Raw genomic sequence first — 54,483 nt, forward strand, 5'->3', positions numbered from 1 at the left:
GGCGAGGTTGGTCGCGTTCTCGAAGGCGACGGCGCGCGCGCCGTCGTAGGGCGCGGCGGTCGTCCAGTTGGGGTCCGCGCCGCCGGTGAACGCGAGTTTCGTGTCGGCCTCGGGCACGTCGAGGAGCGCCGCGTCGTCGCCGGGGCGGCGGGCGGTCCGCAGGCCGACCTCGTGGTCGTACTGCCGGTAGACCCAGCGCTTCGACGCCGTGTTGGGGTCGGAGACGACCGCTTCGAACGCGTCTTCGAGGTCGAACGCGGGCAGGTCGCGCGCCGCGGCTTCGGGGTCGACCGAGTCGAGGTCGTTCATCGGCGCGCCCTCGGCGAGGAACTCCGGGGGCACGTCGACGACGGGTTCGCCGTCGAAGGTGCAGACGTAGTTGCCCTCGGCGACCTCGCCGATGACGGCGCTGCCGAGGTCGAAGCGCGCGGCGAGTTCCTGCACGCGCTCGACGTTCTCGGGAGTCACCTCGTAGCACATGCGCTCTTGGGACTCCGAGAGGAGAATCTCGAAGGCGTTCATGTTCGGCTCGCGCTGGTGGACCTTCTCGAGGTCGATTTCCGCGCCGAAGCCCCCCTTGGCGACGAGTTCCGAGGACGCGCCGCCGAGGCCGGCGGCTCCGAGGTCGCGGGCGGACTCGACGAGGTCCTCGTCGATGAGCGCCTCGTTGCACTCGATGAGCAGTTTCTCCGTGTAGGGGTCACCGACCTGTACCGCGGGCCGGTCTTCGGTTTCCGCGTCCTCAGCGAGGTCCTCGCTGGCGAAGGACGCGCCGCCGAGCCCGTCGCGGCCGGTCGAACTGCCGACGAGGACGAGCTTGTTGCCCGCCTTCTGGGCTTCGGCCGTGACGAGGCGGTCGGCCGACAGGAGGCCGACGCAGGCGACGTTGACGAGCGGGTTGCCCTCGTAGTTCTCGTGGAACGAGGTCGACCCGGTTACCGTGGGGACGCCGATGGCGTTGCCGTAGTCGGCGATGCCCTCGACGACGCCGTCGAGGAGGTACCGCGAGTGCTCGCGGTCGAAGTCGCCGAAGTAGAGGCAATCGGCCAGCGCGATGGGGTACGCGCCCATCGAGAGGGTGTCGCGGACGATGCCGCCGACGCCCGTGGCCGCGCCGTCGTAGGGGTCGACGTAGGAGGGGTGGTTGTGGCTCTCGATACCGAGCGTGATGTAGGTGTCGTCGTCCAGAGCGACGACCGCCGCGTCGTCACCGGGGCCGATGACGACCTGGTCGCCCTCCGAGTCGAACGCCGACAGAAGCGGGCGAGACGACCGGTAGGCGCAGTGTTCGCTCCAGAGGTTTTCGAAGAGTATCTCCTCGGCCGGCGTCGGGTCTCGACCGAGCTCGGCGACGACGAGGTCGCGGTCCGCGTCGGAAAGCGTCATTCACTGGTATGGTCAGAACGCACATTGTAAACCCTTTCTATGTGCACGAACGTGCCCAAAATATGGTCGAAGTCGCCGTCGTCGTCCGCATCCGACTCAGGCGGGCGTGTACGGCGGCGACTCGGACCGTCCCGGACCGGCTCGGGTCGCCCCGAACGCCCGCCGACCACCGTGCGTGAGGTCCACACGCCAATCACACCGGGACCGGGGCGCTTTTTTAGCCTCCATCGTTAGGAGACGGTGTGTTATCGGTCGAGTTGCACTCGCATTCGTCTCTGTCCTACGACGGGCGGGACCCAATCGAGTACCTCCTCGAACAGGCGGTCGCGGTCGGCTTGGACGCCCTCGCCGTGACCGACCACGACGAGATAGACGCCAGCCTCGAAGCCGCGGAGCTCGCGGCCGACTACGGGCTGGTCGGCATCCCGGGGATGGAGGTCACCTGCGCCGCGGGCCACGTCCTCGCCTTGGGCGTCGAGGAGCTGATTCCCGCGGGACTGTCGTACGACGAGACGCTCGACCGCATCCGCGACGCGGGCGGCATCGCCGTCATCCCGCACCCGTTTCAGAAGTCGCGCCACGGCGTCGCCCCTCACATCTCCAGCGCGCAGCTCGCCAGCGCCGACGCCATCGAAATCTACAACTCGCGGCTCCTCACCGGCATCGCCAACCAGCGCGCCGAGCGGTTCGCCAAGCGCCGGAACCTCCCGATGACCGCCGGGAGCGACGCCCACATCGCGGAGATGGTCGGACAGGCAGTCACCGAGGTCGGCACCGACACCCGAAGCGCCGACGCCATCCTCTCGGCCGTCGCCGACGGGCGAACCAGCGTCGTCGGCAACAAGACCCCGTGGCGCATCTCGTTCCGGCAGGCCGCGGGCGGCGCGACCCGACGACTGAAACACGCCCTGACGGACCTGTTTTGATGCGCGGCGCGTCCCCCGACCTCGTCCGGCGCGCCCTCGCCGAGCGCGACCCGCTTCCCGGAACTGCGGGCTTCGCGGGCGAACTCGACGGCCGACTCGTCCGAGACGTGCTCGGTCGCCAGCCGCTCTTCTCCGAGCGCGCCGACCCCGCGAGGTGGTCGTTCGACCACCGCGACCTCGACGACCCGGTCGCCGTCCCCGCGGGCCGCGCCCGCGGGACGACCGGCGAAGCCGCCGGCGACGACGAACGCGTCTGGTCGCTTCCCGACCCGCCGGCCGCCACCGACCGCGACGCCGCGCTCGACCGTGTCCGCGACGCGGTCTTCGAATCGGTCCGGTCGGTGGACGACGACGGCCTCGCCGTGGCCTTCTCCGGCGGCGTCGATTCGGCGGTCGTCGCGGCCGGCGTCCCCGACGCCCCCTGTTACGTCGCCGGTTTCGAGGGCTCTCACGACGTGGCCGCCGCCCGCGAGGCCGCCGCCGCGATGGACCGCGACCTCACCGTGGTCGAACTCACCCACGAGGCGCTCGAACGCGCCGTCCCGGAAATCGTCGCCGCGCTCGGCCGAACGAACCCGATGGACGTGCAAATCGTTCTGCCCCTGTACCTGCTCGCAGAGCGAGTCGCCGCGGACGGTTACGACCGCCTCGCGGTCGGGCAGGGCGCGGACGAACTGTTCGGCGGCTACGCCAAAGTCCAGAAAGCCCCCGACGACCCGCGCGTCGAGGCCGACACCGTCCGCGGGGCCGCCCGCGAAATGATTCTCACGCTCCCCGACCAGCTCGAACGCGACCTGCTCGTGCTCCGCGCCGCCGGGGTCGACCCCGTCGCGCCGCTCCTCCACGACCGGGTTGTCTCGGCTGCGCTCCCGCTCCCCGGAGAGTTACTCGTGGACGGCGACCGGCGGAAGGTCGCGCTCAGGGAGGCCGCGAGCGGCGTGCTCCCCGAGTCGGTCGCGGAAGCGGACAAGAAGGCGGTCCAGTACGGCACCTACGCCTCGCGCGAACTCGACCGGCTCGCGCGGCAGGCGGGGTTCAAGCGGCGGATGGAGAACCACGTCCAGCAGTACGTCGAATCGCTCGTGGAGTAGGTCGAAGTCGCGGAGTCCCCGCTATCTCTCTCGCTCGTCGGCGCGCACGACCTCGATAGCCTCCAGCGCGAACTGCACCGTGTCGGGGTCGATATCGCTCTCGCGGAGGTCGGACTCGTCGTACCACGCCCAGACCTCGGGGTCTGCCTCGCCCGGCGCGGGGTCGATGTCGCGGGCGTCCACCCGGGCGTAGAAGACGTGGTCGATGTGCTGGTGGCCGACCGAGCCGTCGCCGTGGACGTTGATGTCGTAGAGCATCTGCTGACGGGGCTGCGGGAGCGCCCGGCCGGCGGGCGCGGGGACCGACGGCGTGTCGTCGACGAGTTCCGGGTCGAGCCCCGTCTCCTCGCGGACCTCGCGCAGGCCGGCCTCGTGAGGGAGTTCGTCGCGGTCGACGTGCCCGCCCGGCGGGATGCGGATGCCGAGGCGCTCGTGTCGGTGGAGCGCCACCGCGCCGTCGTTGACGATGTACACGGTCGAGGTGAAATGTCGCGTCGTCTCCATGGCTGTGGCTCCGGAGCGAGCGGCATGGCTGTTGCGGAACGAAGCGGGACGGAACGAGACAAGACGGAACGGAACGGAACGGAACGGAACCGCGGAACCGAGCGGGACGAAACGGACGAACGGACCGGCCGAGTTAGGGCAGTTGGACCTGCTCTTCGGCTTCGAGGAGTTCGTGGTAGCGGTTGCGGATGGTGACCTCGGAGATGTTGGCGACCTCGGAGACCTCGTTTTGCGTCACCTTCTCGTTGGTGAGAAGCGAGGCCGCGTAGACGGCGGCGGCGGCGAGGCCAACCGGCGACTTGCCCGAGTGGACACCCTGTTCTTTGGCGTTCTTCAAGAGCTGTCGGGCGCGCCGCTCGGACTCGTCGGAGAGGCCGAGCTCGCTGGCGAACCGCGGGACGTACTGCTCGGGGTCGGCGGGCTTGATTTCGAGCGAGAGTTCGCGGACGACGTAGCGGTAGGTGCGGGCGATTTCGTCCTTCTCGACGCGCGAGACGCTCGTAATCTCGTCGAGCGAGCGCGGGGTGCCGGCCATCCGTGCGGCGGCGTACAGCGCCGACGTGGCGACGCCCTCGATGGAGCGACCGGGCAGCAGGTCGTCGTCGAGCGCGCGGCGATAGATGACCGAGGCGGTCTCGCGGACGTTATCCGGAAGGCCGAGCGCCGAGGCCATGCGGTCGATTTCGCCGAGCGCCTGCTTGAGGTTGCGCTCCTTGGAGTCGCGGGTGCGGAATCGCTCGTTCCACGTGCGAAGCCGTTGCATCTTCTCGCGCTGGCGGGACGACAGCGAGCGCCCGTAGGCGTCTTTGTTCTGCCAACCGATGTTGGTCGACAGCCCCTTGTCGTGCATCATGTTCGTCGTGGGCGCGCCGACGCGGGATTTCTCGTCTTTCTCCGAGGAGTTGAACGCGCGCCACTCGGGGCCGTGGTCGATCTCGTCTTCCTCGACGACGAGCCCACAGTCGTCGCAGACCGTCTCACCGTGTTCGGTGTCGGAGACGAGGCTCTCCGAGCCGCATTCGGGGCACGTGGGCGTCTGCTCCCGCTCGGTGTCGGTCTGCTCGGTATCTTTCGTATTCTCATTGCGCACGCGCGCGTTGCCGGTCGTGAAACGTCGGACACTTTCTGTCATTGTGTGCGAGAGAAGCAACTGGGAACGGTCGTTCTCCGTCTATTCGTATTGACCCTCGTTACTTATATCTGACGGCGACAGGAGGACGGAATGGCCCGGGTCCGCACGGTCGGCCCCGGCCGCCTCGCCGGTGGTCTCGCCCCGGCTGACTCGCGCCGGGGACCGGACGAAACGACCCACACCGAAACTCTTACTCCCGGTCTCCGTTTCCTCCGATACATGAGCGATACGCCCGTCGACGCCGACGAGGTTCGACACGTCGCCGAGTTGGCGCGGGTCGACCTCGACGAGGACGAGGTCGAGGAGTTCGCGGCGCAGTTCGCGGACATCCTCGGCTACTTCGACGCCCTCGACGAGGTCCCCGAAGTCGACCGCGAGGACGAACTGGTGAACGTGATGCGCCCCGACGAGGTCCGCGACGGCCTCACCCAAGAGGAGGCGCTGTCGAACGCCGCAGAGACCGAAGACGGCTTCTTCAAGGGCCCGCGGGTGTCGTAGATGTCGCTGAACGCCTTCATCACGAAAGAGACGCTCGACGGCTCCGACGACGGCCCGCTCGCGGGCAAGTCCGTCGCCGTCAAGGACAACATCTCCACGGAGGGGCTGCGGACGACCTGCGGCTCCGCGATGCTCGAAGACTACGTCCCGCCGTACGACGCGACCGTCGTCGAACTCCTGAAGGACGCCGGCGCGACCATCGTCGGCAAGGCCAACATGGACGAGTTCGGCATGGGGACGACGACCGAGACCTCGGCGTTCGGCCCGACCAAGAACCCCGTCGACGAGTCCCGCGTCCCCGGCGGCTCCTCCGGTGGCTCCGCGGCCGCCGTCGCCGCCGGCGAGGCCGACCTCGCGCTCGGCACCGACACGGGCGGCTCCATCCGCTGTCCCGCCGCGTTCTGCGGCGTCGTCGGTATCAAGCCCACCTACGGCCTCGTCTCGCGCTACGGCCTCGTCGCCTACGCGAACTCCCTCGAACAGATCGGCCCAATCGCGCCGACCGTCGAGGACGCCGCCGCGCTCCTCGACGTCATCGCCGGCCCCGACGACCGAGACGGCACGACCCGCGACGCCGGTGCCGACTCGAACTACGCCGCGGCCGCCGACGGCGACGTCGAGGGCCTCACCATCGGCGTCCCGACCGAGTTCGTCGAGGGCGCGGACGAGGGCGTCGAGGAGGCGTTTTGGGCCGCGCTCGACGAACTCGAAGCCCAGGGCGCTGAGTACCGCGAGGTCAGTATGCCCTCGGTCGAGAAGGCCGTCGCCGCCTACTACGTCATCGCCATGTCCGAGGCGTCGTCGAACCTCGCTCGCTTCGACGGCGTCCGCTACGGCAAGTCCGGCGGCTACGACGGCAACTGGAACGAGGCGTTCGCCCGCGCCCGCGAGGACGGCTTCGGCTCCGAGGTCAAACGCCGCATCCTCCTCGGTACGTACGCCCTCTCGGCGGGCTACCACGACAAGTACTACGCGAAGGCCCAGGACGCCCGCGCGTGGGTCAAACAGGACTTCGACGAGGCGTTCGAGGACGTCGACGTGGTCGCGTCGCCGACGATGCCCGTCCCGCCGTTCGAACTCGGCGAGAGCCTCGACGACCCGCTCCAGATGTACCTCGCAGACGCGAACACCGTGCCGGTGAACCTCGCGAACCTCCCCGCCATCTCGGTTCCGGCGGGCGAGACCGACGGCCTCCCGGTCGGCCTCCAACTCATCGGCCCCAAGTTCGGCGAGGAGACCATCGTCCGCGCCGCGTCCGCGGTCGAGAACTGAGTCGGCCGCGCGGCTCTCGTTCCGTTCTCACGCGGTCTCTCGCGTTCGAGGGAGCGACGGAACGCCATGCCGATAGTTTTTCCACCGCCCCACGCCCACGCCGGAACGTCATGTACATCATCGTCGTCGGCGCGGGCAACATCGGCACGCCGCTCATCGAAATCGCCACCGAGGGCGGCAACGAGGTCGTCGTCGTCGAGCGCGACGAGGCGAAGGCCGAGGCGGCCGCCGCGACGTTCGACTGTCTCGTCCTCAACGACGACGCCACGGTCAAACAGACGCTCGACGAGGCCGGCGCGGACCGCGCCGACGCCATCATCACGACGACCGACAAGGACGCGACAAACATCATGGTCTGTCTGTTGGCGAAGGAACTCGACATCCCCGACATCGTCTCGGTCGTCCACAACCCCGAGCACATGAGCCTCTACCGCCAAATCGGCGTCAACACGATGGAGAACCCCCAGCGGCTCATCGCGGAGTACCTCTACCGCGCGGTCAAGCGCCCCTCTATCGTCGACTACATGCGCATCGGTGAGCACGCCGAGGTGTTCGAAATCCGCGTCGACGAGGACGCGCCGATAACCGGGATGACGATTCAGGAGGCGGCACAGGAGGACCTCCTCGACGGCGACACGCTCATCGTCGCCGTCGAGCGCGAGGGCGACGACGACCCCGTGACGCCCCGCGGGAACACCGCCATCGGCGCGGGCGATCTCCTGACGGTCTACTCCGCGAAGGGCGCGACGCCCGAGGTGACTGACGTGTTCGGCCACTACGAGGACCACTGATGCCCCGTCGCGGACGAACCGTCTCGGGGTGGCCCGCCGACCTCGCGGTCATCGGCCGCGACGTGGGGTCGCTCCTCGCCATGGAGTCGGCCCTGATGACCGCCTCGGTCCTCGTCGCGGTCGGCTTCCGCGAGTGGTACGCCGCGCTCGCGTTCCTCGCCGCCGGGGGCGCGACGGCGTTCGTCGGGCTGGGCGCGCGAAAGGCGTTCGCGGACGCCCCCGCCCCCCGGATGAAACACGGGATGATAATCGCCGCCGCGGGCTGGTTCGCCACGGCCGCCTTCGGGTCGCTTCCCTTCTTCCTCACGGCGCAGTTCGCCCCGCAGGGCGTCTTCACGGCGCTCGTGCCCGCCGGCGTCGACTACGCCCAGTCGAGTCTCGTCTACTTCCGCGACCCGTTGCACGCCCTGTTCGAGAGCATGAGCGGCTGGACCGGAAGCGGGCTGACGATGGGCATCCACGAGCCGTCGCTTCCCCGGACGATTCAGTGGTGGCGCTCGCTCATCCAGTGGGTCGGCGGCGTGGGCGTCATCGTCCTCACCGTCTCCATCCTCTCGCGGCCCGGCAGCGGGAGCTACGCCCTGTACCGCGGCGAGGCCAGAGAGGAGAAGATTCACCCGAGCGTCGTCTCGACGGTCCGGACGGTCTGGAAGATTTTCGTCGGCTACACGCTCCTGTCGGTGGTCGTCCTCTTCGTCGCCATCCGCGCCAGCGACTACGGGGCGACGCTCCCGCTGTGGGAGGTCGCGTGGCAGGCGCTCAATCACGCGATGACGGGGCTTTCGACCGGCGGATTCGCCGTCACCGACGGCTCCATCGGCACGTACGACTCGCCGCTCATCGAGACGGTGTTGCTCCCCATCATGGCGCTGGGCGCAATCGCCTTCCCCGTCCACTACGCCATTCTGAAACACCGCGACATCGACCGCCTCTGGGGCGACCTCCAGACGCGCTGGCTCCTCGTTCTCTTCGCGGTCGGCGCGGTCGCGCTCGCCGTCCAGAACCTCGTCAGCCTCCCGGCGACCGCGGGCTCGGCGTTCGTCGAGACCGCGGACTACTTCGGACTCGCCGGCGTCGTCGGCGGGCCGGAGTCGGACGCCGTCCGCGACGCCGCGTTCCACTGGGTGAGCGCGCTCACCTGCACCGGCTTTCAGGCCGCACCGCTCGGCGCGTGGTCAGACGGCGGGAAGATTCTCCTGTCGGGGGCGATGACCCTCGGCGGGGCCGCCGGGTCGACCGTCGGCGGCATCAAAATCATCCGCGGCTACACCATCTCCCGCGGCATCCGCTGGCAGTTCTCCCGCGTCTTCCTCCCCGAGAGCGCGGTCGTCAACATCGAGATGAACGGCCGCCGCCTCTCGCGGACCGAGATGGACCGCGAGTTCTCCGAGGCGGCCATCGTCTCGATGCTCTGGCTGTTGCTCCTCGTCGGGTCGAGCGTCCTCCTCGTGAACCTCGCCGGACCGGAGTTCACCTACGCCGACGCGCTGTTCGAAGTCGCGTCCGCACAGGGCAACGTCGGTATCTCGACGGGCATCACCGGTCCCTCGATGAACCCGTGGGCCGAGACGATGTTCCTCTTTAACATGTGGGTCGGCCGCCTCGAAATCATCCCGGTGTTGGTGTTCGCCCGGTCGGCAATCTACGGGCTGAACCCCTGAGCAAAAGCGGACGCGGTTTTTTCGGCGTTACCGACGCCAGTACTCCGGCGTGAAGATGACTAACACGGGCAGAATCTCCAGTCGGCCCACCCACATGAGAAGCACCATGTACAGCTTCGAGCCGTTGGAGAAGTCGAGATAGCTCCCCATCGGGCCGACGACGCCGAATCCCGGCCCGACGTTCCCGAGGGTCGCGGCGACGGCGCTCATGGTTTCGAGGATGCTCACGTCGAAGCCGATGCGCGCGGCGTCGAGGTGGAGCAGGCCGGTCGAGACGAAAAACAGCACGAGATACAGGAGCGTGAAGGCGTAGATGCCGCGGATGGCCCGCTCGTCGACCGCGCGGCCGGCGAGCCTGACGGGGCGGACCGCCTCGGGGTGAGCCGTCGTGAACAGCTCTCGGCGGAGCGATTTCACGATGACGTACCAGCGGACGATTTTCACCGCGCCGCCGGTCGACCCCCCGGAGCCGCCGATGAACATCGCGAACAGCAGGACGTACTGCGCCGGCGCGCTCCACGCGTTGAAGTCGATGCTGGCGTAGCCGGTCGTCGTGACGATGGAGACGACCTGAAACACCGACTGGCGAACCGCGGGTTCGACGTTGCCGATGATGGCCGTGCGGATGCCTTCGAGGTAGAGTTGGTCGTACGTCTCGCCCGCGGGCGCGACGGACATCAGCCCGTCACCGAGGAACAGGATTCCCGCGAGGATGGCCGAGACGACGCCGATGACGCCGAGGTAGGACTTGAACTCGGTGTCGCGGAACAGCCGCTTCGGGTCGCCGGTGAGGACGTGCCAAAACAGCGCGAAGTTGGTCCCGGCGGCGACCATGAAGGGGATAACGACCCACTGCGCGGCCGCCGAAAACGCCTCGATGCTGTGGGCCTCAGGCGAGAATCCGCCGGTCGGCATCGTCGTCAGCCCGTGGGCGATGGCGTTGTACACGCCCATGTTCGGGGCGTGGCCGGTGACGTTGAGCCCGTAGAGGAGGACGATTTCGAGGACGGTGAGACCGAGGTACGCGCCCCAGAGCGCGCGGGCCGTCTCGGCGATGCGCGGCGTGAGCTTCTCGATGCCGGGGCCGGGCGCTTCGGCGTCCATCAGCTGTGCGCCGCCGACGGAGAGTTCGGGAAGGATGGCCACCGCGAGGACGACGATACCCATCCCGCCGAGCCACTGGGTGAGCTGTCGCCACATCATGATGCCGCGGGTGTGCGAGTCGAACGAGATGTCGCCGAGCACCGTCGCCCCGGTCGTGGTGAAGCCGCTCATCGTCTCGAATAGCGCGTTCACCGGGTTGCCGAGGGTCGATTCGGGGTGGATGGGCGACGCGACGAAGGGGATGCCGTGGGCCTCGATGAGAAACGGTATCGCGCCGACTATCGTGACCGCTAGCCACGTCAGCGCGACCATCAGAAAGCCCTCTCGGGCCCCGATGTCGGGGTCGTCGGCGAGCCGTTCGAGCCCCGTGCCGACGAGGACCGTGACGGCCATCGTGACGACGAACGGGAGCACCGACTCGCCGTAGTACAGCGCGACCACGAGCGGGAAACAAAGAGGGACCGCGAGATACTTCAGGACGGTCCCCACGAGACGCAGGCTGGCTCTGTAATCGACCCGCAATTTCATCCGTGGACTAACGTACCGAGCGCCGGGTTCTTCCGTGTTCGGGTTCGCAGTCGGGGGCGCGACACCGTGACGCGGTGGGGATTCGGCGCACCCGTGGGTCGGCGGCGACGGGGGTGGCGGCGACGGGCCGGGTTACAGATTGGGTGTCACGTCGTCGATGACGCAGCTATCGACGAAGACGACGACGTGGTCGCCGGGTTCGATGACGGTGTCGCCGCGGGGGGTGATGAACTCGCGGCGGCGGGTTATCGCGCCGATGACGACGCCTTCGGGGAGCGTCGCCACCGACTCCCGAATCGGCTTGCCCGCGAGGACGCTCTCGGCGTCCACCTCGATTTCGAGCACTTCGGCCTTGTCAGACTCGATGAGCGCGACGTTCTCCGCGCCGCCCTCGCGGGTAAAGCGGGTTATCTCCTCTGCGACGACCTCGCGGGGGCTGACGCCCACGTCGACGCCGACGGCCTCGAACAGGTCCACGTACGGCGTCGTGTCGATGACGGCGACGGTGCGCTCGACGCCGAGGCGGGCGGCGAGAAGCGACACGAGCAGGTTCTTCTCGTCGGAGTCGAGCGCCGAGACGAGCAGGTCGGCGTCGCCGATGTACTCGCGTTCGAGGAAGTCCACGTCGGTCGCGTCGCTCTCCATGACGATGGTTCCGGGGAGCATCTCCGCGAGTTCGCGGGCGCGCTCCGCGTCGTGCTCGATGAGCCTGGGCTTGAAGCCGCGCTCTTCGAGCAGGCGGGCGACGTGGTAGCCGATTTCGCTCCCGCCGACGATGACGACCTCCTCGGCGGTTCCCGGCGGTTCGTCGGGCGAGACGGAGCTTGCGAAGCCCTGGACGCTCTTGGGGCTGCCGATGACGACGACGCGGTCGCCGGGGCCGATGACGGAGTCGCCGCGGGGGATGGTGACCTCGCCGTCGCGGAGGATGGCCGCGAACGTCAGCGAGTCGAAGCGGTCGGCCTCGCTCACGGTCTGGTTGGCGACGGGGCTCTCCTCGTCGACTTCGAACTCGGCCATCTGGACCTGCCCGCCCGCGAAGGGGTCCACGTCGCGCGCGGCGGGGAGGCCGACGACGCGGACGATGGACTCCGCGGCGAGCAGGTTCGTACAGACCATGAAGTCGATGCCGAACGCCTTCTCGGAGCGCTGCCACGTCCGGAGGTACTCCGTGTTCTTGACCCGGGCGATTGTGAACGCGTTCGAGATGGCCTTGGCGGTCGCGCAGGCGACGATGTTCGTCTCGTCGTCGTCGGTCGAGGCGATGACCATGTCGGCGCGCTCCACGTCGGCCTCTTCGAGCGTGTCCACCGAGGTTCCGTCGCCGTGGAGCGCCAGCACGTCGAGCGAGTAGTTCAGTTCGTCGACGCGCTCGGGGTCGCAGTCGATGACGACGACCTCGTGGGTCTCGTCGAGGTCGGCCGCGATGGACGACCCGACCTGTCCGGCACCGATGATTATCACGCGCACCAGAGACCAGCCCCTGTCATACCCCTGTGTTGGACCGCGGGCGCGTATGTGCATTTCCCTTCTCGAATCCCCGGGGCACCGACGCTCACGACCCCGGTTTCGAGTGTATCGTCAGTTCCACGCGCCGCGGTCGCCCCTCGATGTCCGCGACGATGCGCTCGACGATTCGCTCCGCCTCCTTCTGGAGCACCGGCCGGAGCTTGTCGATGACCCACCCGAGCGAGACGAACCGCGGGAGGTCGACGTCGCCCGCGGAGACGCTGTCGGGGTCGTACTCGACCTCGAAGAAGACGCGGCAGGCGGTGTCGGCGTCCGGCGGGGCCTCGCCCTCGTCGGGCAGGTCGTCGAGTTCCTCGACTCGCCAGCGGCCGACGGCGTGTACGTCCTTGGTGATGGTCCAGTCGATTCGCGTCGGCGGGGTGACGTCGGTCACCTTCGACTCGGCGGTGTAGGTGAGCTTCCACCACGAAAAGTACAGGGCGTACCGCGTGCCCGGCGACCCGTCGCCCGACTGCCGAACGTCCCGCAGGTGCTTCGAGTAGTCGGCGTACCGCGGGAAGTCGACGAGGAACTCGTATATCTCCTCGGGCGGCAGGTAGACGACGGTGCTGACGGCTATCTCGTCCACGAGCGTCGAATGGAGTCGGCGGGACCAAAGCCTTGTGGGCCGTGTCGCTCGCTCGCGCGGCGCGGACGCCCTCGCAATCGCAACCTATAATCGGTCGGTGTCTCGACATACAGCCGAGATGGTGGGGGGGACGCTTCGGGACATCAGAGCCGAGATTCGGTCTCTGGCGTGTTCCGACGGCGACTACGCAGTTGTGTGCGGCCGCACGGGTTCGCCGCCCGGAGCCGCCGCAGGACAGCGGTTTCCGGGCCGGCGCGCCGCCGGCGAGGCCGCGGAACTGACGCGGGACTACCGGGCGGCGCTCCGGCGCTACGACCCGAACAGCCCGTACGACGACCCGCTCGTGTACGAGGTGGCCGAGGGACCGCCACGGGCCGCCGAGGAGTCGGCGGACGAGTACGCCCGATACAGCGCGTTCTGCCACGACACCGCGGGCGCGCTGTTCGAGGGGCTGTCGGAACTCGGCTATCGGGAGGCCGAGACCGCCGCGATGGAGACGTACCTCACGCTGGCCGAGGTCGTCGACGACCGCGACGACTTCTGTCTCACGCTGGTGTGGAGCCTGATGAGCGAACTGGACGTTCGCCTCTCGGCCGACGAGCAGCGGGCGGTCGTCGAGACGGCGGCCGGGCTGTTCTGTCCGACCCCGACGCCGAACCCCGTGGACGCGGCGCTTCGACACCTCGAAGCCGTCGGCTTCGTCGAGGGCTACTCGGTGCGGCCGATACCCGACGCCGAGGCGGCTGGAACTGCCGGTGCCGACGCCCGAACCGACGCACGGACCGACGGCGACGACAGCTCCCGGACGTGGGAGCTCACCTTCGGGGACTACGCGCTCGCGGAGCGGACCGGCCGGATTCCGACGCTACCGCTCGCCGTGGCTCTCGTCCGGCGGACGCCGGAGCGAACCGTGCGCTTTCTCGACGGCGAGGCGCTGTCTGACGGGCGCTGGCGGCTCCGGCTCCGAATGTCACCGAAGAACGGAGCGGGGCACGCACCCGGCTCGGCGGGCCTCGTCAGCGTCGAGGCAATCGAGAACCGCTGGCTCAACGACCCGAGCGCGTCGCTGGGTCGGTAGCCCGAACCGCCTCCGGGCGGAAATCGGCAGCGTTCAGCGACATCCGTACGGTTTTACTCGCCGCTGAGCTATCGCACGACATGAGTCAGACGACTCCACGAGACGCGCTCGTCGTCGGCGGCGGCGTCGCCGGCCTCACCGCCGCGACGTTCCTCGCGCGCGCCGACCTCGACACCCTCGTCGTCAACGACGGCGAGCCAATCGTTCGCCGGAACGCCCACCTCGAAAACGTCCCCGGCTTCCCGGCGGGCGTCAACAGTCGGCTGTTTACCGACCTCCTCTCCGAGCAGGCCGACCGTAACGGCGCGGGCCGACTGACCGGCCGCGTGACCGACCTCGACGTGCTCGGTGACGACGAGGACCCGCTGTTCCGGGCGACCGTCGAGACCGACGACGGCGAAGAGACCGTCGAGGCGTCCCGGGTCGTCGCGGCCTCGTGGTCCGACGCCTCGTACCTCGAAGACACGGGCGTCGACCTCCGGGCCGCCGGGTCGAAAACCTACGTCGGCGTGGACGACCTCGGCCGGACCGACGTCCCCGGCATCTACGCCGCGGGTCGGCTGACCGAGATTTACCATCAGGCGGTCGTCGCCGCCGGCGACGCCGCGGAGACGGCCATCACGCTGGTCCACGACTCGGGGACGGCGTTCTACAACGACTGGGTCGCGCCGACCGGCTACTTCACCGACCGCGGCCGCGAGGTGCCGCCGGCCTGCGAGGAGATAGACGCCGACGAGCGCGCCCGCCGCGAGCGCGAGTCCCGCGAGGTCATGCGCGAGTTCTTCGCCGGGCCGCACGACGAGCCCCAGCGCACCCACCCGAGCCTCGTCGACGACGAACTCGGGCGACTCGACGAGTAACACCCACTCACGCCGCGGGCGGACCGCCCGTCGGTCCCGCGGTCGCCCGCGGACGCGAATCCTTTTAGCGGGTCGCGGGCGCAGAGACGAGTGAATGCTCGAAGGTGTGAACGTCGCGCTCGGGGTGACGGGGAGTATCGCGGCCGTGAAAGTCGTCGAGTTGGCGCACGAACTCCGCCGCCGGGGCGCGTCGGTCCGCGCGGTGATGACCGACGCCGCGACGGGAATCATCCACCCGTGGGCGGTCGAGTTCGCCACCGACGACGACGTGGTGACCGAGATTACCGGCCGCGTCGAACACGTCGACCTCTGCGGCCGCGACGGCTGGGCCGACGTGTTCCTCGTCGCGCCCGCGACGGCCAACACGGTCGGCAAGATAGCGGCCGCCATCGACGACTCTCCGGTGACGACCACCGCGACCACCGCCCTCGGGGCGGGCGTTCCGGTCGTCGTCGCGCCCGCGATGCACGAACCCATGTACGACCACCCCGGCGTCCTCGACGCCATCGAGCGGGTGCGGTCGTGGGGCGTCGAGTTCGTCGACCCGCGCATCGAGGAGGGGAAGGCGAAAATCGCCACCGAGGAGGCCATCGTCACCGGCGTGGCCAAAGCGACGACCGACCAGACGCTCGCCGGAACATCCGTCGTCGTCACCGCCGGCGCGACGACCGAGTCCATCGACCCAATCCGCACGCTCTCGAATCGCGCCTCCGGTCGCACGGGCCGCGCCGTCGCCCGCGCGCTCGCGGTTCGCGGTGCGGACGTGACGCTCGTCCACGACGGCGACGACGCGCACTACGCCGACGTGCTCGCCGTCGAGTCGGCCGCCGAGATGCTGTCGGCCGTCGAGGCCGCGGTCGACGCCGACGCCGACGCGCTCGTCTCCGCGGCCGCCATCTCGGATTTCACCGTCGAGGCGGCCGACCAGAAGATTCGCTCCGGCGAGGCGCGCACGCTCGACCTCGAACCCGCGCCGAAGCTCATCGACACCGTCCGCGAGTCGCACCCGGACCTCCCCATCGTCGGCTTCAAGGCCGAGACGACCGGCGACGACGAGGCGATGGCCGGCGAGGCCCGCCGCATCATGGACCGCGTCGGCCTCGCCTTCGTCGTCGCCAACGACGCCTCCGTGATGGGCGACTCGGAGACCCGCGCGCTCGTCGTCCGTGCCGACGAGACGAGCGAGTACGTCGGGTCGAAAGACGGACTGGGCGCTCGCGTCGCTGCCGAACTGGCGACCGAGTTGGAAAAATAGGCCTTCGGCGGGTCGTCAGTCGTCGCCGCCTGCGGCGTCGGCGTCGGTGCCGTCCGCGCCGTCGGCGTCGGCCGACGCGACCTGCTTGGGCCACGTGACCCCGTCGAGGAACGGGACGCCCATGCGCTGGGCGGCCTGCGAAATCATGTGCGCGCCCGTCGGCGCGGTGAGGAACAGGAACAACACCGTGACGAGCGCCATCAGTCCGTCGCCGTGGGGCAGGTAGTACACCGTCGCGGCGAGCGCGATGGACGCCGCCCCCAGCGTGGTCGCCTTCGAGGTGGCGTGCATCCGGTTGTAGACGTTGGGGAACCGGAGCAGACCGATGGTCCCGACGACGAGGAAGAAACTCCCCACGAGCGTCAGGAGGATGACGAGCGCCGCGCGGACGGGACCGACCGTCGTCGCGGCAGCTGCGGTCTCTGCGGCGGTCATTCGATGATGTCCCCCTCCGTGACGTACCGAGCCACGGTAATCGTGCTGATGAAGCCGATGATGGCGAGCACGAGACTGACGCCGACGAAGTACCCCTGTTGGCTCCAGATGGCGTACAGCGCCGCGATGGCGACGACGTTCGTTCCGATGGTGTCGAGCGCGACGACGCGGTCGGGCACCGTCGGCCCGCGGATGACGCGGTAGCTCACGAGGAGCGTCAGCCCCGCGGCGAGCGCGAGGCCGGCGAAGAGCACGGAGTCCATCCACGCGAGGTACGCGGGCTCAGCCATGTTGCTCACCTCCCGTCGCGGCGGCGGGCGCGTCGCCGCCGTCCGCGGGGCCCCCCTCGACTTGCGGCGCGGGGTCGCCCGGTTTCAGTTCTTCGTCGAAGATGACGAGCGCGTAGTCCTCCCAGCGGCGGATGGGTTCGAGGATGCCGTCGGGGTCGCTCCCGTCGATGCTGTGCACGTACAGCGAGTTGGTTTCGTCGTCGTAGTCCATGGTCAGCGTCCCCGGAGTGAGGGTGATACTGTTCGCGATAGTCGTGATGGCGAGCGGCGTCCGCACGCGGAGCGGCACCTCGACCACGGCGGGGTCGATGGGCATCGACGGCGACAGCGTCCGCACCGCCACGTCGACATTGGCCGTGAGGAGTTCCCAGAGGAACGTCGCGAGGTACAGCGCCGCGTAGGGCGCGACGCGGAGGCTCCGCGTGATGGGTGCTTCGTCCCCGTAGAACCGCCGGAAGAAGAAGGCGATGCCCATCCCGACACCGAGGCCGATGATGAACTCCTCCAGCAGGCGCTGCGGCGTCAGTTCGACGCCGCGGACGAACAGCCAGAGGACGGCCATGACGAGCCCCGAAACCGGCCAGCGGCGGCTCATCAGTGGCCACCCCCGCCGGATTCGAAGCCGACGCCCGGACCGTGCAGCACGGCGTCGACGTAGCCGTTCGTGTCGACGGCGGCGCGGGCCGCGGCGTCGGCCGCGCCGAACAGCGCCTCGAAGCCGATACCGAAGCCGATGGCGGCGACGGCGAGCGCGACGACGACGGTCACCTGCGTGGTGAGTTCGAGCCGTTTGAGGCCGTCGTCACCGCCGTCGGTCATCGCCACGTCGCCGGAGCCGACCGACCAGCGCTCGGGGAGCGCGGCGTCGACGAGGTCGCTCGGGCGACCCCAGAACACCGCGTTCCACGCGCGGGTGTAGTAGGCGATAGTCAGAATTGCGCCGGCGAGCGCGACGGCGAGCGCGAGTCCCGCGCCGGCCCCGCCCGCGGCGAACGACTCCGCGGCCGCCTGGAAGACGAGATACTTCCCGAAGAAGCCCGACAGCGGCGGGACGCCGATGAGCGTCAGCGCGCCGAGCAGGAAGCCCGCCGCGAGCACCGGCGCCCTGTCGGCGAGGCCGCCGAGGTCGGACAGGCGGTCGCTGCCGACGACGTCTTTGAGCGTGCCGCTCGCGAGGAACAGCAGGCTCTTGGCGAGACCGTGGTTGAACGCGTAGACCAGCGCGGCGGTCACGCCGAGCACGCGAACCGCCTCGGACGGCGCGGTGGCGGCCACCGCCAGCGGGAGGACGATAAAGCCCACCTGACTGATGGAGGAGTACGCGAGGATGCCGTCCACGTCGTCGCGGCCGACCGCGCCGATGCCGCCGAGGACGATGCTGACCGCGGCCATGACGAACATGACCGGGCCGAAGAAGCCGAGGAACGACTCCCCGGTGATGCCGAGGAAGCCGATGTCGATAGACGCCGCGGCGAAGATGGTGAAGTAGAGCCGAACGATGGCGTAGACGCCGACCTTCTTCACGACGCCGGCGAGCATCGCGGTCACCGGCGACGGCGCGGCGCGGTAGGCCGCGGGAACCCAAAACTGGAAGGGCGCGAGGCCGGCCTTCAGCGCGAACACCGAAAACAGCACCGCCGACAGGCCGAGCGTCGGCAGGAGTTCGATGTCGTAGGCGGCGGGTTCGGCCAGTCGCCGGGCGATATCGGCCATGTTGAGCGTCCCGGTCGTGCTGTATAGACCGCCGATGGCGACGAGCATCACCGCGCTCCCGATGAGGTTGAGCACGACGTAGTTGAGCGCCGCGCGGGTGTGCTCGCGACCGGAGTAAAACAGCACGAGGATGTAGCTCGACATGAGCATCACCTCGAACCAGACGAACAGGTTGAAGATGTCGCCGGTGAGGAACGAGCCGGTGACGCCGACCACCATGAAGTGGAACAGCGTGTGGTAGCTGAGGCGCTGGCCGAACGAGCCGACCGACGCGACGGAGTAGCCGAGCGTCAGGAGCGACACGAAGCCGGTGAGCGCCAACAGGAACGCCGACAGGGCGTCGGCGACGAGCGTGATGCCGAACGGCGCGGCCCAGTTCGACACCTGATAGACGAGCGTGGTCGACTCGCCGCCGAGCGGCAGGACCACGGCGTCGAACAGGGCGGCGACGGCGACGAGATAGGCGACGCCGCCGAGCAGGCTGACCGTCCGTTGGAGTATGTCGCTCGGGCGCGTGAGCAGCGTCAGAATCGCCGTCACGAGCGCCACGAGGAGCGGTGCGATGACGAGCGTGCTCATCTGCTCCCTCCGAGTTCGTACATATCGATTGTTCCGTGTTCCTCGTACACCCGGTAGGTCAACACGAGCGCGAGCGCGGTCGTCCCGAAGCCGATGACGATGGCGGTGAGGACGAGCGCCTGCACGATGGGGTCCGAGGGCGCGGGCCCGCTCGCGCCGTGGCCCGAGAGGATGGGCGCGAGGCCGTCGAATCCGCCCATGGTGACGAGGTAGACGTTGGCCGATTGGCTGATGATGCTGATACCCCAGACGACGCGAACCACGTCGCGTCGGAGCACGAGGTACGTGCCGATGCTGAACAGGACGCCGAGCGTGGCGGCGAGGAAGAACTGGGTCATTCGTTACCGACCTCCGCGACGATGGTGAGCAGGCCGCCGACGACGGCGAAGAAGACGCCGAGGTCGAAGGCGAACGCGCTCGCGACCTCGAGCTCGCCGTAGAGGGGCAGGTGCTCCAAGAAGAGCACGCCCTGCGTCAGGAACGGCGCGCCGAACGCGAGCGGGGCGAGGCTGGACCCCACGGCGATTGCGAGGCCGAGGGAGGCCATCCAGCGGTAGGTCTCGACGAGTCGGTGTTGCTCCGAGCCGTCGGGTTTGATGGCGAGCACCTCGCGCTGGATGAACTCCAGCCCGAAGATGATGTAGACGAGCGCGAAGGCGGCGGCCGCGAGGACGGCCCCGATGAAGCCGCCGCCGGGGAGGTTGTGCCCGCGGAACAGCAGCGCGATAGCCGTCACCAAGATGATGGGGACGACGATGCGCGCGACGGTCCGCGAAATGACGGTCGTCCGGCCGGACGAGCCGTTCATTGGGTCTCACCCCGCGTTCGCATGCGAATCAGCGTCAGGATGGCGAGCGACGCCATCACGACGACCGAAATCTCGCCCATGGTGTCGATGCCACGGAAGTCGACGAGGATGACGTTGACGATGTTCGAGCCGCCGCCGTAGTCCGCGAAGAACGGCCCGTGTTCCGCCGGAACGCCCGCCCGTGCCACGAAGAACTCCTGTAAGAGCGGGTCGGGCGAGGCGTCCGTCGACAGCAGCACGGTGAGGAACACCGTGCCGCCGACGGCCAGCGACAGCAGACCGTCGCGGACGGAGACGAGTCGGTCCGGCGCGTCGCCGTAGAACGCCGGCAGGCGGTCCAAGACGAGCAGGAAGATGACCAACACGAGCGTCTCGACGACCAGTTGGGTCAACGCGAGGTCGGGCGCGTCCGCGAGGATGTAGAAGATGGCGACCATGAAGCCGACGATAGACAGCGTCAGGACGCCCGCCACGTGCGACGGCGCGACGTCGACCGCGAAGGCGGCGACGAGCGCGACGAGGAGCACGAGGACGATGGGAATCGAGACGCTGAGTGTACTGAATCCGGGCATGGAGACGCCGGCGGCCGCGTAGCCGCCGAGCGCGAGCGCGACGAAGCCGAAGAGGCCCCACGTCGCGTAGGTGCGCAGGAGGCCGGTCTGAATCTTCGGCGTGACGGCGACGCTCGTCGTGGTCAGCCCCTCGACGAAGTTGTCGTACCACCAGTTCGCGCGGACGGGGCCGCGCAGGGCCGCGTTGATGGCGTCGTGGATGCGGTCGTAGAACGGGAAGGCGGCCGCACCGACGACGATGGTGATGAGACTCATAATCACGTACGGGGTGAGTTCGGTCGGGAAGTGGACCGAAAAGGAGTGGGCCTCGCCGGGCACGACGCTGCCGTATACGTCGCCGATGAGCCCCTCGATAAAGAGGTTCGGCTGGGCCGAGATGGCGAGGACGAGCGCGCCGAGAATCGCCGGCGGGACGAGCATCGCCGCGGGCGGGCGGTGGACGTGACCCAGGCCGTCGGGTTCGTCGCCGAAGAACAGCGAGGCGAACTTGATGGAGTAGAGGAACGTGAAGACGCTCCCGAACACCGCGACGACGGGGAAGACCCACGCGACGCCGCCCATGTGTTCGGCGGCGTAGTACGTCGACTCGAACAGCAGTTCCTTCGAGTAGAAGCCGTTGAACGGCGGGAAGCCGGCCATCGACAGCGACGCGACGACCGCGATGACGGCCGTCACGGGCAGGTGTTTTCGGAGCCCGCCGAGGCGGTCGATGTTCCGGGTTCCGGCCTCGTGGGCGATGATGCCCGCGACCATGAACAGCGCGGCCTTGAAGCTCGCGTGGTTCAGGATGTGGAACGCGCCGGCCTCCGCGCCGTAGCTGTTGGCGAAGCCGAAGGCGGCGATGATGAGGCCGAGGTGCGAGGCCGTCGAGTACGCGAGCAGTTCCTTGATGTCGGTCGCGCTCACCGCGAGCATGGCCGCGACGGTCATCGTCAACAGGCCGAGCACGGCGAAGATGAGCGTCCATTCACCGAGCACCGCCGCGTCCTCGGGGAGGAAAAGCGGGCGGAATCGGCCGACGAGGTAGACGCCGGCTTTGACCATCGTCGCGGAGTGGAGGAACGCCGAGACCGGCGTCGGTGCCTCCATCGCGTTGGGAAGCCAGACGTGGAACGGGACCTGCGCGGACTTCGTCGCCGCGCCGAGGCCGACGAGGACGAGCACGGGGACGAGCAGGCCGGAGGCCGTCAGGACCTCGCGAATCGCGTCCGCGTGTTCGACCAAAACCGGGATGCTGTACGTCGTTCCCTCGATGGCTCCCGTCTGGCCGGACGCCCAGACGAGAAGCAGGAAGCCGACCAGCATGAACAGGCCGCCGGAGACGGTGATGAGCATCGACTTCCGGGCGGCGTACTGGGAGGCCTTCTCCCCGGTGTAGTGGCCGATGAGGATGAACGACGAGAGGCTCGTCAGCTCCCAGAAGACGAACAGGGCGACGAGGTCGCCCGCGAGGGCGACGCCGAGCATCGAGCCCATGAACGCCAACAGGGTCGCGTAGTATTTCGCCTGGCCCGGTTCGCCGTGCATGTATCCTCCGGAGTACGTGAGGATGAGCACGCCGACGCCGCTGGCGAGGAAGGCGATGAGAAGCGCCAACCCGTCGACGTGAAACGCCAGCGAGATTCCGAGCGAGGGAATCCATTCGAGCGGCACGGTTCCGTGCGCCCCCGCGAGATACAGGTCCGTCACGAGGCCGAGCGTGACCAACGCGACGGCGGCCGCGAAGTACGCCGTGCGCTCACCGAAGAGCCGGTAGACTACCGGGGTGAACGCCGCGGCGAGAAACGGCAAGAAGACGACCGCGAGGACGACTTCCGGTGTGGGTTGCACGGGGGAAATTGCGGGGACCGCCGACTTAGGTGTTGTCAAACCCGTTGGCTGTTCGGCGTCGAAATCTGACGGTCGGTCGATTTCTTCTACGTTTTTCTGATTTTCATGATTTTCTTTGGAGGGCGAAATTTATATCCTCAGCCGACCATACTACGTCTCAGAGTACATTCGTCCGTTCGAGAATATTTGTCGCGCCGGCGGGATTCGTCCGCGCGCGACTCGGCCGGCGCTGTACTCACGCGTCGCGGCGGTCCTCTCACCGACGGCCGCGCGCGACCCCACCGCGTCGTTCGCGAGGGAGGCGGTCCCGTTGTCAACCGTCTTCGTCCGCACGCGAGGTGTTACGTAAGCAGTATCGTTTGTCATAGTCGCGGAGTCCCCGGTTCGGCCCTCTCTCACCCCGCCTGTTCGCACCGAAGGCGGTCACGGTCGCAGGGGCGCAACTACTTTGTACGCTCATTCGGAGGCTTTCATCAGGATGGACGGACGTGTGTCGAGCGACGAACTCCTCGATATACTCGGAGACACCGAGTCCCGGGCGCTGCTCGTGGCGCTCCGCCGCGACTCTCGCACCGCCAAGGAACTCGGTGAGACGCTCGACCTCTCGCTTCCGACCGTGTACCGACGGCTCGACCGGCTGTGCGAGTGCGGCCTCGTCACCTCGACGACCGAGGTTCGCGACGACGGGACCCACTGCCGCCGCTACGAGTGCGACTTCGACGAGACGGTCGTCTCCCTTTCGGACGAGGGGTTCCGGACCGAATCCCGCTCGACACTCCCGGTATCGGGCGATCAAGTCGAGTCAGAGAACAACTGACGACGCGGGGTCGAATCAATCATGGTTCCTCACTATATCCGGTGTCGCGTCGGAACACGCTCGACGTAGGTGGCCGAAAACAGCCTTCATACCCCGCGTAGCGCGCTGTTTTTCAACGAGCGAAATTCCACCTCCACATTTATAGCAACAACTGACTATCTGAGATTCATGATACGTCCAGGCGCGCGCTCCGGGCAGGGAGACGCGCGGCGTCAGGGCAAGGGGGGAAACGAATGATAATCGACCCGTCACGGATGGCATCCGTCAACGGACCGGGACCCGATAGCGAGGTCGCGATGGAGGCGCTCCGGGGGACTGCGAAGGGGGCAGTCTCGCTGGTCGCCGTCTACGGTGCGACGGCGTTCGACCTGTTCCACGTCGGCGAGACCGTCCGTGAGGACTTTCGGAGTCGCGACGAGCTCGTGGCGCACCTGAGTTCGCTCGCCGAGGAGACTCGGCGCGAGTTCATGGAACGCGGGCTGTTTTCCGGGCTGAGCCCGGTGCAAAACAGCGTCGAGTACCGCTTCGAGGAACGCGACGGCTACGGCGTGTTACAGGTCTACTGCGGCGGCCGCGGGATGTTGCTTTTCGTCGACCCCGACGAGAGCGTCGAGCCGCTGGTGAAGACCGCGTCACAGCTTCTCGGCGGGATGTAACCGCCCTCGGAGCCTCGCGCTCCGAGTCGCGAACACGGTCGTGAGCGGTTGCGCTCGACTGCGTTCGACCGCGAGACGCGATACCGTACGGCGTGGGTCGGCGTGTCCGAGAGCCTCCGAACCGCCACATTTTATGCCCGACCGGCGGAACGAGCGCCATGGACCAGTTGCGGCAGTCCCTTCTCGACGCGCCGATCATCGAAAAAGGAGATTACGAGTACTTCGTCCACCCCATCAGCGACGGTGTTCCGATGCTGGAACCGGGGCTCCTCCGCGAAATCGTCATCAAAATCATCCGCAAGGCGAACCTCGAAAACGTCGACAAAATCGTCACGCCGGCGGCGATGGGCATCCACATCTCGACGGCCGTCTCGCTGATGACGGACATCCCGCTCGTCGTCATCCGCAAGCGCGAGTACGGCCTCGACGGCGAGGTGTCGCTCCACCAGCAGACGGGCTACTCCGAGGGCGACATGTTCATCAACGACGTCAACGAGGGCGACCGCGTGCTCGTGCTCGACGACGTGCTGTCGACCGGCGGCACGATGAAGGCCGTCCTCGACGCGCTCGACCACATCGGCGCGGACGTCGTCGACACCGTCGCCATCATCAAGAAGGCCGGCCCGAACGAACTCGACGACTCGGACCACCACGTCAAGACGCTCATCAACGTGACCGTCGAAGACGGCGAGGTCGTCATCGTCGACGAGCACGGCGACGACTGACCCGACACCGACACGGCCGCGGCGTCAGAGCCGCGTCACTTTCGCCCGCGGATTTCCGCCTCCGCGGGGCCTTTTTGTGCCCGGGCCGTACTCGGGAGCGATGACATCGGCGCTTTTCATCGTCAGCGAAGACGGCTACTGGGGAGAGGAATGCATCGAGCCGCTTACGACTCTGACCGACGCCGGCGTGGACGTAACCGTTGCGACGCCGACGGGCGGCGTCCCGGTCGTCGACGAGCGCTCTGTCGACCCCGAGGAGGTCGGCGAGGAACTCGCAGAGCGCGTCGTCGAGGTCCACGAGAACGACGAGCGACTCCAGAACCCGAAGCCGATTGCACAGGTCGACGCCGACGAGTACGACGCCGTGGTGTTCCCCGGCGGTCACGGGACCGCGTGGGACGTCAATCAGGACCGACACGCCCGACAGGCGCTCTTGCAGGCGGTCGCCGGCGACGACTCGAAGGCGCTCGTCGTCTGCCACGCGGTCGGTATCCTCGGATTCACCCGCGAGGCCGACGGCTCGTTCCTCGTCGAGGGGCGCGAGGTCACCGGCTTCCCCAACGAGTGGGAAGAGGGTATCGTCGACGACGACGACCTGATGCCCGACGGCCGGAAGCTCCCGTACTGGGTCGAAGACGAGGTGAAGGCCGCCGGCGGCGTCTGGGACGCCGAACTCGACAGCGACACCAGCGTCACCGTGGACGGCGACCTCATCACCGCGCGCGGCCCCGGTTCGTCGGCCGCGGCGGCCCAGACGCTGTTGGACGAACTGTAAGCCGCGGACGAGTCGGTCCCACCCGGGGACACCGCCCGCCGCAGGAGAACGTTTTTTCGTCGGTCGGTCGTCGAAACTGCTGTGGAACTCGCAGCGCTCTCGCTCGAACCCGGCGAACGGTTGAGCGGGTCAGAACTCAGCTCCCGGTTCGACCGCGGCATGACGGGGCGAGGCATCGAAATCTGTTACGACGACGACGACCAACGGTATCTCCGTCTCTTTTCGAGCGACACCGGGCCGTACGGTGACGACGTGACCGGCGGCGAGTTCACGTACGTCGGAGAAGGACGGACCGGTGACCAGACGCTCACCGGCGGGAACAAGTTTCTGGCGCGGGCGAAACGCCACCCGTTACCGATATTCTTCTTCCACCGCGAGTCGGGAGAGGCCGACTGGGAGTATCAGGGCCAAGTCGAGGTCGTCGATTACGCGTGCGGACCGTTCGAAGGCGACGGCAGGGACGTCTATCGATTCGTGCTCCGCCGCCGTCACGAAACGCGGGAGCGAGTCGACGACGAGGAAGCCGCCGCAGACCTCGCGCCCGCGGAACGCACCGAGACGACGCGGAGCCGAATCATTCGGAACACGACACTTGCGGCCGAGTTGAAAGCGCGGTACTCCCACACGTGCCAAGTCTGTGGGGAGCGTCGTCGCCGGGGGGTTCACGACGGGTACGCCGAGGCGCACCATCTCAAACCGCTCGGGCGGCCCCACGATGGCCCGGACGCCAAGGCGAACCTCCTCGTTCTCTGCCCCGACCACCACGCGGACTTCGACTACGGAATGATAGCCGTCGACCCCGAGACGTACACCATCGCCCACGCCTACGAACGCGAGTTAGACGGGGCTTCGCTTTCTGTCCGCGAGGACCACGACCTCGATGCCGCGTTTCTCGACTACCACAACCGAACCATCGCGTCGTTTTAACCGCGCTCGCTACTCGATTTTGAACACGGCTTCTTCGATGCCCTCGCTTCGGCACTCCGGACACCGCGAGGGGTAGTTCACGGGGTCGTCGAAGGCGGTGAAGCCGCAGTGTTTGCACTCCGGCGGCGCGACGAGGAACTGTTCGCCGTCCTCTCCGTGGACCGTTCGGGCGACGTGCTGGAGGTGGCCGTACACCGACGACACCGAGACGCCGACGCTCGCCGAGAGTTCGGAGGCTGTCGCGGGGTCGTCGCGGAGGGCGTCGGCGATGCGCTGGCGGGCCGTCGTGTCGGACTCCCGGGCTGTCATATCGCTCGATTGGGAGTCGAAGGGAAAATCCCTTGCGCCGCCGGCGGCCGAGAAATGTCAGCAAGATAGAGAGGATGCAAAAAGGCCTTGTCCACGTGGCTGGACGTGGGGTGTATGAAGGCAGTCGTCCTTGCCGGTGGGTACGCGACGCGTCTGTGGCCGATTACCAAACACCGACCCAAGATGTTCTTACCCGTCGGTGACCAGACGGTCATCGACACCATCTTCGAAGACCTGGAAGCCGACGACCGGGTCTCGGAGGTGTTCGTGAGCACGAACGAGCGTTTCGCCGGCGCGTTCGAGGAGTACATCGACGAGTCGCCGTTCGACAAGCCGACGCTGTCGGTCGAAGACACGAGCGAGGAAGACGAGAAGTTCGGCGTCGTCGGCGCGCTCGCCCAACTCATCGACCGCGAGGAGGTCGACGAGGACCTCGTCGTCATCGCGGGCGACAACCTCATCAGCTTCGACGTGGGCGACTTCGTGGACTTCTTCTACGAGAAAAACGAGCCGTGTCTCGCCGCCTACGACGTGGGTGACAAAGAGCGCGCGAAGGCGTACGGCCTCGTCGAACTCGACGGCGACCGCGTCATCAACTTCCAGGAGAAGCCCGAGGACCCCAAGAGCACGCTCGTCTCCATCGCCTGCTACGCCATCCCGGCGGACGACCTGCCCAAGTTCGACGAGTATCTCTCCGGCGACAACAACCCCGACGAGCCCGGCTGGTTCATGCAGTGGCTCCAACAGACGGGCGACCTGTTCGCCTACACGTTCGACGAGGCGTGGTTCGACATCGGAACGCCCCAGAGCTACCTCGACGCCGTGGCGTGGTATCTCGACGGCGAGAACTTCGTCCACGAGTCGGCGACGCTCACGAACACCGAGGTCGGCACCAACGTCCACGTCATGGCCGACGCGGTGGTCGAAGACTCCGTCCTCGAAGAGTCCGTGGTGTTCCCCGGCGCGGTCATCCGAAACGCGGAGCTCAAGAACTCCATCGTCGACGAGGAGACGCACATCGAGAGCCTCGACCTCTCGAACGCCCTCATCGGGGCGCACTCGCGGTTGACGAACGGGCAGTAACGCGGTCCGCGGGCCGAACCCGCAACCCGGCCGCGAGTTCTTATCCTGATTCTTCCCCGAGGAACGCGTCGGTGATGCGGAGGCGGCCGTGGGTCCCCTCCCACTCCGTCTCGTACTCCAGTTCGATGGGGCGGTCCATGTGCGGCCCGTCGGTGACGAGCGTCTCGAACTCGCCGCCTTCGCCGAGGATGTGGACGCCGTACTGGTCGTTGAGCGCCGCCAGTTCGTCGAGCGCGTCGGCGTCGAGCGTCCGGCCGAGCCACGACTCGTCGAGGCCGTGAGCCGCGACCTGGATGATGGTGATTTCGAAGCCCGCCGCCAGCATCGCGTTACCCAGTTCGCGGGGGTTTTCCTGCCACAGCGGGGCGAACAGGTCGATGTCGAGGCGGTCGCACATCGCCTGAATCCGGTCGGTCTGGAACTCGCTTTCGATGGCTCCGGCGGTGACGCCCGCGAGGTCCATCTCGGCTTGGAGGTCCGACAGCGCCGCTTCGAGGGGTTCGAGTTCGGCGTCGCCCTGCGCGCCGGAGTCGGCGGCGGCGGTCGCTTCGAGGTCGCCGGGATGGACCTCGACGAGTTCGATGCCGGTGCTCTCGGCGGCGAGCGCGGCGAGGTCGGTCGCCGGCACGTGGTACATGTACGAGTCGTCGCTGGGGTGGACGGTCAGGAGGCGGGTGACGTTCAACCCCTCTTCGAGCGCGCGGTAGAGCGCCCACGAGGAGTCCTTGCCGCCGGAAAAGAGACTGACCCACTCGGATGTCATGGAGGCGATAGCGCGTTGGAGGAGTTAGGCGCTACGGTGTGCACGCCGCGGACTCGTTTCGATAGACCTCCGGACTACATATAGCCCAAACCGCGGAGCCGACCCATCAGGTCCTCTTTGTCCTGCGCGCGCCCCTCGCGTTCCGCGCTCGCGCCGAGGTCCTGCGCCCACGCGGGGCGGTCGTCGGACTTCGCGGACCCGGATTCGGTACCGAGCGAGCGGTAGCCCTCGAAGTACTTCGGCGAGACGGGCAGGTCCGCGGGTTCGACGCCGTCGGGCAGGTCGTCGGACGTTTCGGGGACGTGGTCGACAGGGTAGCCCTCGACCGAGTCGGGGACGATGTACTCCCAGAACGCCGCCCACACGTCGGTCTCCTCGAACTGGAGGATGGGGTGAACGCGGTCGTGCGGCGGGTACTTCTCGGAGTCGTGGCGGGGGCTGAAGAACGTCTCGTCGGCGCGGGACTCCTGTTCGTCCCAGCGGACGCCCGAGAAGACGCCGTCGAAGCCGCGGGCTTCGAGCGTGTCGTTGAGTGCGACGGTCTTCAAGAGGTGGTTGCCCTCGAAGCTGTCGGCGTCGAGGACGACGGTCTCGCCCTCGTGGCCGAGGCGGGCGAGTTCGCGGCGGGTATCGTCGCCGAGGTCCGCGAGGGGAATCTCGTCGCCGGGCGACGCGCCGAGGCGCGCGAACTCCTCGTTGCGGGCGACGACGAGGTCGAGGTCCCAGCGGTCGGCCCACTCGCGGACGAACGCCTCGGTCTCGTCGAAATGCTCGAAGTGGTCGATGAAGACGACGGGCGGCACGTCGACGCCCGTGTCGGCGGCGACCTCGCGGACGACGTAGAGGACGAGCGTGGAGTCCTTCCCGCCGGTCCACATGACGGCCGGGCGCTCGTACTGTTCGAAGGCGGTCGCGGCCACTGTCGCTGCCTTTTCGAGTTTGTCCGCCAGCGTCGGGTAGTCCGCGGCGGTCGCCTCGCGGCCGTCGTCGTAGTCGAGGTCGAGGTAGTCTGGGAACGTGTGAGCCATACAGCAAGACTCGGCCGCGGAGACTATCGCTGTTTCCGCTGTGGGACGGTCGCGGTCGCTCTCGAAGCGGGGGCCGCGAAAAAGGTGGCCGTGACGCGGCGTTCGCGTCAGGCGTCGGCCGTCGTCACATGTAGCCGAGGTCGCGCAGGCGCTCCATCAGGTCCTCTTTGTCCTGGGCGCGGCCCGCGCGCTCGGTCGTGTTCTCCATGTCCTGCAGCCACGCCGGTTCCTCGGCGGACTTGTCGGTCGAGACCTCGCTGCCGAGACTCCGGAAGCCGGCGAAGTACTTCGGCGAGACGGGTACGTCCTCCTGGGTGACGCCCTCGGGGAGATCGGTGTCGCTCGTCGGGACGTAGCCGTCCTCGGGGTAGTTCTCGACGGTGTCCGGGACCGCGAAGTACCAGAAGGCGTCCCAGACGGCGCTCTCTTCGAACTGGAGGATGGGTTGAATGCGGTCGTGCGGGGGGTAGATGTCGGGGTCGTGACGGGGGCTGAAGAACGTCTCGTCGGCGCGGGCCTCCTGTTCGTCCCAGCGGACGCCGGAGATGACGCCGTCGATGTCGTGTTCTTCGAGGGTGTCGTTGAGCGCGACGGTTTTCAGCAGGTGGTTGCCGACGTAGGTGTCGAGCAGGAAGGGGAACGTGTCTTCCTCGTATTCGAGAATCTCGCGGACGTGGTGCTGGTTGTGCTCGGAGAGTTCGGACACCGGGATGTCGTCGCCGGGTTCGAGGCCGTTCTCGTCGACGTACGCGCCGACGTCCTCGTTGCGCGCCCAGATGACGTCGAGGTCCCACTCCTCGGCCCAGTGCTCGACGAAGTCCATGATTTCGTCGAAGTGCTGGTAGTGGTCGATGAACACCGCCGGCGGCACTTCGAGGTCGTAGCGCTCTGCGACCTCCTTGATGAAGTAGAGCGTGAGCGTCGAGTCCTTCCCGCCGGTCCACATCACCGCGGGGTTCTCGTACTGTTCGAGACCCTGCTTCGTGACCTCGATGGCCTTCTCGATTTTGTCCTCGATACTCGGGTAGTCCTCCGGCGTCTCACCTTCGCCGTCGGTGTAGTCGACGTCGAGGTAGTCCGGGAAGGATTCGGCTTCCGACATGATGTGTAATTACATCTAATTAGGCGGTGTAAATGCTTTTTGCCCGAGGCGTAGTGTGACGCGTGATACCGCCGAGCACGATTTGGGCCGCTAGCTCACGCGGTTCGGCGGTGACGGGATGAGGAGATACGACGCGTTTAGGAGATGAACTTGTTGTCGCGCCAGTTGATTCCGCTGTCCGAGGAACCGTTCTGCTGGGGGTTCTCGACGACTTCGACGGAGGCGGCACGCACCTCGCCTTCGACGATGCGCGTCGCTTGCAGTTCGTCGCTTTCCTCGGTGATGGCGGTCAGCGTCCCCTTCTCCGAGAGCATCGCAATCTCGCGGAGGACGAGGAACATCGGGTACTGAAGCGCCGTGTTCTGGAGCACGGTTTCGAGGTCGCCTTTGAAGCAGGCGAACTCGACGAGTTCGGAGGGAATCTCCTCTTCTTCTTCGTCTCCCCAGTTGGGCGCGCCCGCTCGGGGCGGCTCTTCTTCGTAGACGCGATTTTCCGTCACGCTCGCTTTCAACTGGGCCGTCGGCGTGTACTTGCTGAGGTTGTCGTCGGCGGAGACGGCTTTGATGATGAGAGTGTTGTTTCGGCGGGTGATGTCTACGTTCTCGACCTCAGGCGGCAGTTCTGGGTCGTTTTCGAAGTAGTCCATCACGTCTTCGAGTGGCAGTTCCAACGTCGAATGGAGTCGATATACGCGGCCTGACATTGTTGGCTTCGGTATCGACGAGAGCCACGGTGCGAGCGCACCCGGATGGCGATACCTGTGTTCGTGTACGAGTTCGAGGCTTATATGGCCTCCCCTTCTCGGTAGGCGAGAGCAACAAAGTCGGCGTCGGGGCGCTGTCCGGCGGTCTGTCGGGGGTCGCTCCCGGGGTCAGTTCGCGCCGGTCAGCGTCGCTTCGAGGTCGCCGCGCTCGTCGAGTTCTTCGAGGATGTCGCTGCCGCCGACGAACTCGCCGTCGACGAACGTCTGGGGGATGGTCTCCCAGTCGCTTTTCTCCTTGAGCGCCTCGCGGTAGTGCGGGAGCGCGGGCAGCACGTCGACGGTTTCGAACTCGTCGACGTACTGGGAGATGAGGTCGACCGCCTTCGCGGAGTAGCCGCACTGCGGCATCAGGCGGTTGCCCTTCATGAACAGGACGACGCGGTTGTCAGCGACGGCCTCGTCGACGCGGGTCTGCACTTCTTCGGGGTCCAAACTCTCCGGTTGGAACGTCATGCACCCAGATAACGGCCGGGCGGACAAAGGAGTTGCGTCGCGGTCAATCCGGAACCGACGAACCGTCCCGACCGAGACGGTGGCTTACTGCTCGCCGACGCGGACGACGTTGATGAGGGAGTGGACGGGGACGCCGTCGATTTCCTCGACGCCCTGTTTGTCGACGATGACCACGCACGCGAGGGGTTCGCCGCCCTCGGAGCGGATGGCGTCGATGGTCTCGCGGAGGGTCGTGCCGCTCGTCACCGTGTCGTCGACGATGAAGCAGTCGCGGCCCTCGACGGGCGAGAAGTTCCGGGAGAAGCCGCCGCCGAGGTCTTCGAGGTCGCCTTCGTCCCACTGGTGTTTCGCGGGCGAGTACGCGCCGAGCGTCGTTTCGAGTTCGCGCGAGACGGAGGTCGCAAGCGGGACGCCCGCTTTCTCGATGCCGACGGTCACGTCGGCCTCGCCGTTCGTCTCCATGAGGAGGTCGGCGAGCGCGCGCCCGACGTAGGTGAGGCGCTTGCCGCCGCTCCCGATGGCGTTCCAGTCGACGTGGATATCGTCGGGGCCTTCGGGCTCCGCACGGGGTTCGGGTTCGGTCGCCGCGCCGCTTCGTTCGACCAGCCAGCTGGCGGTCTCGCGGGAGACGTTCAGTTCGTCGGCAATCTCGCCTTTCGAGAGGCCGCGGTCCGCGAGCTCAGCCGCGCTGGCGATGAGGTCGTCGACGTTCTTCATACAGTACCGAATTCGATGGCGGTTTTTATAGTGGTGTCGTCGTCTTCGAATGCTGCTTCGAACTCCGAAAGCGGATGGACGCCCGTGACCAACTCGCGGAGGAACCACCGCGGAAGCTTGGTGAACGTCACGGTCGCGGCCTCGAAGTGCTTGACGTGGGAGTTGACGCTGCCGACGAGCGCCTTGTTGTGGAGCACCATCTCGCGGTGGAACGCGCCGGCGTCGACCTCGAACTCCCAGTCGCTCGGGACGCCGAGGAGCGCGGCCACGCCGTTCGGCGCGAGCGCCTGCACCGACTGGATGGCGTGTTTGGGGAAGCCGGTCGCCTCGTAGATGAAGTCCATGTCCTCGTGTGCGCCCGGAATCTCTTCGACCGGCGTCTCGCGGGAGTCGACGTAGGTCGCGCCGAGCTTCTCGATTATGTCGATAGTCGGGTCCGGTCGGTCGCGCCGACCGAGGCAGTAGAGCTCCTCGTAGCCCTTGTCGTCGGCTCTCAACATGGCGAGCGTCAGGAGTCCGAGGCTCCCGTTGCCGAGGACGAGCGCCGACGAGGGGTTCCAGTCGAACGCCGACCGGCTCGCGTAGGCGTGCTCCCGCGCCTTCTCGGTGATTGAGATGGGCTCGATGAGGAAGCCGAGTTCGGCCTGCGAGCGCGGGATGCGGACGAGGTAGTCCGACGGACTCGTGAAGTACTCGGACATGAAGCCGTGCGCGCCGACGATGCCGCGCTCGGCGTACATCCCGTCGGGGGCCATGTCGGGTTGGTTCTTCTCGAAGTACTCGTTCGTCCCCGACGCCGGCGGGCGGCGGACCGTCGGCACGACGATGTCGCTTTCCTCCAGTTCGGTGTCGTTCGGGTCGACGACGACGCCGACCGCCTCGTGGCCGAGCACGAGGTGGTCTTCGCCCTCGGGGAATCCGCCGTGGCCGCCGGCGATGACCTCGTGGTCCGTCCCGTCCACGCCGACCCGAAGCGTTCGGACCAGCGCCTCCCCGGCGTCGGGTTCCGGTCGCGGCTTCTCGATGACGACCGGCTTATCTTCCCCGCGCTCGACGGCGATTGCTTTCATACCTCCACCAACGCACCACCCCACCAAAAGACTTATTCTATGATGAGTAAATAATTCGGCCACGGTGAGCGCCCTGCGTCGTCGTACCAGCCCATGACGAACCGCACTGCGCGGACCAGCCTGTCCAGCCCACCCGTGCCGGCGCTCGCCGCCGAACCCGTGCCCGAACCGCGCCGAGGCCGATATCCCGTGCCCGTCGGCCTCTGAGGCGGTTTCGGTTTTCTCCTGACGCTCGCTCGACTCAGCGGCGCGTTCGACCGACCGGGGAAAAAGAGCGCGTCGCTTCGTCGGGCCGCCGCCTGCCGACCCGACGACTCGACCCTCGGTTCAGTTGTCGATGTCGTCGACGAGTTCGTCCGCGAGACCGACGTACGTCGCGGGCGTGAGCGCGAGCAGTTCCTCTCGGGTTTCTTCGTCCACGTCGAGGTCCGCAAACAGGTCGTGGAAGTCGTCGAGGGTCACCTCGCGGCCGCGGGTGAGCTCCTTCACCCGCTCGTAGGCCTGCGTGTCGCCCTCGCGGCGGAGAATCGTCTGGACGGCCTCGCCGATGATGGCCGGCGTGTCGTCGAGTTCGTCGCGCATGACCTGCTCGTTCGGGACGACCTTACCGAGGCCGGTCTGGGTCTTCTTGTAGCCGATGAGACAGTGAGCGAACGCCGCGCCGACGTTGCGCTTGACCGTGGAGTCCGAGAGGTCGCGCTGGAGGCGCGAGGTCGTCACGTAGTCGGCGAGGAACGTCAGGTCGGCGTTTGCCTTCGAGAGGTTGCCCTCGGAGTTCTCGAAGTCGATGGGGTTGACCTTGTGCGGCATCGTCGACGAGCCGGTCTCGCCCTCGACGGCCTCCTGTCCGAGGTAGCGGTCGGAGACGTACAGCCACGCGTCGCGGTCGAGGTCGACGAGGACGTTGTTGACGCCGCGGACGGCGTCGAACAGCGCCGCGAGGTCGTCGCAGGGGTTGACTTGCGTGGCGAGCGCGGTGTGTTCGAGGCCGAGCGACTCGACGAACTCGCGGGAGAACGCCCGCCAGTCAACGTCGGGGTAGGCGGCGACGTGGGCCGCGTAGACGCCCGACGCGCCCGCGAGCTTGCCGGCGAGGTCGTCGGTCGCGGCCTCGACGCGGGCGAGCGTCCGACCGAGGCGGGCGGCGTAGACGGCCATCTCCTTGCCGAACGTCGTCGGCGTCGCGGGCTGGCCGTGGGTCCGCGCGAGCATGGGCACGTCGCGGAACTCCCGCGCGAGCGAGACGAGTTCGTCGCGGGTGTCGCGGAGTTCGGGCACGATGACCTCCTCGACCGCGCCTTTCACCATGAGGCGCTGGGCGAGGTTGTTCACGTCCTCGGAGGTGAGGCCGAAGTGAATCCACGGGTGGACCGACTCGTCGGTCTCGGTGCGGATGAAGTACTCGACGGCCTTCACGTCGTGATTCGTCGCCGAGAAGCCCGCCGCGCCCTCGACTTCGAGCCGCTTCACGAGGTCGGCGTCGTCGGCGTCGAACGCCTCGTAGAGCGCGCGGAGGTCGGCGCGCTCGGCCTCGGAGAACGAAAGCGGCGTCGCGTCGAGGCCGGCGAGCGCGAGGAGGTACTCCACTTCGACTTCGACGCGGGCGCGCATGAGCGCGGCCTCGCTCACGTGCGGCGCGAGGGGTGCGGTTCGGGAGGCGTATCGCCCGTCGAGCGGGGACACCGCGTACAGCGGGTCGTGCCGGTCGGCGTCGGTCATGTCTGAGTCGTCACGATGGGGGAGGTTAAACGCCGGGGGTTCGTCGCCGCCGCGGAAGCGACGAGTACGCACGAGTGTGCGTACTCTGCCCCCATCTTCGGTCTCGGTGGGAGAGACATATACACAATCGAGTACACCTCGGCGTCGAGGACCGCAACCACTTTGAGGACCGCGAGTCGCCATCCTCACATGGTCACCATCGCCGGTCTCGCGAGCAACCGTGGACGAAACCTGCGCAACATCTCCGACCGCGCCCCCGGCGGGGCGGAACTCGGCGTCGTCGTCTCGAACCGCGCCGACGCGCCCGTCGTCGATTGGGCTGACGAACACGGCATCCCCAGCGAAGTCGTCGAACGCGGCGACGACGAGGCCCGCGAGTCCCACGAGGAGCGCATCCTCGACGCCCTCGCGGACTACGACTTCGACCTCGTCTGTCTCGACGGCTACATGCGCGTGCTCACCTCGACGTTCCTCGACGCCGCGCCGACGACGCTCAACGTCCACCCATCGCTGCTCCCCGCGTTCCCCGGCATGGACGCCCACGAACAGGTCCTCGACGCCGGCGTCAAGACGACCGGCTGTACGGTTCACGTCGTCAACGAGGAGGTCGACGCCGGTCCCATCGTCACGCAGGAGGCCGTCCCGGTGTACACCGACGACGACGCCGACGACCTCAAATCGCGCGTCCTCTACGACGCCGAGTTCAAGGCCTACCCGCGCGCAGTCCGCTGGTTTGCCGAGGGCCGCGTGACGGTCGAAGACGACTCCGTCACCGTCGAGGGCGACGTCGACGCCGGCCTCCCCGAGCGCCGCGTCATCTCCGAGGACCGCTACGACGAACTCCGGTACGGCGAGAACCCGCATCAGGACGCCGCCGTCTACGTTGACGAGACGTGCGACGAGGCGTCGGTCGTCGGCGCGCCCCAGCTCAACGAGGGTGCGAAGGGGCTGTCGTACAACAACTACAACGACGCCGACGGCGCGCTCAACCTCATCAAGGAGTTCGACGAGCCCGCCGCGGCGGTCATCAAGCACACGAACCCCGCCGGCTGCGCCACCGCCGACACCCTCGCGGAGGCCTACGCCGACGCCCTCGCCACGGACCCCATGAGCGCCTTCGGCGGCATCGTCGCGCTCAACCGCGAGTGCGACGCCGAGACGGCCGAACTCATCATCGACTCGTTCAAGGAAGTCGTCGTCGCGCCCGGCTACACCGACGACGCGCTCGACGTGCTGACCGAGAAGAAGAACCTCCGCGTCCTCGACGTCGGCAGATTACATCTGCCGGGCAGCCAGACGCAGTCTGGCGACGTGGGCGAACTCGGCGAGCGCACCGAGACCTACACCGAGAAGGCGCTCGTCGGCGGGCGACTCGTCCAGGAGCGCGACCTCTGGACGCCGACGCTCGACGACCTCGAAGTCGTCACCGAGACCGAGCCCACAGACGAGCAGTTGGAGACGATGCTGTTCGCGTGGAAGGTCCTGAAGCACGTGAAGTCCAACGGGATTCTCTTCGCCAAGGGCACCGAGACGGTCGGCGTCGGCATGGGGCAGGTCTCCCGGGTCGACGCGGTCGAACTCGCCGCGATGAAGGCCGAGGAACACGCCGAGGGCAAGGACGCGCAGGGTGCCGTCATGGCCTCCGACGCGTTCTTCCCGTTCCCGGACGGCGTGGAGAAGGCGGCTGACGCGGGCATCGAGGCGGTCATCCAGCCCGGCGGGTCGGTGAACGACGAGGAGGTCATCGAGGCCTGCGACGAGCGCGGGGTTGCGATGGTCTTCACCGGCCAGCGGTGCTTTAGACACGACTGAGCGAAGCGAGGGCGCGTCTGTCTCCTGTTATCAGAACCTCGCTTTCTTCACGGCCCGTCCGTTCCCACGACCTAACACCGACGGTGTCCCTTCAAGTGTCGGCGAGGCGAACACAGAGGTATGTACGAACACATCCTCGTGCCGACCGACGGGAGCGAAGGGACGATGCAGGCAATCGAGCACGCGCTCGAACTCGCGGGGGACGAGTCGACAGTCCACGTGCTGTCGGTCGTCGACCAGCGGGTGTACCTCGCCGCGGGCGGCGACCAGCAGGACGCCGTCATCCAGTCGCTCCGCGACGACGCGGTCGATGCGGTCGAGCGGTGCGCCGAGAAGTGCGAGGGGAAGGCGTCGACGACGACGGCGATTCGAGACGGCGTGCCCCATCGAGTCATCCTCGACTACGCCGACGAACACGGCGCCGACGTGGTCGTGATGGGGACCCACGGGCGGACCGGTCGCGACAAGCTCACGTCGCTCGGCAGCGTCACCGAGCGCGTCATCGAGAACGCGAAGCGCCCGGTGCTCGTCGTCCACATCGACTGAGCGCGGCGCTATCGAGCGGTTGTCGGTGCGTCGGCGGCGGCCCTCGTGGGCGACCCCGGCCGGCGTCGTGTCGCAGGAGTGACGTGGAGCGTTAGGCCTAAGCCCACCGTCCGGTTTCTCACGCGTATGGAGTACCACGAGGCGGTGAACTTCCTTTTCGACCTCCGGCGGTTTCAGGTCAAGCCGGGGACCGAGTCGATTCGGCGGTTGCTCTCTCACCTCGGCGACCCCCACGAAGGCGTGTCGTTCGTGCAGGTCGCGGGGTCGAACGGAAAGGGAAGCACCGCCCGGATGGTCGACGCGATGCTGCGCGAGTCGGGCGCGCACGTCGGCCTCTACACCTCGCCGCACTTCGACGACGTGCGGGAGCGCGTCCGCGTCGACGGCCGGAAGATTCCGAAGTCCGCGCTGTCGGCGTTCGTGGCCGAAGCCAAGCCGTACCTCGTCGAGCGGGCCGCCGACGGCGAGCCGCTGACCTTCTTCGAGACCGTGACCGCGCTCGCGCTGTGGTACTTCGACCGCGCGGGCGTCGACGTGGCGGTGCTCGAAGTCGGGATGGGCGGCGAACTCGACGCGACGAGCGCCGTCGACCCGGTCGCAAGCGCCGTCACCAACGTCTCGCTCGAACACACCGCGGTCCTCGGCGACACGGTCGCGGAAATCGCGAAGACGAAAGCCGCCGTCGCGCCCGCCGACGCGCCGCTCGTGACCGGGACGACCGGCGAGGCGCTGTCGGTCATCCGCGAGGAGGCCGGCGACGTGTTGACCGTCGGGGACGCCGACGCCGACTCGGACGCGGACGTTCGCGTCTCCTACGGCGGCCGCGTCAACCACCAGGAGGCCGCCGTCACCGTCGAGACCGACGCCGAGACGCTCGACGTTCGCATCCCGCTTTTGGGCGCGTATCAGGCGCGAAACGCCGGCATCGCCGTCTCGCTCGCCCGGCAGGTTCGCCCGGATATCGACGCGGAGGCGATTCACCGCGGCCTCCGAAACGCCCACTGGCCGGGTCGGTTCGAGGTCATGGGCACGGAGCCGACGGTCGTCCTCGACGGCGCGCACAACCCCGACGCCTGCGCGCAGGTCGCCACCGTCCTCGACGAGTTCGACTACGACGACCTCCACCTCGTCTACGGCGCGATGCACGACAAGGACCACCGCGAGATGGTCGGGGCGCTCCCGGAGGTGGCGTCCGTCGTCACCTGCAAGGCGGACATCTCGCGGGGCGAGGACCCCGAGATACTGTCGTCCGTCTTCGAGCGACTCGACGGCCCCGCAGTCGAGACCGGCGGCGCGGTCGCCGCGGCGCTCGACCGGGCGCGCGCCCGCGCCGACCCCGACGACTGCGTGCTCGTCGTCGGCTCGCTGTACGTCGTCGCCGAGGCGCGGACCACGTGGACGCGGGCGGTCGTCCCGAAGACTCACCGCACACTCGACGACGCCCGACGGACCCTCGACCGCGCGAACGTCGCTGACGCCGCCGAACGGAGCGAACGCGCGAAGCGGGCGGTCAACAGAACGGTCCACACGCGCGTCCAGCGCCGGCAGGCGCGGGTGCTCCGCGAGGAACTGCTGTCCGTCGGCGGCGACTGCGCCGTCTCGGGCCACGAGTTCGGCGGCGAACTCGTCGACGTGGTCCTGACCGGGACGCTCGACCAGTTCGAGCGCCTGACGGCGGCCCTCGAAGACCGACCGTACGCGCTCGCGGGGGTCGCAGCCGAGATTCGCGAGACGCTCGACATCGAGGCGGCTGACGCCGGCGAAGACGACGAGCGCGGCGCGGGCGACGCGAGCGACGCCGGCCACGACGACTACCCGTGGGACGACGGCACGGCCGTCATGGGCATCCTGAACGTGACGCCGAACAGCTTCCACGACGGCGGGGAGTTCTACGACATCGACGACGCCGTCGAGCAGGCGCGGGCGATGGTCGACGCCGGCGTCGACATCATCGACGTGGGCGGCGAGAGCACCCGCCCCGGCGCGGACGAGGTCCCGGTCGACGAGGAGATTCGCCGCGTCGCGCCCGTCATCGAGGCCATTGCCGACCTCGACGTGCTCGTGTCCGTGGACACCCGCAAGGCCGCGGTCGGCGCGGCCGCCCTCGACGCCGGCGCGGACATCCTCAACGACGTGACCGGCCTCGAAGACCCCGAGATGCGCTTCCTCGCGGCCGAGCGCGACGCGCCGGTCATCGTGATGCACAGCATCGACGCCCCGGTCGACCCGTCTCGCGAAGTCGACTACGACGACGTGGTCGAGGACGTCATCGACGAACTGACCGAGCTGGTGTTGCTCGCCGAGAAGGCGGGCATCCCGCGGCGGAACCTCATCGTCGACCCCGGTCTCGGCTTCGGGAAGTCGAAGGCCGAGAACTTCGAACTTCTCGGGCGCACCGACGAGTTCGCCGCGCTCGGCTGTCCGATTCTCGTCGGCCACTCCCACAAGTCGATGTTCTCGCTCGTCGGCGAGGAGCCCGGCGACAACCTCGCGGCGACCGTCGCGGGCACGGCCATCGCCGCCGACCGCGGGGCCGACATCGTCCGCGTCCACGACGTGCCGGAGAACGTCGCGGCCGTGAACGTCGCGCTCGCCTCCCGGGACCCGAGCCGGTTCGAAGCCGACGCCGAGCGCGAAGACTGAGGGACGAGCGCCGGCGCGTCGGGTCGAAACCGACGTTTTTCTGCGCCGAGTGCCTACGCTTTCCTCGTGTGCACACTCATCCTCGCGTGGCAGGTGTTCGAGGACGCGCCGGTCGTCGTCGCCGCCAACCGCGACGAGCAACTCGGTCGGCCCGCCGAACCGCCCCGGCGGTGGGAAAACGGCGACGGCCCCGCAATCGTCGCCCCGCGGGACGCCGAGGCCGGCGGAACGTGGGTCGGCTACAACGACGCCGGCGTCTTCGTCGGCATCACCAACCGCTGGGTCGAGGTCGAGGGCGGCGGCGAACGCTCCCGGGGCCATCTCGTCCGCGACGCGCTCCGCCGCGAGACCGCCGAGGACGCGGCCCGGTTCGTCGAGCACGCGGTCGAGGACCACACGTACGACGGCTTCAACCTCGTCGTCGCCGACGAGAACGCCGCGCTGTTCTTCGAGTGGGACGGCGGCCTGTCGGTGCGGAACGTCGACCCCGGCGTCCGCGTCGTCGTCAACGTCGGCACGCCCGAGTCGTGGTTCGTCCCCGAGCGACGCCCCGAGGTGGGGAAGCGGCAGGCCGACAACGCCCGGCGGCTGGAGGAGGCCCTTCAGCCCGAGCCGAGCGAGTCGGTGGAAGCGTGGTGCGAGCGGGCGAAGGCGGCGCTGGGCGACCACGACTTCGGCGTCTGCGTCCACGACCCGGAGGGTCGGTTCGGCACGCGCTCGTCGTCGGTCATCGCGCTCGGCGAGGCGGAGTTCGCGTACGAATTCGCCGACGGCCCGCCGTGTCAGACCGCCTTCGAACCGGTCGAACGTCAGGATTAAACCGCTCGCACGACGTGTAGATGGTATGAGCGCGAGCGAAGCCGAGCAAGACCTTTCTTCCGACGAGCGCGCGGGACTGGAACTCATCCGCGAGTCGGGCGGCATCCACCAGAGCGACTTCTGGAAAGACCTCGACATCTCCTCCCGGAAGGGGAGCCGCATCGCCGAGGTGCTGGAGTCGCTCGGTCTCATCAAGCGGACCGAGACCGTCTACAACGGCCACACCACCTACTATCTCGAACCCGCCGCGCGCGACCTCGACTTCTCGATGCTGATGGCCGGCGACATGCTCTCGCCGCTCATCGGCGAAGAGGAGATTAACGCCAACAGCAACGCCTTCTCGCAGTGGCTCATGAACCTCGCCTACGAGGAGTACTGAGCCGCCCGGGGTCGCTCTCCGTGGCCCGCTAGACGACCGCGTTTCCGGTTCTGTTTCGGTTTTCGTGTTCTGTTCCCGCCTCGTGTTCCGGCCGTGAGCGACGCCACCGCTCCCCGTCGCGTCCGAGACGCCGGCGCGGTCGCTCACCGGGCGGGAGTCGAAGAAGACCGCGCGGGAACCGGAACCGGGAACGAGAAACGAGAACCGCGGGACGCGGCTTACTCGTCGGACTGTTCGTCGTCGTCCTCGGTCGCCAACAGGTCGTTGGCTTCGAGGTAGTCCTCGATTTCGTCGTTGGATAGCTCGACGAAGCGCTCGGACTCGGCGGAGACGGTCGCCACGTCGACGCCGTCGGGCGCGGTGCCCTCGTCGCTGGTCGAGGCGATGGCCTCCAGCGCGAGTTCGATACCCTCGTCGAGGGTCAGGTCGTCGCGGAAGTTCTCTTCGAGGTGCTCCTGGTGGTCGCCGCGGTCGGCCCCGATGGAGACGGCCTTCCACTCGTAGGGGGTCCCCGAGGGGTCGGTCTCGTAGAGGCGGGGCGTGCCGTTTTCGACGCCGCCGATGAGGAGCGCGACGCCGAAGGGGCGCGCGCCGCCGACCTGCGTGTACTGCTGGATGTGGTCGGTGACTTCCTTGGTCAGCGTCTCGATGCCGATGGGTTCGCCGTAGCGGAGGCGGTTGACCTGCGACTGGCGGCGGGCGAAGTCGATGAGCTGGCGGGCGTCGGCGACGTGGCCGGCGCTCGCGATGCCGATGTGGTCGTCCGCCTTGTGAATCTTCTCGACGCTCGTCGGTTCCATCAGCGGCGAGCGAGAGCGCTTGTCCGCCGCGAGGACGACGCCCTCGGGCGTTCGCACGCCGATGCTCGCGGTGCCGCGCTTGACGGCCTCACGAGCGTATTCGACCTGATAGAGTCGACCATCCGGCGAGAAGATCGTAATCCCGCGGTCGTACGCCTGTTGTTGCGCTTGTCCCTGCATGGAATATCACTCGAAATCGAGTTGCGTCGCGCCCGTGAACCCGTCCGAACCGCGAACGTCGAAGAGGGAGTCGCGGACGACGGCGGTTCGGGAGTCGTTCTCGAACACGACGGTTCTCTCCTCGGAAATTCCGGCCCGGCCGTGTAAATACCTTTCCGAACAGGCACGCACTGTCCCCGAGACGCCTCGCACTCTCACCCCGACCGGGTCGCCGCCGACGGCGTCGATGCAGGCGAGTGCGGCCCGGGCGTCTTCGACGTGGCCGCGCCGGGCGCGGACGACGGTCTCGGCGACGCCGTCGGCGTAGTCGAACCCGAGGACGGTCAGGTCGGCGTCGGCGCTCCCGGCGTCGCCGTAGAGGTTCTGTGCGGCGTACCAGAGTTCGCGCTGGAACGGCCCGCGGGCGAGGTCGGCGTCGGGCCACGTCTCGACCTCGACGGCGAGATATCGTCGTCGCGGCCGGAGGTGTTTGGGCAGGTGTTTCATCGGGTCAGTTCACTCGTCGGCGGTCGGCGCTCGTTCGGCGACGAGGACGCCCACCTGCTCGTGGACCGATTCGACGGCCGTGAGGACGAACCCGGCGTCCGTGAGCGCGTCGGCGAGGAAGCCGACGGTCGCGGGGTCGTCCACTTCGGGCGAGTAGAACGGCTCGTCGGGGTCGGGCGTGCCGAAGAACATCACGTCGCCGAGGACGAACCGCCGCGGTTCGAGGGCGGCGATGACGCCGATGGCCTCGCGTTTCTCCTCGTCGGAGAGGTGGTGCATGGCGAAGTTCGTCACCACGATGTCGATCTGCTCGTCGTCGCCCACGTTCGGGTCTCGGAACCGGCCCTCGTCGAACTCGACGTTCTCGATGCCGACTTCGGCGGCCTTGGTTCGGGCCTGTTCGAGCATCCCCTCGCTGATGTCGCGGCCGACGACGCGCTTCGCGTCGGGGGCGAGCGCGAGGGCGATAGCGCCCGTGCCGGTACCGAGGTCGAGCACCACGTCCTCGGGGGAGGGGTCGGCGTAGTGGACGACGAGCGAGACGCACGCGCGGTACTCGTCGCTGTCTTGGGAGTCGTCGTACTCCGCGGCGATGTGGGAAAAGCGGGCGGCGTGTTCCTCAATCGTCTTCTTCATACCGTCCCCGTTTGACGCCGGGGGCTATGAACGACTCGGACGTGCGCTCGCGGTTGCGCGCCGCGAGGTGACCCCACTCGCGGAGGCCGTCGAGCACCTGCTCGCGGTCGAAGCCGACGACCTCGCCCAGTCCCGCCAACTCGCGGGGGCTCCGCAGTTGGAGATGCGACGACGGGGTCGCGGAGACGACGTAGGGGGCGTCGTAGTACTCGACGAGTTCGCGGAGTTTCCGGAGCGCCGAGATGGCCTGCACGCGGGTTCCCCCGTCGCTTCGGAGCACCGGCCCGAAGTCGAACTCGACGCGGACGCCGTTGTCGCGGGCGGCCTTGGCGAGGACGTGGTTGAAGTTGCCTTCGCCCTCCATGGGGCGCGAGAGCACGTCCACTCGCGGCTGTTCGACGGCGAATCGGTTGAGCGCGTTCGTCCCCCCGCGGACGATGAGCAGTTCGCGCTGCGGGCGGTAGTTGCCGACCGCGCCGCTGGCTCGTTCCGGGTTGGACGCGTCGATTTCGACGGCGTCGACGACGTCCACGTCGATCGCCTCGCGGAGGCGGTCGTAGTCGGGGCGGGCGTCGAGCGCGCGGACGACGACCCCGTCGTAGTCGTACCGCCCGGCGGCGACGGCGACGCGACTGACCGTGCTCTCGCCGTCGGGGTGTGCGTAGACCGCCTCGTACATACGCCGACTCAGGTGCGGGTGGGAAAAGGGCGTTGCGTTCCGGAGCGACGGGGCGGCAGAACGGTGGGGCGGTCGGCGCGGCGGGGCGGTCGGCGCGGGCGAGCGAGCGGGTGAACTGGCGAACGCGGGACCGTGCGCTTAGAGGCCGCGGGCGGCGACGAACGACGCGACGAGGAGCGCGGCGACGCCGACGCCCGCGCCGAAGCCGGGGACGTCGATTCCGGACGACGCATCGGCCGTCGTCGCGGTCGACGCGGACGTCGTTTCGGCCGTCGCGGCGTCGCGGATGTCGGGCGTGAGCGTCGAGTTCTCGGGCATATCGTACGTCACGAGCGTGGCGTTCTCCTCGTAGATCGGCTGTTGGTCCCGGCGAACCGAGACCTGCACCGGCCCGCCGCGGAGTTGGGCCATCTCCGAGAGGTCGAACGTTACGTCGAAGCTGCCGTTTTCTCCGACGCGGACGGCCTTCGAGACGAGAAACGGATGGGTATCACCGACGGATTTCACGCGGACGCCGATGAGCGTCCCGGGCGCGAACGGGGTCGTCCCGTGGACGTGCTCGCCGTCGACCGCGTCGAGCGTGAGTTCGTCGCCCGCGTGGTCGATAGCGGTTCCGCTGTCGGCCGCGACGACGCCCGACAGCGACAGCGCGACCACGACAGCGAGGGTGACGATGAGATGTGGAGGGCGCATCGTCCGAAACGTATCGTTCGGATAACAAGTACGTTGTGATTAATCGACACTTAGGCGGCGAGCGCGGCGACCGCGGCGCGGAGTGCGGCGGCCGCGACCCGCACGTCGTCGGTCCGGACGTACTCCCTGTCGGCGTGCGCGACCGCGCCCTCGTCGTCGGCGAGGTGGCCGGGACCGAAGACGACGACGGGCGCGGGAGAGAAGTAGGAGGCCTCGGTCGCGGCGGTGAAGGGCCGAACGTCCGCCCGGCCGCCGGCGTCTCGGGAGGCCGCGGCGAGCGTCGTCACGAGTTCGTGGTCGGGGTCGGTCGCGAACGCTTCGAGGAACGGCGTCGGGCGCTCCGTGAGCGCGAAGTCGATGCTCACGTCGTCGGACACGCCGTCCGACACCGCGGCCCGGAGCGTCGACCGGAGTTCCTCGCGGAAGCCGTCGGCCGTCTCCGGGGGGACGCTCCGGCGGTCGACCACGAGTCGGCAGTCGGCCGGCACCTGATTCGAGTTCGCGCCGCCGTCGACCATCGTGGGCGTCAGCGTCGCCGGCCCGAGTTCGGGGTGGACCTCGCGGTCGTCGTCGAACGACCGGAGGGCGTCGAGCACCGGGGCGAGCGCGTCCACGGCGTTGACGCCCGATTGGGGTTCCGCGGCGTGCGCGGCGACGCCCGACAGCGACACCGTCCCCTCGAACCGGCCTTTCGCGGCCGTACACACGTCGAGGCCGGTCGGCTCACCGACGATGTACATATCGCCGTCGAGGTCGAGGGCGGCCGCGCCCGTCGAGAGGAGTTCCTCGTCGGGCGTGACGGCCAGCGTGACTCGGCTGTCGGGACCGGGGTCGACGGCGAAAAACGCCGCCAGCAGGGCCGCGAGCGGTCCTTTGGCGTCGCAGGAGCCGCGGCCGCGGATGACGCCCTCGTCGCGTTCGTACGGGACGTGCGGCGAGACGGTGTCGATGTGCGTGTTGAGGACGAGGTGCGTCGTCGGCTCCGCCGCTCCCTTCGAGGCGACGGTGTTGCCGGCGTCGTCCACGGTCGGGTCGACGCCCTCGGCTTCGAGCGTCTCGACCAGCAGGTCGCGCATCGCGGCCACGTCGTCGTTCGACGCGACGGGGACGGCCCGTTCGAGGAACGCCACGGGGTCGAACCCGTCGGCGTCGCCGCTCATCGCTCGCGGAAGACGATGTCGGCTTCGCCGTCGCCCTCGTAGACGGCCGGGCCGCCGAGGAGCGCCGCGCCCTCGTCGGGGACGGTCACGGAGAGCGCGCCGCCCGGCGGGGTGACGGTCACGGGGTCGTCGCCGGAGACGCGCCCGAGGCGCTTCGCGGCCGCGACGACCGCGACCGCGCCGGTGCCGCAGGACTGCGTCTCGCCCTCGACGCCGCGCTCGAAGGTGCGCTGGCGGAAGCCGCCCTCGCCGTCGGGAGAGGCGAGCGTGACGTTCGCGCCCTCCGGGAACACCGACGCGTGGCGGACCGGCGGCGCGACCGATTCGAGGTCCACGTCGTCCACGTCGTCGACGAAGGCGACCGCGTGGGGGACGCCCGTGTTGACGGCCGTGACCGTCAGGCCCTCGACCTCGGTGTCGACGAGTTCGTCGTCGGCCGCGAGCGGCACGTCGCGGGGCGCAAACGAGGGCGCGCCCATCTCGACGGTCACGTCGGTGCCGTCGAGGCTCGCGCGGCGGGTGCCGGCGGGCGTGTCTATCATGACTTCGTCCGTGCCGGTCCGCTCGGCGGCCCACGCGGCCGCGACGCGAGCGCCGTTGCCGCACATGGCGGCGACGGAGCCGTCGGGCTGGACGAGCGTCATGACGACCCGCGGCGGGTCGTAGCGCGATTCGAGCGCGAGAAACAGGACGCCGTCAGCGCCGCGTCGCTCGCTCTCGCTCAGGGTGATTCCGGCCTCGCGGTCGCAGTGGGTGCGCGCGAAGGCGGGGCGGTCCGGGACCGGGTCGTCTGCGTCGACGACGAAGAAGTCGTTTCCAGTGCCGTGGAACTTTTCGAAGGGAACGGTGTTGAGTACGCTCATGGTTCTGTGTGGGTGCTTGGTCAGTTGGGGATGTGCTCGGATGCGGTTCGTTCGAGTGCGGTGACGTCGTCGAGGGTCTCGCGCCGGCGGGCCAGTCGGGGGCCGTCGGCGTCGAGGACGACTTCCGGGGGGCGCGGACGAGAGTTGTAGGTGCTCGCCATCTCGTAGCCGTACGCCCCCGCGTTGCCGAGCGCGAGACAGTCGCCGCGCTCGGGGTCGGGGAGGTCGCGACCGTCCGCGAACACGTCGCTCGTCTCGCAGACGGGGCCCGCGACGATGGTCGAAACCGGGTCGGCGTCGGGCCGAGAGAGGTTCGAAATCGCGTGGTACGCGTCGTACATCGCCGGTCGGAGCAGCGTCGTCATGCCGGCGTCGATGCCGACGACGGTCGTCTCGGGGACCTCCTTCACGGTGTTGACCCGCGAGAGGAGCACGCCCGCGTCGGCGACGACGTAGCGGCCGGGTTCGACTGCGAGTTGTGCGTCCACCTCGCCGAGCGCCTCGCGGGTCGCGTCGGCGACGGCGGCGAGGTCGAGCGGCGGTTCGTCCTCGCGATAGGGGACGCCGAAGCCGCCGCCCACGTCCACGAATTCGAGGCCGCCGACCTCGCGGGCGAGGTCGCCCATCCGGCGGACCAACTCGCGGTGCGCCGAGAGGTCGTCGCCGGAGATACCGCTTCCCGCGTGGGCGTGGACGCCGACGAGGTCGAACTCCTCGCGCACGTCGGCGGCGATGTCGGGGACGCGGTCGATGGGGATGCCGAACTTCGCGTGGCCGCCGGTCGTGACCTTCTCGTGGTGGCCCGCGCCGACGCCGGGGTTCGCCCGGAGGCAGAGCCGACCGTCGAAGCCGCGCTCGCGCAGGCGGTCGATGGTGTCGGCCGCGCCGACCGTGACGGTCATCTCGGGGTTCGACTCCCAGCGCGAGACGACGTGGTCGAGGTCGGCGTCCGGCGGGTTGACCGCCGTGTAGCGGACGCGCTCGCCGGGGAAGCCGGCGTCGAGGGCGCGTTCGACCTCGCCCGCGGAGGCGCACTCGGCGTCGACGCCGGCCTCGCGGACGGTTTCGAGCACCGCCCGACCGGCGTGGGCCTTGACGGCGTAGCTGACGTGCGCTTCGGGGAACGCCTCGCGGAGTCGCAGACAGTTCTCGCGGACGCGACGGAGGTCGGTCACGTACAGCGGCGACCCGAACTCGTCGGCGAGCGACAGCAGGTGCTCGCGGTCCCAGTCCGAGAGCCGCCGGACGGCCGGCCCGCCGCCGCTCATTCGCGCAGCGCCTCCTCCCGACGGGTCGCGTCGAGGGTGTCGTCCTCGATGTCGAGGGCGACGACCGCGGGCTTGTACGCGCCGCCGGCAAAGAGGTCGTGGTCACCGAGCGACGACTCCACGAAGCGCGTGAAGGCGCGGCGGTTCGCGGGCAGGTGGCCGTAGTAAATCTCCTCGTCGACGAGGTCGTAGACGGGGATTCGGGGCGTGAGAAGCGTGTTCTCGCCGACGATGGAGTTCTCGCCGACGACGAAGCCGGAGGTGACTCGACAGCCCGCGCCGAGCGCCGCGCCGTCTTCGACGACGACCGGGGCGTCCTCGACGGGTTCGAGCACGCCGCCGATGAGCGTGTTCGCGCCGAGCTTGACGTTCGCGCCGATTTGCGCGCAGGAGCCGACGGTGTCGCAGGAGTCCACGAGCGTGCCGTCGCCGACGTGCGCGCCGACGTTCACGAACGAGGGGCTCATCATGATGCAGTCGGAGCCGAGGTACGCGCCGCGGCGGATGGCGGTCCCGTCCGGGGTGTTGCGCGTGCCGCGGTCGCCGAGGTCCTCGGTGTCGCGCAGGGGGAGCACGTCGTGGTAGCGGACGTCGCCGTACTCGCGGGCGAGCGTCTCGCGCAGGCCGAAGTTGAGCAGGATGCCCCGCTTGACCCACTCGTTTGCCTCCCACGAGGTCACGTCGGAGCCGGTCTTCTCGGCGGCGCGCACCTCGCCCGCCTCGAGGGCGTCGAGGAACGCGTCCAGCGTGTCGAGTTCGTCGACGGTAGCTGATTCGGCGTCGACGTCGCCGTCGTCGTATCGCTGCCACAGGTCTCGTACGTCGGATTCCAGATTCATTCGAGTACCTCGGTGAAGTCGTACCACCCGGCGTCGCGGTCGGCGAGCCACGCCGCGGCGTCGAGTGCGCCAGCGGCGAAGACCCCCCGCGACCCCGCGCGGTGCGTGAGTGAAAGAGACTCGTGATTTCCAGCCAGTAATACTTCGTGCTCACCGGCAATATCCCCCGCCCGGCGAGCGTGGACGCCGACTTCGCCTTCGGACCGGGGCGCGTCGCCCTCGCGGCCGTGGACGCGCTCGGACTCGCCGCGCACGCCGTCGATGTCGTCAGACCGCGTCTGACGGACCGACGAACGTGCTTCGTCGATGTCGTCCAAGAGGGTCAGCGCCGTCCCGCTCGGGGCGTCGCGCTTGGCGTTGTGGTGCGTCTCGGTGAGTTCGATGTCGTAGCCGTCGAGGGCCGGAACCGCCTCGCGGACGGCCCGCCGGAGCGCCGCGATGCCGCGCGAGAAGTTCGAGGCGTACAGCACCGGGACCTCCGATGCGGCCTCGCGGAGCGCGTCGAAGCCGCCCTCGCTCAGGCCGGTCGTGCCGGTGACGAAGGCGACGCCCGCCGCCGCGCAGGCCGACGCGTACTCGATGCAGGACGCCGGGCCGGTGAAGTCGACGACGACGTCGGGGTCGTGCGAGGCGAGCAGGTCCGCGAAGTCGGCCGCGTCTTCGACGGCGACGCCTTCGACTGACTCGCCGGGCGAGCGACTGACCGCGAAGGCGACGGAGAGGTCGTCGCGGTCGGCGGCCGCGGCGAGGACTTCCCCGCCCATGCGGCCGGTCGCGCCGGTGACGCCGACGGAGACCGTCACTCGCCCGCACCTCCGTCCGGAATCGCCTGTTCCGCTTCGAGGTCCGACAGCAGGCGACGCAGTTCCTCGGTGTTCTCCTCGGTGAGTCGGGTGAGCGGAGGGCGCAGGCGCGCCGGGCCGTAGCCCCGAATCTCCATGGCCTCCTTGACCGGGATGGGGTTCGTCTCGGAGAACAGGTGGCGGTTCAGCGGGGCGAGGTCGTGGTGGATGTCGCGGGCGCGCTCGTAGTCGCCTTGTAGCGCCGAGTGGACCATCGCGCCGACGCGCGCGGGTTCGACGTTCGCCGTGACCGAGATGGCCCCGACGCCGCCGACAGAGAGCGTCGGGAGCGTGAGCGCGTCGTCGCCCGACAGCACCGCGAACTGCTCGTCGCGGGTCCGCTCGACGACCTCCGAAATCTGGCCGAGGTCGCCGCTTGCGGCCTTGTAGCCGGTGATGTTCGGGTGCTCTGCGAGCGTCGCGGCCGTCTCGGGCAGGATGTTGCTCCCGGTGCGGCCGGGGACGTTGTAGACGATTTGCGGCAGGTCGATTTCGTCGGCGATGGTCCGGTAGTGGTCGACGAGTCCGGCCTGCTCGGGCTTGTTGTAGTACGGCGAGATGAGGAGCAGCGCGTCGGCCCCGGCGTCGGCGGAGCGCCGGGAGAGTTCCAGCGCCTCGCGGGTCGAGTTCGACCCGGAGCCGGCGATGACGGGCACCTCCTCGACGGCCTCGACGGCGGCTTCGACGACCTCGACGTGTTCGTCGTGAGTGAGCGTCGCGGACTCGCCGGTCGAGCCGACGGGCACGACGCCGTCGACGCCGGCTTCTTCGAGGCGTCGCACGTCGGCCTGGAACTGTTCGAAGTCGATACTGCCGTCCTCGTGGAACGGCGTGGTCATCGCGGGATAGACGCCGCGGAAGTCGAATGATGTCATGTGTCGTTGGTGGATGTGGTGACGGTCGCGGGAGCGTTGATACGGTCGTGTGACCGGAACGTGCGTCAGCCGAAGGCCGCCCGAGACGGGGTCGCTACTCCCGCAACGAGCGATTCAGTACGCACGTTTTTTCGAAAAGAAAGCGGCACGCGACGCTGTCGAAGGTGTGGTGACCTGCGAGGGCCGCGTCGCGTCGTTCACACCGGATGCAGGTGCTGGAAACGTAATATAACTTGCGTCGTCTGCAGGACCTGCCGGACCCGACGGGCGGGCTGAGGCACGAATCGCGGCGCTCTCCGTCCGGTTTCCGACCGCGACGGTGGACGCCCGTCCGCCGCGCCCCCGTCTCCCCGGACGGTTATTAGCCCGCGCCGCCCAAGCGTCGTACGAATGACTGAGATTCACCCCGACCAACGCGTCGCCATCCTCGCAGACGCGCAGAACCTCTACCACACGGCACAGAGCCTCTACTCGCGGAACATCGACTACTCGTCGCTCCTCCAGAAGGGGACGGCGGGCCGCGCGCTCACCCGCGCCATCGCCTACGTCATCCGGGCGGATTCGCCCGACGAGGTGAGCTTTTTCGATGCACTCGTCGACATCGGTTTCGAGACGAAAATCAAGGATATCAAGACGTTCGGTGACGGCTCGAAGAAGGCCGACTGGGACCTCGGCATCGCGCTCGACGCGGTCAGCCTCGCCGACCACGTGGACACGGTCGTCCTCTGTTCGGGCGACGGCGACTTCGAACGACTCTGTACGCACCTCCGCCACGAGGGCGTCCGCGTCGAGGTGATGGCGTTCAAGGAGTCCACCGCCGAGGAACTCGTCGCGGCGGCGGACACGTTCATCGACCTGTCGGAGCGAAAAGAGACGTTCCTGCTGTAATTCCGCCGACTACTCGAACTGCGGAATCGCCGCGTCGCCGTCGATGTCGGGGCCGGCCGTCCCGGTCGGTCCGTCGGTCCCCGCGTCGTGAGCCTCGAAGAAGGCGACCGCGTAGGTGTACTGGAACGCCGCGAGAATCGTCTGCGTCGCTATCGAGAGGACGGCGATAGCGGCGATTTCCATCGGCGCGAAGCCGACCCCGGCCTGCGCCACCGCCGGGTTCGCCGCGTCCTGGACCTGCTGGACGCTCTGGAACGACACAAAGAGGATGACGCCCGTGGCGGGGATGCTGACGACGAGACCGACCACGAACCGGATGACGGAGTAGCCGAGCGCGGGGACGACGTTGTGCCGGACGAGCCGATAGCTCTCGCCGAACGACTCGACGGGGCCCTTGTCGCCGACGACGACCGCGACCGGGTAGAACTGAATGAGGAAGCTGACGACGAGATACACCAGTCCGAGGAGGCCCAGGACGGCGATGCCGACCAGGAAGCCGCCGCCGAGGGCGAGATTGGAGACGTTGCCACCGCTGGCTGCGAGACCGCCGAGACCGAGCGAGACGGCCACGGCGACCACGATGATGACGAACACGATGCCGAAGGCGAGGACGATGCCGAGTTGGACGAAGTTCGCCAGGAGCACCGAGACGTACTTCTCGCGGCCGACGGCCGTGAGCGTCGACAGCGAGGTCGAGCCACTGCCCCCGCGGCCGACCGCCTCGTCGGCCATGCCGTAGAGACCGGCGGCGACGAACGGCGTGACGAAGAACGTCACTGCCATGAGGATGGTCGGAACGAACGGTATCTGCGCCAACTGCGTGGCGAGTTGCGGGAGCGTGATGAGACCCAAGGCGAGACTGCCGAGGAACAACACCGGGTTCGACCGGATGCCTCGGAGGGCGGTCTGGAGGGAGCTAATCGCAGCCATAGTTCGACCTGTCGATGCGACAATACGTAAAACGGGAGGGTCGAGACGCCGGCGTGGTCGGGGCGCGGCCGGCCCGCGAGTGGGATATCAGGCCGTCGGCGTCGCCAGCCGAGCGACGGTCGCAACCGCGCCGAGCGCCGCGATGGCGGCGAGCACCGTCGGGAGCCGCCAGTCGAGCGCCGTCTGCGTGAGAAGCACGCTGCTCGCGAGCAGCAGCACGGTTCCCACGGCGGCGAGTCGAACGTCCACAGACATACTCTGAGGGCGGTCAGTCCCGTACTTAGGACTTTTCGTCTCGAACGGGCGTGGTAGCTTGGCGCACGCGGTCGGCCGGGACCGCGACCCACTTTAGCCGGCGGGGCGAACGGCGGGGTATGACCGAAGGCCACGCGACCGATTTGGACGACCTCCGGGTCGTTGCCGACTACCAGTTCGGGGCCGGTGCGGGCGACGCGCTGTTCCCGGCCGACGCGGACATCGAACTCTCCCGCTCGCGGAGCGGCCGCCCGCGACAGGTGTACGTCGAGGGCGACCGCGTCACTTCCTACGGCACCGACGGCCGGTTCACCCTCGGCGTCGCCGGCGGTCGCCGCCTCTACGACAGTCTCGACGGCGACGCCTACGTCGTCCGCGTCGGCGACGAGTCGGTTCCGTTCGTCCGCGACGGCAAGAACGCCTTCGCCAAGTTCGTCACCGACGCCGACCCGGCGGTTCGCTCGGGCGACGAGGTGTGCGTCGTCGGCCCCGACGGCGACCTGCTGGGCGTCGGTCGCGCGGAACTCTCCGCGGACGCGATGCTCGATTTCGACGCGGGGATGGCGGTTCGCGTCCGCGAGGGCGCGGACGAAGAGTGAGGTGAAGTCGGGGAACTCGGGCGATACGTCGCTGTTGGGATTCTAGAGAGGTGAGAGAGATGGCGTGCGAGACGTAGAGGGTGAGTTCAGCACGACAAAGAGGCTCTACCCACAGACAACGTTCTAAACCTCTCGTTCAATTGGGGTCCGTATCAACTACCGTCTTAGCGTACTGATTTCGCCCACATCGGTTCAATAATGTTACCTGATTGGGGAGTCGTGATTCTCTATGGCTTCTGGGCGCTACCCTCGTATCACGGTTACAGAAGGCCCCCAACCCATCAAGAAACCCTTCCAGCTCAGTATGGAGAAGCTACGCGATTTCTCATCCGATGCACCTGCTCAGATTCGGGGTTCGTTTGAGAATCTTTCCTCTGAAGAGCAAACAGTTGGCTTCGGCTCAATCCAGCCGTACTCCAGTATTTGGAGTGAAGGCCACGGATGGCTCGTTCTCATTCCGAGTGACCGTCAGGTACAGAAACTCGCCTTCGGAACAGACGAACAGATTATTCCGGACCGCCCGGTCGATGGTTGCTGGCAGGCGAATCTTGTTCACTTCGTTCTTCCTGACGTGCTTAGATGGCAGTCACTCGATGCGGGGGAGTGCATTCAGACCGATTATACTGTACTGCATTATCCGGAGCAGGAGATATTGGAGGCCACGATGGACAAGTGGGTGAGCAATCGGCCCGAAGATATGAGCTGTCTTCCCGCAGGTAAACACCGCTTTACCGAATCATTTGCGCCGAAAGTTAGAGCGGAGACGACATGGGAAGAGTTTGAGTGGAGGTATACACTCACGATTGAAGAATAGCTCTCTGTCTACTGATTCGAACGGCCGAAACCCGGCAAGTTCCCATGACCGACTCGCGCTCTATCCAGCACAGCCGCAACAAACAATCACCGGCAGAGAACTTCGACGGAGTCGGTTTTCAGAGGTACGGCGCGAGTCCGAGCGCGGAGACGAGCGGG

The 54,483-nt window shown here is 68.1% G+C and carries 59 protein-coding genes (2 of these 59 cut by a window edge); 23 read left to right on the plus strand and 36 right to left on the minus strand.

Annotation, left to right across the window (positions count from 1 at the left end; translation table 11 throughout):
* Positions 1-1,386, minus strand: the 5' portion of a protein-coding gene (gene purL / locus DEQ67_RS05335; RefSeq protein ID WP_115860137.1) for a phosphoribosylformylglycinamidine synthase subunit PurL. The gene continues 729 nt to the left of window position 1, outside the view; 1,386 of the gene's 2,115 nt are visible here — the first part of the coding sequence; it begins with the start codon at positions 1,384-1,386; its stop codon lies off the left edge, out of view.
* A gap of 242 nt (positions 1,387-1,628) precedes the next feature.
* On the opposite strand from purL, the gene DEQ67_RS05340 reads away from it, so the two are divergent.
* Together DEQ67_RS05340 and DEQ67_RS05345 are read left to right on the plus strand one after the other, a co-directional pair.
* Positions 1,629-2,312 carry a PHP domain-containing protein gene (locus DEQ67_RS05340; protein ID WP_004043892.1) on the plus strand — a complete coding sequence of 228 codons (684 nt, stop codon included), beginning with the start codon at positions 1,629-1,631 and terminating at the stop codon, positions 2,310-2,312.
* Positions 2,312-3,403, plus strand: coding sequence for an asparagine synthase C-terminal domain-containing protein (locus tag DEQ67_RS05345; RefSeq protein WP_115802396.1), 1,092 nt, complete (start codon positions 2,312-2,314; stop codon positions 3,401-3,403). The genes DEQ67_RS05340 and DEQ67_RS05345 overlap by 1 nt, the downstream gene beginning before the upstream one ends.
* 21 nt (positions 3,404-3,424) lie before the next feature.
* On the opposite strand, the gene DEQ67_RS05350 is transcribed toward DEQ67_RS05345, so the two are convergent.
* Positions 3,425-3,907 (minus strand): NUDIX hydrolase, encoded by a 483-nt coding sequence (locus DEQ67_RS05350; RefSeq protein WP_004064007.1) that lies wholly within the window; start codon positions 3,905-3,907, stop codon positions 3,425-3,427.
* 133 nt (positions 3,908-4,040) lie between these two features.
* Complete coding sequence (locus tag DEQ67_RS05355) at positions 4,041-4,997, minus strand: transcription initiation factor IIB (protein ID WP_004064005.1); 957 nt, start codon at positions 4,995-4,997, stop codon at positions 4,041-4,043.
* A 261-nt stretch (positions 4,998-5,258) separates the two neighbouring features.
* Here DEQ67_RS05355 and gatC point away from each other — a divergent pair, with 261 nt between their 5' ends.
* The 4 genes from gatC (at position 5,259) to DEQ67_RS05375 (ending at position 9,261) form a co-directional block, all read left to right on the plus strand.
* Complete coding sequence (gene gatC, locus DEQ67_RS05360) at positions 5,259-5,537, plus strand: Asp-tRNA(Asn)/Glu-tRNA(Gln) amidotransferase subunit GatC (RefSeq protein ID WP_004064004.1); 279 nt, start codon at positions 5,259-5,261, stop codon at positions 5,535-5,537.
* The gene (gene gatA, locus DEQ67_RS05365; RefSeq protein WP_004064002.1) at positions 5,538-6,809 is read left to right on the plus strand and encodes an Asp-tRNA(Asn)/Glu-tRNA(Gln) amidotransferase subunit GatA; all 1,272 of its coding nucleotides are present in this window, start codon (positions 5,538-5,540) and stop codon (positions 6,807-6,809) included.
* A 110-nt stretch (positions 6,810-6,919) separates the two neighbouring features.
* The gene (locus DEQ67_RS05370; RefSeq protein ID WP_008611756.1) at positions 6,920-7,600 is read left to right on the plus strand and encodes a potassium channel family protein; all 681 of its coding nucleotides are present in this window, start codon (positions 6,920-6,922) and stop codon (positions 7,598-7,600) included.
* Positions 7,600-9,261 carry a TrkH family potassium uptake protein gene (locus tag DEQ67_RS05375; protein ID WP_115860135.1) on the plus strand — a complete coding sequence of 554 codons (1,662 nt, stop codon included), beginning with the start codon at positions 7,600-7,602 and terminating at the stop codon, positions 9,259-9,261. The genes DEQ67_RS05370 and DEQ67_RS05375 overlap by 1 nt, the downstream gene beginning before the upstream one ends.
* A gap of 27 nt (positions 9,262-9,288) precedes the next feature.
* On the opposite strand, the gene DEQ67_RS05380 is transcribed toward DEQ67_RS05375, so the two are convergent.
* The 3 genes from DEQ67_RS05380 to DEQ67_RS05390 all read right to left on the minus strand — a co-directional run bounded on the left by DEQ67_RS05380 (position 9,289) and on the right by DEQ67_RS05390 (position 12,991).
* Positions 9,289-10,893: a TrkH family potassium uptake protein gene (locus DEQ67_RS05380; RefSeq protein WP_115891308.1), complete on the minus strand. Its 1,605-nt coding sequence runs from the start codon at positions 10,891-10,893 to the stop codon at positions 9,289-9,291.
* A gap of 132 nt (positions 10,894-11,025) precedes the next feature.
* Positions 11,026-12,363: a Trk system potassium transporter TrkA gene (gene trkA, locus DEQ67_RS05385; RefSeq protein WP_004043883.1), complete on the minus strand. Its 1,338-nt coding sequence runs from the start codon at positions 12,361-12,363 to the stop codon at positions 11,026-11,028.
* An 85-nt stretch (positions 12,364-12,448) separates the two neighbouring features.
* Positions 12,449-12,991: a type II toxin-antitoxin system RatA family toxin gene (locus DEQ67_RS05390; RefSeq protein WP_115860133.1), complete on the minus strand. Its 543-nt coding sequence runs from the start codon at positions 12,989-12,991 to the stop codon at positions 12,449-12,451.
* Between the two features lie 118 nt (positions 12,992-13,109).
* On the opposite strand from DEQ67_RS05390, the gene DEQ67_RS05395 reads away from it, so the two are divergent.
* The 3 genes from DEQ67_RS05395 (at position 13,110) to coaBC (ending at position 16,184) form a co-directional block, all read left to right on the plus strand.
* Entirely contained in the window at positions 13,110-14,069 is a 960-nt protein-coding gene (locus tag DEQ67_RS05395) for a DUF7551 domain-containing protein (RefSeq protein WP_008609896.1), read from the plus strand.
* An 80-nt stretch (positions 14,070-14,149) separates the two neighbouring features.
* The gene (locus tag DEQ67_RS05400; RefSeq protein ID WP_115802400.1) at positions 14,150-14,929 is read left to right on the plus strand and encodes an FAD-dependent oxidoreductase; all 780 of its coding nucleotides are present in this window, start codon (positions 14,150-14,152) and stop codon (positions 14,927-14,929) included.
* Between the two features lie 94 nt (positions 14,930-15,023).
* On the plus strand, positions 15,024-16,184 hold the full coding sequence (coaBC, locus tag DEQ67_RS05405; protein WP_004063991.1) for a bifunctional phosphopantothenoylcysteine decarboxylase/phosphopantothenate--cysteine ligase CoaBC: 1,161 nt from the start codon (positions 15,024-15,026) through the stop codon (positions 16,182-16,184).
* A 15-nt stretch (positions 16,185-16,199) separates the two neighbouring features.
* Here coaBC and mnhG read toward each other — a convergent pair whose 3' ends face one another.
* From mnhG to mbhE, 7 genes are read right to left on the minus strand one after another with little or no spacing between them, the layout of a single operon-like run.
* Positions 16,200-16,619 carry a monovalent cation/H(+) antiporter subunit G gene (gene mnhG / locus DEQ67_RS05410; protein WP_004063989.1) on the minus strand — a complete coding sequence of 140 codons (420 nt, stop codon included), beginning with the start codon at positions 16,617-16,619 and terminating at the stop codon, positions 16,200-16,202.
* Positions 16,616-16,909: a monovalent cation/H+ antiporter complex subunit F gene (locus DEQ67_RS05415; protein WP_004063987.1), complete on the minus strand. Its 294-nt coding sequence runs from the start codon at positions 16,907-16,909 to the stop codon at positions 16,616-16,618. Before DEQ67_RS05415 ends, mnhG begins: the two co-directional genes overlap by 4 nt.
* Positions 16,902-17,504, minus strand: coding sequence for a Na+/H+ antiporter subunit E (locus tag DEQ67_RS05420; protein WP_004063985.1), 603 nt, complete (start codon positions 17,502-17,504; stop codon positions 16,902-16,904). The genes DEQ67_RS05415 and DEQ67_RS05420 overlap by 8 nt, the downstream gene beginning before the upstream one ends.
* Positions 17,504-19,201, minus strand: a complete 1,698-nt coding sequence (locus DEQ67_RS05425) for a Na+/H+ antiporter subunit D (RefSeq protein WP_004063983.1) — start codon at positions 19,199-19,201, stop codon at positions 17,504-17,506. Before DEQ67_RS05425 ends, DEQ67_RS05420 begins: the two co-directional genes overlap by 1 nt.
* Positions 19,198-19,539 (minus strand): sodium:proton antiporter, encoded by a 342-nt coding sequence (locus tag DEQ67_RS05430; RefSeq protein WP_004043872.1) that lies wholly within the window; start codon positions 19,537-19,539, stop codon positions 19,198-19,200. Before DEQ67_RS05430 ends, DEQ67_RS05425 begins: the two co-directional genes overlap by 4 nt.
* Positions 19,536-20,009 carry an MnhB domain-containing protein gene (locus DEQ67_RS05435; RefSeq protein ID WP_004043870.1) on the minus strand — a complete coding sequence of 158 codons (474 nt, stop codon included), beginning with the start codon at positions 20,007-20,009 and terminating at the stop codon, positions 19,536-19,538. The genes DEQ67_RS05430 and DEQ67_RS05435 overlap by 4 nt, the downstream gene beginning before the upstream one ends.
* On the minus strand, positions 20,006-22,411 hold the full coding sequence (mbhE, locus tag DEQ67_RS05440) for a hydrogen gas-evolving membrane-bound hydrogenase subunit E (RefSeq protein ID WP_115802403.1): 2,406 nt from the start codon (positions 22,409-22,411) through the stop codon (positions 20,006-20,008). Before mbhE ends, DEQ67_RS05435 begins: the two co-directional genes overlap by 4 nt.
* A gap of 478 nt (positions 22,412-22,889) precedes the next feature.
* Between mbhE and DEQ67_RS05445 the strand changes: the two genes are divergently transcribed.
* The 5 genes from DEQ67_RS05445 (at position 22,890) to DEQ67_RS05465 (ending at position 26,311) form a co-directional block, all read left to right on the plus strand.
* Positions 22,890-23,228 carry a winged helix-turn-helix domain-containing protein gene (locus DEQ67_RS05445; protein WP_115860131.1) on the plus strand — a complete coding sequence of 113 codons (339 nt, stop codon included), beginning with the start codon at positions 22,890-22,892 and terminating at the stop codon, positions 23,226-23,228.
* A 254-nt stretch (positions 23,229-23,482) separates the two neighbouring features.
* A complete protein-coding gene (locus DEQ67_RS05450; RefSeq protein ID WP_004043867.1) occupies positions 23,483-23,884 on the plus strand; it encodes a hypothetical protein in 402 nt (133 codons plus the stop codon).
* A 158-nt stretch (positions 23,885-24,042) separates the two neighbouring features.
* Positions 24,043-24,609: a hypoxanthine/guanine phosphoribosyltransferase gene (gene hpt / locus DEQ67_RS05455; RefSeq protein ID WP_004043866.1), complete on the plus strand. Its 567-nt coding sequence runs from the start codon at positions 24,043-24,045 to the stop codon at positions 24,607-24,609.
* 100 nt (positions 24,610-24,709) lie between these two features.
* Entirely contained in the window at positions 24,710-25,384 is a 675-nt protein-coding gene (locus tag DEQ67_RS05460; protein WP_004063973.1) for a type 1 glutamine amidotransferase domain-containing protein, read from the plus strand.
* 81 nt (positions 25,385-25,465) lie between these two features.
* A complete protein-coding gene (locus DEQ67_RS05465) occupies positions 25,466-26,311 on the plus strand; it encodes an HNH endonuclease (protein ID WP_115891307.1) in 846 nt (281 codons plus the stop codon).
* Positions 26,312-26,320: 9 nt separating this feature from the next.
* Here the strand turns inward: DEQ67_RS05465 and DEQ67_RS05470 are convergent, their stop codons facing one another.
* The gene (locus tag DEQ67_RS05470; protein ID WP_004043863.1) at positions 26,321-26,620 is read right to left on the minus strand and encodes a transcriptional regulator; all 300 of its coding nucleotides are present in this window, start codon (positions 26,618-26,620) and stop codon (positions 26,321-26,323) included.
* A gap of 114 nt (positions 26,621-26,734) precedes the next feature.
* On the opposite strand from DEQ67_RS05470, the gene DEQ67_RS05475 reads away from it, so the two are divergent.
* Positions 26,735-27,703 carry a sugar phosphate nucleotidyltransferase gene (locus tag DEQ67_RS05475; protein ID WP_115891306.1) on the plus strand — a complete coding sequence of 323 codons (969 nt, stop codon included), beginning with the start codon at positions 26,735-26,737 and terminating at the stop codon, positions 27,701-27,703.
* A gap of 40 nt (positions 27,704-27,743) precedes the next feature.
* Here DEQ67_RS05475 and DEQ67_RS05480 read toward each other — a convergent pair whose 3' ends face one another.
* The 8 genes from DEQ67_RS05480 to purB all read right to left on the minus strand — a co-directional run bounded on the left by DEQ67_RS05480 (position 27,744) and on the right by purB (position 35,319).
* Positions 27,744-28,466 (minus strand): diphthine--ammonia ligase, encoded by a 723-nt coding sequence (locus DEQ67_RS05480; protein ID WP_115891305.1) that lies wholly within the window; start codon positions 28,464-28,466, stop codon positions 27,744-27,746.
* Positions 28,467-28,540: 74 nt separating this feature from the next.
* Positions 28,541-29,494, minus strand: coding sequence for a phosphoadenosine phosphosulfate reductase family protein (locus tag DEQ67_RS05485; protein WP_115891304.1), 954 nt, complete (start codon positions 29,492-29,494; stop codon positions 28,541-28,543).
* 124 nt (positions 29,495-29,618) lie between these two features.
* The gene (locus DEQ67_RS05490) at positions 29,619-30,596 is read right to left on the minus strand and encodes a phosphoadenosine phosphosulfate reductase family protein (protein ID WP_004043859.1); all 978 of its coding nucleotides are present in this window, start codon (positions 30,594-30,596) and stop codon (positions 29,619-29,621) included.
* Between the two features lie 137 nt (positions 30,597-30,733).
* Positions 30,734-31,300, minus strand: a complete 567-nt coding sequence (locus DEQ67_RS05495) for a DUF7110 family protein (RefSeq protein ID WP_004043858.1) — start codon at positions 31,298-31,300, stop codon at positions 30,734-30,736.
* A gap of 168 nt (positions 31,301-31,468) precedes the next feature.
* Positions 31,469-31,813 (minus strand): glutaredoxin family protein, encoded by a 345-nt coding sequence (locus tag DEQ67_RS05500; protein WP_004043857.1) that lies wholly within the window; start codon positions 31,811-31,813, stop codon positions 31,469-31,471.
* Between the two features lie 84 nt (positions 31,814-31,897).
* Entirely contained in the window at positions 31,898-32,530 is a 633-nt protein-coding gene (gene gfcR / locus DEQ67_RS05505) for a transcriptional regulator GfcR (RefSeq protein WP_004043856.1), read from the minus strand.
* Entirely contained in the window at positions 32,527-33,600 is a 1,074-nt protein-coding gene (locus DEQ67_RS05510) for a glucose 1-dehydrogenase (RefSeq protein ID WP_115802407.1), read from the minus strand. The genes gfcR and DEQ67_RS05510 overlap by 4 nt, the downstream gene beginning before the upstream one ends.
* A 327-nt stretch (positions 33,601-33,927) precedes the next feature.
* Positions 33,928-35,319, minus strand: a complete 1,392-nt coding sequence (gene purB / locus DEQ67_RS05515; protein ID WP_115802408.1) for an adenylosuccinate lyase — start codon at positions 35,317-35,319, stop codon at positions 33,928-33,930.
* A gap of 189 nt (positions 35,320-35,508) precedes the next feature.
* Here purB and purH point away from each other — a divergent pair, with 189 nt between their 5' ends.
* The 5 genes from purH (at position 35,509) to DEQ67_RS05540 (ending at position 41,518) form a co-directional block, all read left to right on the plus strand.
* Positions 35,509-37,131: a bifunctional phosphoribosylaminoimidazolecarboxamide formyltransferase/IMP cyclohydrolase gene (gene purH, locus DEQ67_RS05520; RefSeq protein ID WP_115860129.1), complete on the plus strand. Its 1,623-nt coding sequence runs from the start codon at positions 35,509-35,511 to the stop codon at positions 37,129-37,131.
* Between the two features lie 120 nt (positions 37,132-37,251).
* Positions 37,252-37,677 (plus strand): universal stress protein, encoded by a 426-nt coding sequence (locus tag DEQ67_RS05525; protein ID WP_004043851.1) that lies wholly within the window; start codon positions 37,252-37,254, stop codon positions 37,675-37,677.
* 126 nt (positions 37,678-37,803) lie between these two features.
* A complete protein-coding gene (folP, locus tag DEQ67_RS05530; protein ID WP_115860127.1) occupies positions 37,804-40,320 on the plus strand; it encodes a dihydropteroate synthase in 2,517 nt (838 codons plus the stop codon).
* A gap of 66 nt (positions 40,321-40,386) precedes the next feature.
* Positions 40,387-41,139 carry an NRDE family protein gene (locus DEQ67_RS05535; RefSeq protein WP_115860125.1) on the plus strand — a complete coding sequence of 251 codons (753 nt, stop codon included), beginning with the start codon at positions 40,387-40,389 and terminating at the stop codon, positions 41,137-41,139.
* Positions 41,140-41,164: 25 nt separating this feature from the next.
* Complete coding sequence (locus tag DEQ67_RS05540) at positions 41,165-41,518, plus strand: helix-turn-helix transcriptional regulator (protein WP_115802414.1); 354 nt, start codon at positions 41,165-41,167, stop codon at positions 41,516-41,518.
* Between the two features lie 218 nt (positions 41,519-41,736).
* On the opposite strand, the gene psmA is transcribed toward DEQ67_RS05540, so the two are convergent.
* The 11 genes from psmA to dapA all read right to left on the minus strand — a co-directional run bounded on the left by psmA (position 41,737) and on the right by dapA (position 50,839).
* Positions 41,737-42,498 carry an archaeal proteasome endopeptidase complex subunit alpha gene (gene psmA, locus DEQ67_RS05545; protein WP_008573654.1) on the minus strand — a complete coding sequence of 254 codons (762 nt, stop codon included), beginning with the start codon at positions 42,496-42,498 and terminating at the stop codon, positions 41,737-41,739.
* Positions 42,499-42,504: 6 nt separating this feature from the next.
* Positions 42,505-42,984, minus strand: coding sequence for an Rpp14/Pop5 family protein (locus DEQ67_RS05550; RefSeq protein WP_004063947.1), 480 nt, complete (start codon positions 42,982-42,984; stop codon positions 42,505-42,507).
* A gap of 9 nt (positions 42,985-42,993) precedes the next feature.
* Positions 42,994-43,620 (minus strand): class I SAM-dependent methyltransferase, encoded by a 627-nt coding sequence (locus DEQ67_RS05555; RefSeq protein WP_004063945.1) that lies wholly within the window; start codon positions 43,618-43,620, stop codon positions 42,994-42,996.
* Positions 43,604-44,299: an RNase P subunit p30 family protein gene (locus DEQ67_RS05560; protein WP_115802415.1), complete on the minus strand. Its 696-nt coding sequence runs from the start codon at positions 44,297-44,299 to the stop codon at positions 43,604-43,606. The genes DEQ67_RS05555 and DEQ67_RS05560 overlap by 17 nt, the downstream gene beginning before the upstream one ends.
* A gap of 138 nt (positions 44,300-44,437) precedes the next feature.
* Positions 44,438-44,992 (minus strand): BGTF surface domain-containing protein, encoded by a 555-nt coding sequence (locus DEQ67_RS05565; RefSeq protein WP_049896112.1) that lies wholly within the window; start codon positions 44,990-44,992, stop codon positions 44,438-44,440.
* 50 nt (positions 44,993-45,042) lie between these two features.
* Entirely contained in the window at positions 45,043-46,152 is a 1,110-nt protein-coding gene (locus DEQ67_RS05570; RefSeq protein WP_115860123.1) for a M20 family metallopeptidase, read from the minus strand.
* A complete protein-coding gene (gene dapF, locus DEQ67_RS05575) occupies positions 46,149-47,015 on the minus strand; it encodes a diaminopimelate epimerase (RefSeq protein ID WP_006600471.1) in 867 nt (288 codons plus the stop codon). Before dapF ends, DEQ67_RS05570 begins: the two co-directional genes overlap by 4 nt.
* Positions 47,016-47,035: 20 nt before the next feature.
* Positions 47,036-48,283 (minus strand): diaminopimelate decarboxylase, encoded by a 1,248-nt coding sequence (lysA, locus tag DEQ67_RS05580; RefSeq protein ID WP_006600470.1) that lies wholly within the window; start codon positions 48,281-48,283, stop codon positions 47,036-47,038.
* Positions 48,280-49,122: a 2,3,4,5-tetrahydropyridine-2,6-dicarboxylate N-succinyltransferase gene (locus DEQ67_RS05585; protein ID WP_004063933.1), complete on the minus strand. Its 843-nt coding sequence runs from the start codon at positions 49,120-49,122 to the stop codon at positions 48,280-48,282. The genes lysA and DEQ67_RS05585 overlap by 4 nt, the downstream gene beginning before the upstream one ends.
* Complete coding sequence (gene dapB, locus DEQ67_RS05590; RefSeq protein ID WP_115891303.1) at positions 49,119-49,925, minus strand: 4-hydroxy-tetrahydrodipicolinate reductase; 807 nt, start codon at positions 49,923-49,925, stop codon at positions 49,119-49,121. Before dapB ends, DEQ67_RS05585 begins: the two co-directional genes overlap by 4 nt.
* A complete protein-coding gene (gene dapA, locus DEQ67_RS05595; protein WP_115891302.1) occupies positions 49,922-50,839 on the minus strand; it encodes a 4-hydroxy-tetrahydrodipicolinate synthase in 918 nt (305 codons plus the stop codon). The genes dapB and dapA overlap by 4 nt, the downstream gene beginning before the upstream one ends.
* A 390-nt stretch (positions 50,840-51,229) precedes the next feature.
* On the opposite strand from dapA, the gene DEQ67_RS05600 reads away from it, so the two are divergent.
* The gene (locus tag DEQ67_RS05600) at positions 51,230-51,727 is read left to right on the plus strand and encodes an NYN domain-containing protein (protein WP_004043836.1); all 498 of its coding nucleotides are present in this window, start codon (positions 51,230-51,232) and stop codon (positions 51,725-51,727) included.
* Between the two features lie 9 nt (positions 51,728-51,736).
* Here the strand turns inward: DEQ67_RS05600 and DEQ67_RS05605 are convergent, their stop codons facing one another.
* Complete coding sequence (locus DEQ67_RS05605) at positions 51,737-52,657, minus strand: hypothetical protein (RefSeq protein WP_115802421.1); 921 nt, start codon at positions 52,655-52,657, stop codon at positions 51,737-51,739.
* Between the two features lie 87 nt (positions 52,658-52,744).
* Entirely contained in the window at positions 52,745-52,912 is a 168-nt protein-coding gene (locus DEQ67_RS05610; protein WP_013035237.1) for a hypothetical protein, read from the minus strand.
* A 119-nt stretch (positions 52,913-53,031) separates the two neighbouring features.
* On the opposite strand from DEQ67_RS05610, the gene DEQ67_RS05615 reads away from it, so the two are divergent.
* Together DEQ67_RS05615 and DEQ67_RS05620 are read left to right on the plus strand one after the other, a co-directional pair.
* A complete protein-coding gene (locus tag DEQ67_RS05615; RefSeq protein WP_004063920.1) occupies positions 53,032-53,511 on the plus strand; it encodes a PUA domain-containing protein in 480 nt (159 codons plus the stop codon).
* A 229-nt stretch (positions 53,512-53,740) separates the two neighbouring features.
* Complete coding sequence (locus tag DEQ67_RS05620) at positions 53,741-54,325, plus strand: hypothetical protein (RefSeq protein ID WP_115802422.1); 585 nt, start codon at positions 53,741-53,743, stop codon at positions 54,323-54,325.
* A 118-nt stretch (positions 54,326-54,443) separates the two neighbouring features.
* On the opposite strand, the gene DEQ67_RS05625 is transcribed toward DEQ67_RS05620, so the two are convergent.
* Positions 54,444-54,483 carry the 3' portion of a presenilin family intramembrane aspartyl protease PSH gene (locus DEQ67_RS05625; protein ID WP_115802423.1) on the minus strand. 968 nt of this gene lie beyond the right edge of the window, so 40 of the gene's 1,008 nt are visible here — the last part of the coding sequence; its start codon lies off the right edge, out of view — the gene reads right to left on this strand; its stop codon occupies positions 54,444-54,446.

The organism is Haloferax sp. Atlit-48N (assembly GCF_003383015.2).
GTDB classification, from domain to species: Archaea; Halobacteriota; Halobacteria; order Halobacteriales; family Haloferacaceae; genus Haloferax; species Haloferax volcanii.

Bases quoted from the DNA above. Each gene is read 5' to 3' on its own strand.
- DEQ67_RS05345 (WP_115802396.1), top strand. From the start codon at position 2,312: ATGCGCGGCGCGTCCCCCGACCTCGTCCGGCGCGCCCTCGCCGAGCGC.
- DEQ67_RS05350 (WP_004064007.1), bottom strand. From the start codon at position 3,907: ATGGAGACGACGCGACATTTCACCTCGACCGTGTACATCGTCAACGAC.
- gatC (WP_004064004.1), top strand. From the start codon at position 5,259: ATGAGCGATACGCCCGTCGACGCCGACGAGGTTCGACACGTCGCCGAG.
- gatA (WP_004064002.1), top strand. From the start codon at position 5,538: ATGTCGCTGAACGCCTTCATCACGAAAGAGACGCTCGACGGCTCCGAC.
- DEQ67_RS05370 (WP_008611756.1), top strand. From the start codon at position 6,920: ATGTACATCATCGTCGTCGGCGCGGGCAACATCGGCACGCCGCTCATC.
- DEQ67_RS05375 (WP_115860135.1), top strand. From the start codon at position 7,600: ATGCCCCGTCGCGGACGAACCGTCTCGGGGTGGCCCGCCGACCTCGCG.
- DEQ67_RS05380 (WP_115891308.1), bottom strand. From the start codon at position 10,893: ATGAAATTGCGGGTCGATTACAGAGCCAGCCTGCGTCTCGTGGGGACC.
- DEQ67_RS05395 (WP_008609896.1), top strand. From the start codon at position 13,110: ATGGTGGGGGGGACGCTTCGGGACATCAGAGCCGAGATTCGGTCTCTG.
- DEQ67_RS05400 (WP_115802400.1), top strand. From the start codon at position 14,150: ATGAGTCAGACGACTCCACGAGACGCGCTCGTCGTCGGCGGCGGCGTC.
- coaBC (WP_004063991.1), top strand. From the start codon at position 15,024: ATGCTCGAAGGTGTGAACGTCGCGCTCGGGGTGACGGGGAGTATCGCG.
- mnhG (WP_004063989.1), bottom strand. From the start codon at position 16,619: ATGACCGCCGCAGAGACCGCAGCTGCCGCGACGACGGTCGGTCCCGTC.
- DEQ67_RS05415 (WP_004063987.1), bottom strand. From the start codon at position 16,909: ATGGCTGAGCCCGCGTACCTCGCGTGGATGGACTCCGTGCTCTTCGCC.
- DEQ67_RS05420 (WP_004063985.1), bottom strand. From the start codon at position 17,504: ATGAGCCGCCGCTGGCCGGTTTCGGGGCTCGTCATGGCCGTCCTCTGG.
- DEQ67_RS05425 (WP_004063983.1), bottom strand. From the start codon at position 19,201: ATGAGCACGCTCGTCATCGCACCGCTCCTCGTGGCGCTCGTGACGGCG.
- DEQ67_RS05430 (WP_004043872.1), bottom strand. From the start codon at position 19,539: ATGACCCAGTTCTTCCTCGCCGCCACGCTCGGCGTCCTGTTCAGCATC.
- DEQ67_RS05435 (WP_004043870.1), bottom strand. From the start codon at position 20,009: ATGAACGGCTCGTCCGGCCGGACGACCGTCATTTCGCGGACCGTCGCG.
- DEQ67_RS05445 (WP_115860131.1), top strand. From the start codon at position 22,890: ATGGACGGACGTGTGTCGAGCGACGAACTCCTCGATATACTCGGAGAC.
- DEQ67_RS05450 (WP_004043867.1), top strand. From the start codon at position 23,483: ATGGCATCCGTCAACGGACCGGGACCCGATAGCGAGGTCGCGATGGAG.
- hpt (WP_004043866.1), top strand. From the start codon at position 24,043: ATGGACCAGTTGCGGCAGTCCCTTCTCGACGCGCCGATCATCGAAAAA.
- DEQ67_RS05460 (WP_004063973.1), top strand. From the start codon at position 24,710: ATGACATCGGCGCTTTTCATCGTCAGCGAAGACGGCTACTGGGGAGAG.
- DEQ67_RS05470 (WP_004043863.1), bottom strand. From the start codon at position 26,620: ATGACAGCCCGGGAGTCCGACACGACGGCCCGCCAGCGCATCGCCGAC.
- DEQ67_RS05475 (WP_115891306.1), top strand. From the start codon at position 26,735: ATGAAGGCAGTCGTCCTTGCCGGTGGGTACGCGACGCGTCTGTGGCCG.
- DEQ67_RS05480 (WP_115891305.1), bottom strand. From the start codon at position 28,466: ATGACATCCGAGTGGGTCAGTCTCTTTTCCGGCGGCAAGGACTCCTCG.
- DEQ67_RS05485 (WP_115891304.1), bottom strand. From the start codon at position 29,494: ATGGCTCACACGTTCCCAGACTACCTCGACCTCGACTACGACGACGGC.
- DEQ67_RS05490 (WP_004043859.1), bottom strand. From the start codon at position 30,596: ATGTCGGAAGCCGAATCCTTCCCGGACTACCTCGACGTCGACTACACC.
- DEQ67_RS05495 (WP_004043858.1), bottom strand. From the start codon at position 31,300: ATGTCAGGCCGCGTATATCGACTCCATTCGACGTTGGAACTGCCACTC.
- DEQ67_RS05500 (WP_004043857.1), bottom strand. From the start codon at position 31,813: ATGACGTTCCAACCGGAGAGTTTGGACCCCGAAGAAGTGCAGACCCGC.
- gfcR (WP_004043856.1), bottom strand. From the start codon at position 32,530: ATGAAGAACGTCGACGACCTCATCGCCAGCGCGGCTGAGCTCGCGGAC.
- DEQ67_RS05510 (WP_115802407.1), bottom strand. From the start codon at position 33,600: ATGAAAGCAATCGCCGTCGAGCGCGGGGAAGATAAGCCGGTCGTCATC.
- purB (WP_115802408.1), bottom strand. From the start codon at position 35,319: ATGACCGACGCCGACCGGCACGACCCGCTGTACGCGGTGTCCCCGCTC.
- purH (WP_115860129.1), top strand. From the start codon at position 35,509: ATGGTCACCATCGCCGGTCTCGCGAGCAACCGTGGACGAAACCTGCGC.
- DEQ67_RS05525 (WP_004043851.1), top strand. From the start codon at position 37,252: ATGTACGAACACATCCTCGTGCCGACCGACGGGAGCGAAGGGACGATG.
- folP (WP_115860127.1), top strand. From the start codon at position 37,804: ATGGAGTACCACGAGGCGGTGAACTTCCTTTTCGACCTCCGGCGGTTT.
- DEQ67_RS05540 (WP_115802414.1), top strand. From the start codon at position 41,165: ATGAGCGCGAGCGAAGCCGAGCAAGACCTTTCTTCCGACGAGCGCGCG.
- psmA (WP_008573654.1), bottom strand. From the start codon at position 42,498: ATGCAGGGACAAGCGCAACAACAGGCGTACGACCGCGGGATTACGATC.
- DEQ67_RS05550 (WP_004063947.1), bottom strand. From the start codon at position 42,984: ATGAAACACCTGCCCAAACACCTCCGGCCGCGACGACGATATCTCGCC.
- DEQ67_RS05555 (WP_004063945.1), bottom strand. From the start codon at position 43,620: ATGAAGAAGACGATTGAGGAACACGCCGCCCGCTTTTCCCACATCGCC.
- DEQ67_RS05560 (WP_115802415.1), bottom strand. From the start codon at position 44,299: ATGTACGAGGCGGTCTACGCACACCCCGACGGCGAGAGCACGGTCAGT.
- DEQ67_RS05565 (WP_049896112.1), bottom strand. From the start codon at position 44,992: ATGCGCCCTCCACATCTCATCGTCACCCTCGCTGTCGTGGTCGCGCTG.
- DEQ67_RS05570 (WP_115860123.1), bottom strand. From the start codon at position 46,152: ATGAGCGGCGACGCCGACGGGTTCGACCCCGTGGCGTTCCTCGAACGG.
- dapF (WP_006600471.1), bottom strand. From the start codon at position 47,015: ATGAGCGTACTCAACACCGTTCCCTTCGAAAAGTTCCACGGCACTGGA.
- lysA (WP_006600470.1), bottom strand. From the start codon at position 48,283: ATGAGCGGCGGCGGGCCGGCCGTCCGGCGGCTCTCGGACTGGGACCGC.
- DEQ67_RS05585 (WP_004063933.1), bottom strand. From the start codon at position 49,122: ATGAATCTGGAATCCGACGTACGAGACCTGTGGCAGCGATACGACGAC.
- dapA (WP_115891302.1), bottom strand. From the start codon at position 50,839: ATGACATCATTCGACTTCCGCGGCGTCTATCCCGCGATGACCACGCCG.
- DEQ67_RS05600 (WP_004043836.1), top strand. From the start codon at position 51,230: ATGACTGAGATTCACCCCGACCAACGCGTCGCCATCCTCGCAGACGCG.
- DEQ67_RS05605 (WP_115802421.1), bottom strand. From the start codon at position 52,657: ATGGCTGCGATTAGCTCCCTCCAGACCGCCCTCCGAGGCATCCGGTCG.
- DEQ67_RS05610 (WP_013035237.1), bottom strand. From the start codon at position 52,912: ATGTCTGTGGACGTTCGACTCGCCGCCGTGGGAACCGTGCTGCTGCTC.
- DEQ67_RS05615 (WP_004063920.1), top strand. From the start codon at position 53,032: ATGACCGAAGGCCACGCGACCGATTTGGACGACCTCCGGGTCGTTGCC.
- DEQ67_RS05620 (WP_115802422.1), top strand. From the start codon at position 53,741: ATGGCTTCTGGGCGCTACCCTCGTATCACGGTTACAGAAGGCCCCCAA.